Origin of the sequence: Nostoc sp. XA010, assembly GCF_020829625.1 — a bacterium.
Classification (GTDB): domain Bacteria; phylum Cyanobacteriota; class Cyanobacteriia; order Cyanobacteriales; family Nostocaceae; genus Nostoc.
In genome coordinates this window covers 1-57671 of the sequence record NZ_JAIVFX010000033.1, presented here as the reverse complement: position 1 = coordinate 57671, position 57671 = coordinate 1, and the positions used below count along the sequence as shown (strand labels likewise).

Annotated in this window: 48 protein-coding genes, 1 tRNA gene and 5 pseudogenes (1 of these 54 running past the window's edge); 21 read left to right on the top strand and 33 right to left on the bottom strand. The window is 43.5% G+C overall.

Translation table 11 applies throughout. The features are described 5' to 3' along the window. Positions 1–395: the 5' portion of a DnaJ domain-containing protein gene (locus tag LC608_RS29470; protein WP_229556962.1), read on the bottom strand. The gene continues 217 nt to the left of window position 1, outside the view; 395 of the gene's 612 nt are visible here — the first part of the coding sequence; the start codon lies at positions 393–395; its stop codon lies beyond the left edge, outside the window. A gap of 29 nt (positions 396–424) precedes the next feature. Between LC608_RS29470 and LC608_RS29465 the strand changes: the two genes are divergently transcribed. Then, a complete protein-coding gene (locus LC608_RS29465) occupies positions 425–1522 on the top strand; it encodes a tocopherol cyclase family protein (protein WP_229556961.1) in 1098 nt (365 codons plus the stop codon). A 33-nt stretch (positions 1523–1555) separates the two neighbouring features. Then, positions 1556–1629: transfer RNA gene (locus LC608_RS29460), tRNA-Arg, on the top strand. Between the two features lie 407 nt (positions 1630–2036). Here LC608_RS29460 and LC608_RS29455 read toward each other — a convergent pair. The 3 genes from LC608_RS29455 to LC608_RS29445 all read right to left on the bottom strand — a co-directional run bounded on the left by LC608_RS29455 (position 2037) and on the right by LC608_RS29445 (position 9491). Beyond that, a complete protein-coding gene (locus LC608_RS29455; RefSeq protein ID WP_229556960.1) occupies positions 2037–2660 on the bottom strand; it encodes a Uma2 family endonuclease in 624 nt (207 codons plus the stop codon). Between the two features lie 379 nt (positions 2661–3039). Then, complete coding sequence (locus LC608_RS29450) at positions 3040–8184, bottom strand: hypothetical protein (RefSeq protein ID WP_229556959.1); 5145 nt, start codon at positions 8182–8184, stop codon at positions 3040–3042. Then, positions 8154–9491: a P-loop NTPase fold protein gene (locus tag LC608_RS29445; RefSeq protein ID WP_229556958.1), complete on the bottom strand. Its 1338-nt coding sequence runs from the start codon at positions 9489–9491 to the stop codon at positions 8154–8156. Before LC608_RS29445 ends, LC608_RS29450 begins: the two co-directional genes overlap by 31 nt. 361 nt (positions 9492–9852) lie before the next feature. Here LC608_RS29445 and LC608_RS29440 point away from each other — a divergent pair, with 361 nt between their 5' ends. Beyond that, the gene (locus LC608_RS29440) at positions 9853–10098 is read left to right on the top strand and encodes a hypothetical protein (RefSeq protein ID WP_229556957.1); all 246 of its coding nucleotides are present in this window, start codon (positions 9853–9855) and stop codon (positions 10096–10098) included. Positions 10099–10113: 15 nt separating this feature from the next. Here the strand turns inward: LC608_RS29440 and LC608_RS29435 are convergent, their stop codons facing one another. From LC608_RS29435 to LC608_RS29425, 3 genes are read right to left on the bottom strand one after another with little or no spacing between them, the layout of a single operon-like run. Then, positions 10114–10971, bottom strand: coding sequence for an SDR family NAD(P)-dependent oxidoreductase (locus LC608_RS29435; RefSeq protein ID WP_229556956.1), 858 nt, complete (start codon positions 10969–10971; stop codon positions 10114–10116). A gap of 53 nt (positions 10972–11024) precedes the next feature. Next, the gene (locus tag LC608_RS29430; protein ID WP_229556955.1) at positions 11025–11255 is read right to left on the bottom strand and encodes a hypothetical protein; all 231 of its coding nucleotides are present in this window, start codon (positions 11253–11255) and stop codon (positions 11025–11027) included. Between the two features lie 29 nt (positions 11256–11284). Continuing rightward, entirely contained in the window at positions 11285–11422 is a 138-nt protein-coding gene (locus LC608_RS29425) for a hypothetical protein (protein ID WP_229556954.1), read from the bottom strand. Positions 11423–11564: 142 nt separating this feature from the next. On the opposite strand from LC608_RS29425, the gene tatC reads away from it, so the two are divergent. Beyond that, positions 11565–12359, top strand: a complete 795-nt coding sequence (tatC, locus tag LC608_RS29420; protein WP_229556953.1) for a twin-arginine translocase subunit TatC — start codon at positions 11565–11567, stop codon at positions 12357–12359. A 53-nt stretch (positions 12360–12412) separates the two neighbouring features. On the opposite strand, the pseudogene LC608_RS29415 reads toward tatC, so the two are convergent. Both LC608_RS29415 and LC608_RS29410 read right to left on the bottom strand, forming a co-directional pair. Further along, a pseudogene (locus LC608_RS29415) lies at positions 12413–13180 on the bottom strand (DUF4058 family protein). 81 nt (positions 13181–13261) lie between these two features. Next, positions 13262–13570, bottom strand: a complete 309-nt coding sequence (locus tag LC608_RS29410; protein ID WP_229556952.1) for a DUF3067 family protein — start codon at positions 13568–13570, stop codon at positions 13262–13264. Between the two features lie 228 nt (positions 13571–13798). Here LC608_RS29410 and petC point away from each other — a divergent pair, with 228 nt between their 5' ends. The 5 genes from petC (at position 13799) to LC608_RS29385 (ending at position 17890) form a co-directional block, all read left to right on the top strand. After that, on the top strand, positions 13799–14338 hold the full coding sequence (gene petC, locus LC608_RS29405) for a cytochrome b6-f complex iron-sulfur subunit (protein WP_118166992.1): 540 nt from the start codon (positions 13799–13801) through the stop codon (positions 14336–14338). Between the two features lie 323 nt (positions 14339–14661). Beyond that, positions 14662–15663, top strand: a complete 1002-nt coding sequence (gene petA / locus LC608_RS29400; RefSeq protein WP_229556951.1) for a cytochrome f — start codon at positions 14662–14664, stop codon at positions 15661–15663. 127 nt (positions 15664–15790) lie between these two features. Continuing rightward, on the top strand, positions 15791–16858 hold the full coding sequence (locus tag LC608_RS29395) for an SDR family oxidoreductase (RefSeq protein ID WP_229556950.1): 1068 nt from the start codon (positions 15791–15793) through the stop codon (positions 16856–16858). Between the two features lie 11 nt (positions 16859–16869). Further along, positions 16870–17166 (top strand): cupin domain-containing protein, encoded by a 297-nt coding sequence (locus tag LC608_RS29390; RefSeq protein ID WP_229556949.1) that lies wholly within the window; start codon positions 16870–16872, stop codon positions 17164–17166. A gap of 16 nt (positions 17167–17182) precedes the next feature. Continuing rightward, positions 17183–17890 carry a Uma2 family endonuclease gene (locus LC608_RS29385; RefSeq protein WP_229556948.1) on the top strand — a complete coding sequence of 236 codons (708 nt, stop codon included), beginning with the start codon at positions 17183–17185 and terminating at the stop codon, positions 17888–17890. Positions 17891–17973: 83 nt separating this feature from the next. Here LC608_RS29385 and LC608_RS29380 read toward each other — a convergent pair whose 3' ends face one another. From LC608_RS29380 to grpE, 10 genes and pseudogenes are all read right to left on the bottom strand, one after another. Beyond that, positions 17974–18171 carry a hypothetical protein gene (locus tag LC608_RS29380; protein WP_229556947.1) on the bottom strand — a complete coding sequence of 66 codons (198 nt, stop codon included), beginning with the start codon at positions 18169–18171 and terminating at the stop codon, positions 17974–17976. Then, a pseudogene (locus tag LC608_RS29375) lies at positions 18155–18328 on the bottom strand (hypothetical protein); the annotation flags it as partial. The pseudogene LC608_RS29375 and the gene LC608_RS29380, both read right to left, overlap by 17 nt. 87 nt (positions 18329–18415) lie before the next feature. After that, on the bottom strand, positions 18416–20005 hold the full coding sequence (locus LC608_RS29370) for a glycoside hydrolase family 57 protein (protein WP_229556946.1): 1590 nt from the start codon (positions 20003–20005) through the stop codon (positions 18416–18418). 232 nt (positions 20006–20237) lie between these two features. Further along, positions 20238–20948, bottom strand: a complete 711-nt coding sequence (locus LC608_RS29365) for a Uma2 family endonuclease (protein ID WP_229556945.1) — start codon at positions 20946–20948, stop codon at positions 20238–20240. Between the two features lie 266 nt (positions 20949–21214). Continuing rightward, positions 21215–21382 carry a hypothetical protein gene (locus LC608_RS29360; RefSeq protein ID WP_229556944.1) on the bottom strand — a complete coding sequence of 56 codons (168 nt, stop codon included), beginning with the start codon at positions 21380–21382 and terminating at the stop codon, positions 21215–21217. Between the two features lie 74 nt (positions 21383–21456). Continuing rightward, the gene (gene rsgA, locus LC608_RS29355) at positions 21457–22581 is read right to left on the bottom strand and encodes a small ribosomal subunit biogenesis GTPase RsgA (protein WP_229556943.1); all 1125 of its coding nucleotides are present in this window, start codon (positions 22579–22581) and stop codon (positions 21457–21459) included. Beyond that, positions 22578–22832: a sulfurtransferase TusA family protein gene (locus tag LC608_RS29350; protein ID WP_229556942.1), complete on the bottom strand. Its 255-nt coding sequence runs from the start codon at positions 22830–22832 to the stop codon at positions 22578–22580. Before LC608_RS29350 ends, rsgA begins: the two co-directional genes overlap by 4 nt. Then, positions 22832–23959 (bottom strand): molecular chaperone DnaJ, encoded by a 1128-nt coding sequence (dnaJ, locus tag LC608_RS29345; RefSeq protein ID WP_229556941.1) that lies wholly within the window; start codon positions 23957–23959, stop codon positions 22832–22834. Before dnaJ ends, LC608_RS29350 begins: the two co-directional genes overlap by 1 nt. Before the next feature lie 1111 nt (positions 23960–25070). Next, a complete protein-coding gene (dnaK, locus tag LC608_RS29340) occupies positions 25071–27029 on the bottom strand; it encodes a molecular chaperone DnaK (RefSeq protein ID WP_229556940.1) in 1959 nt (652 codons plus the stop codon). Between the two features lie 226 nt (positions 27030–27255). Further along, positions 27256–28005 carry a nucleotide exchange factor GrpE gene (grpE, locus tag LC608_RS29335; protein WP_229556939.1) on the bottom strand — a complete coding sequence of 250 codons (750 nt, stop codon included), beginning with the start codon at positions 28003–28005 and terminating at the stop codon, positions 27256–27258. A 366-nt stretch (positions 28006–28371) separates the two neighbouring features. Here grpE and LC608_RS29330 point away from each other — a divergent pair, with 366 nt between their 5' ends. The 4 genes from LC608_RS29330 to LC608_RS29315 all read left to right on the top strand — a co-directional run bounded on the left by LC608_RS29330 (position 28372) and on the right by LC608_RS29315 (position 33655). Beyond that, positions 28372–30375 carry a GspE/PulE family protein gene (locus LC608_RS29330; protein ID WP_229556938.1) on the top strand — a complete coding sequence of 668 codons (2004 nt, stop codon included), beginning with the start codon at positions 28372–28374 and terminating at the stop codon, positions 30373–30375. A 107-nt stretch (positions 30376–30482) separates the two neighbouring features. Then, entirely contained in the window at positions 30483–31610 is a 1128-nt protein-coding gene (locus LC608_RS29325; RefSeq protein WP_229556937.1) for a type IV pilus twitching motility protein PilT, read from the top strand. Between the two features lie 107 nt (positions 31611–31717). After that, the gene (locus tag LC608_RS29320; RefSeq protein WP_229556936.1) at positions 31718–32941 is read left to right on the top strand and encodes a type II secretion system F family protein; all 1224 of its coding nucleotides are present in this window, start codon (positions 31718–31720) and stop codon (positions 32939–32941) included. 153 nt (positions 32942–33094) lie between these two features. After that, on the top strand, positions 33095–33655 hold the full coding sequence (locus LC608_RS29315; RefSeq protein WP_229556935.1) for a hypothetical protein: 561 nt from the start codon (positions 33095–33097) through the stop codon (positions 33653–33655). 150 nt (positions 33656–33805) lie between these two features. Here the strand turns inward: LC608_RS29315 and LC608_RS29310 are convergent, their stop codons facing one another. Both LC608_RS29310 and LC608_RS37380 read right to left on the bottom strand, forming a co-directional pair. Then, a complete protein-coding gene (locus LC608_RS29310) occupies positions 33806–34828 on the bottom strand; it encodes a saccharopine dehydrogenase-like oxidoreductase (RefSeq protein WP_229556934.1) in 1023 nt (340 codons plus the stop codon). A 241-nt stretch (positions 34829–35069) separates the two neighbouring features. Then, the gene (locus tag LC608_RS37380; RefSeq protein ID WP_308189945.1) at positions 35070–35138 is read right to left on the bottom strand and encodes a hypothetical protein; all 69 of its coding nucleotides are present in this window, start codon (positions 35136–35138) and stop codon (positions 35070–35072) included. Positions 35139–35631: 493 nt separating this feature from the next. On the opposite strand from LC608_RS37380, the gene LC608_RS29305 reads away from it, so the two are divergent. The 4 genes from LC608_RS29305 (at position 35632) to LC608_RS29290 (ending at position 37389) form a co-directional block, all read left to right on the top strand. After that, entirely contained in the window at positions 35632–35802 is a 171-nt protein-coding gene (locus tag LC608_RS29305) for a hypothetical protein (RefSeq protein ID WP_229556933.1), read from the top strand. Positions 35803–36292: 490 nt separating this feature from the next. Next, positions 36293–36502 (top strand): DUF2997 domain-containing protein, encoded by a 210-nt coding sequence (locus tag LC608_RS29300; RefSeq protein WP_012406943.1) that lies wholly within the window; start codon positions 36293–36295, stop codon positions 36500–36502. A 39-nt stretch (positions 36503–36541) separates the two neighbouring features. Beyond that, entirely contained in the window at positions 36542–36928 is a 387-nt protein-coding gene (locus LC608_RS29295; protein WP_229472741.1) for a DUF1257 domain-containing protein, read from the top strand. After that, the gene (locus LC608_RS29290) at positions 36928–37389 is read left to right on the top strand and encodes a ferredoxin (protein ID WP_229556932.1); all 462 of its coding nucleotides are present in this window, start codon (positions 36928–36930) and stop codon (positions 37387–37389) included. Before LC608_RS29295 ends, LC608_RS29290 begins: the two co-directional genes overlap by 1 nt. Positions 37390–37565: 176 nt before the next feature. Here the strand turns inward: LC608_RS29290 and LC608_RS29285 are convergent, their stop codons facing one another. From LC608_RS29285 to LC608_RS29275, 3 genes are all read right to left on the bottom strand, one after another. Then, entirely contained in the window at positions 37566–37850 is a 285-nt protein-coding gene (locus LC608_RS29285) for a YiaA/YiaB family inner membrane protein (RefSeq protein WP_094328132.1), read from the bottom strand. Positions 37851–38750: 900 nt separating this feature from the next. Then, positions 38751–40382 (bottom strand): DUF4335 domain-containing protein, encoded by a 1632-nt coding sequence (locus LC608_RS29280; RefSeq protein WP_229556931.1) that lies wholly within the window; start codon positions 40380–40382, stop codon positions 38751–38753. Positions 40383–40621: 239 nt separating this feature from the next. Next, entirely contained in the window at positions 40622–41227 is a 606-nt protein-coding gene (locus LC608_RS29275) for a DUF3038 domain-containing protein (RefSeq protein ID WP_229556930.1), read from the bottom strand. A 773-nt stretch (positions 41228–42000) separates the two neighbouring features. Between LC608_RS29275 and LC608_RS29270 the strand changes: the two genes are divergently transcribed. Further along, on the top strand, positions 42001–42429 hold the full coding sequence (locus LC608_RS29270) for a substrate-binding domain-containing protein (protein ID WP_229556929.1): 429 nt from the start codon (positions 42001–42003) through the stop codon (positions 42427–42429). Here LC608_RS29270 and LC608_RS29265 read toward each other — a convergent pair. The 5 genes and pseudogenes from LC608_RS29265 to LC608_RS29245 form a co-directional block, all read right to left on the bottom strand. Next, on the bottom strand, positions 42343–42999 hold the full coding sequence (locus LC608_RS29265) for a Uma2 family endonuclease (RefSeq protein WP_229556928.1): 657 nt from the start codon (positions 42997–42999) through the stop codon (positions 42343–42345). The genes LC608_RS29270 and LC608_RS29265 overlap by 87 nt on opposite strands. Positions 43000–43013: 14 nt before the next feature. Further along, positions 43014–45439, bottom strand: a pseudogene (locus LC608_RS29260) (endonuclease MutS2). 193 nt (positions 45440–45632) lie between these two features. After that, positions 45633–45929 (bottom strand): DUF2288 domain-containing protein, encoded by a 297-nt coding sequence (locus LC608_RS29255; protein WP_229556974.1) that lies wholly within the window; start codon positions 45927–45929, stop codon positions 45633–45635. A 69-nt stretch (positions 45930–45998) separates the two neighbouring features. Then, the gene (locus LC608_RS29250; protein WP_229556927.1) at positions 45999–47036 is read right to left on the bottom strand and encodes an AI-2E family transporter; all 1038 of its coding nucleotides are present in this window, start codon (positions 47034–47036) and stop codon (positions 45999–46001) included. Between the two features lie 192 nt (positions 47037–47228). Then, positions 47229–47867 (bottom strand): 1-acyl-sn-glycerol-3-phosphate acyltransferase, encoded by a 639-nt coding sequence (locus LC608_RS29245; protein WP_229556926.1) that lies wholly within the window; start codon positions 47865–47867, stop codon positions 47229–47231. 133 nt (positions 47868–48000) lie between these two features. On the opposite strand from LC608_RS29245, the pseudogene LC608_RS29240 reads away from it, so the two are divergent. The 3 genes and pseudogenes from LC608_RS29240 to LC608_RS29230 form a co-directional block, all read left to right on the top strand. Next, positions 48001–48795 (top strand): annotated as a pseudogene (locus LC608_RS29240) (serine/threonine protein kinase); the annotation flags it as partial. 206 nt (positions 48796–49001) lie between these two features. After that, positions 49002–49931, top strand: a pseudogene (locus LC608_RS29235) (serine/threonine protein kinase); the annotation flags it as partial. A 56-nt stretch (positions 49932–49987) separates the two neighbouring features. Next, positions 49988–52273 (top strand): ATP-binding protein, encoded by a 2286-nt coding sequence (locus LC608_RS29230; protein WP_229556925.1) that lies wholly within the window; start codon positions 49988–49990, stop codon positions 52271–52273. A gap of 172 nt (positions 52274–52445) precedes the next feature. Here LC608_RS29230 and fabD read toward each other — a convergent pair whose 3' ends face one another. The 4 genes from fabD to LC608_RS29210 form a co-directional block, all read right to left on the bottom strand. After that, positions 52446–53333 carry an ACP S-malonyltransferase gene (gene fabD, locus LC608_RS29225; RefSeq protein ID WP_229556924.1) on the bottom strand — a complete coding sequence of 296 codons (888 nt, stop codon included), beginning with the start codon at positions 53331–53333 and terminating at the stop codon, positions 52446–52448. Between the two features lie 137 nt (positions 53334–53470). Continuing rightward, positions 53471–54463, bottom strand: a complete 993-nt coding sequence (locus tag LC608_RS29220; protein ID WP_229556923.1) for a beta-ketoacyl-ACP synthase 3 — start codon at positions 54461–54463, stop codon at positions 53471–53473. Between the two features lie 141 nt (positions 54464–54604). Next, complete coding sequence (plsX, locus tag LC608_RS29215) at positions 54605–55627, bottom strand: phosphate acyltransferase PlsX (protein ID WP_229556922.1); 1023 nt, start codon at positions 55625–55627, stop codon at positions 54605–54607. Positions 55628–55896: 269 nt separating this feature from the next. Further along, entirely contained in the window at positions 55897–57378 is a 1482-nt protein-coding gene (locus LC608_RS29210) for a leucyl aminopeptidase (protein WP_229556921.1), read from the bottom strand. Positions 57379–57671: the final 293 nt, after the last annotated feature.

Here is a 57671-nt window from a genome sequence, read left to right as displayed (position 1 = left end):
GCGTCAATATAGTGAGGATTGAGACGAATCGCGTGGGTAAAATCTGCGATCGCATCCTCATATCTTCCTTGTGTAGCATTTTCTACTCCTAAACCATAGAAAGTTTCAGCATCCCAACGATTGACAGATATTTTTGTGGGATTTTTAGGCGAAGATGGAGATGGATTTTCAGGAATAGGAGGCTCAGATGGACTTTCAGATTTGAGCTTGTTGTAAGCTGAGTTGATTGATTTGATTTTTTCCTCAGCTTCCTGTTTTTGCTTTTGCTCAAGAAAGCGATCGGGATGCCAAATTTTCACCAGTTGACGGTAAGCTCGCTTTACTTGTGCTTGTGATGCACCCGGTTCCAACCCAAGAATTTCATAAGCATGATTGATATCGAGGTCATCGCGCATACTGAAAAAATCGGCAACTATATAGATATATGTTAACTATTCCCCTAAATCTCCTCCAATCAACTCAAACGCCCCATTCTGGTTATCACTGGGATGGTAGTATTCGCCGCTTTTTTGAAGGCTGGTATTACCGGGTCACTTTACCGGAAATTGGGCAAACATTCGCCTTTATGTACTCCATTGAAGACCCCATCGGCGGTAAACCCCACAGTGGCGGTGCAGCTCAAATCCTCGGCCCGGATGATGAGTATTTATGGCGTACTTTTCCTGATGTGAATAAATTTTGGGGTAGTCGAGATGTCTTGGGTTTAGGTCATTGGGGTAAAACAGATTTGCAAATTTCTCCTCTATACCTTCTCCCAGCAGAGTTTGAGCATCATGTTGAGGAGGGATATCAAGCTACAGCCACCTTGAATCAGGGAATAATTCGCGATCGCGCCACCAATAATTATTGCCGTTGGGAGTATGAAATTCAACCAGTATACGGTTGGGGTAATCAAAATAGCATTCAGCAATCAACTGCTGGCTGGCTGTCATTCTTGCAGATTTTTGAACCTGGATGGCAAATTTTGATGGCTCACGGTTTAGCCAGTGGGAAGATTGACTGGAATGGCAAAATCTACGAATTCACAAACGCCCCAGCCTACGGCGAGAAAAATTGGGGTGGTGCTTTTCCCCAAAAATGGTTTTGGCTAAACTGTAATTTATTTGAGGGCGAACCCGACTTAGCATTAACTGCTGGCGGTGGACGGCGCGGTGTGCTGTGGTGGATGGAATCTGTAGCGATGATTGGGTTGCACTATCAAGGCAAGTTTTATGAATTTGTTCCCTGGAATTCACAAGTAGATTGGGAAATTCAGACTTGGGGTAGATGGCAAATGAAAGCTACCAACTCTAATTATGAAATTGAATTGACAGGAACCACGGATTTACCTGGTACACCTCTGCGTGCGCCCACAGAAGATGGTTTAAGATACTGTTGCCGAGACACCATGCAAGGAAAGTTAAATTTAGAGTTACGAGAAGTAAGTGGGAGAAAATCTAAAGTAATCTTGAAAGCAGAAAGTTCTCTTTGTGGTTTAGAAGTAGGCGGCGGCTCTTGGGATGATTGTTGGCAGTCTCGGTAAAAGTACTGCTATAATTATATATGCTTCATAGTTGGGGTTGTAGCTCAGTTGGATAGAGCGGACGCCTCCTAAGCGTCAGGTCGTGCGTTCGAGCCGCACCAGTCCCGTAAGCAAAGAAGTCCCTAAGACCTTGACTAATAACAGGTTATAGGGATTTTTTTTACATGATATCATCTACCAGCACTGTCCCTCCCTCACAAAAATCGATGCTGAGATGATAATCTTCCAGGAGTGCTGTGCTAATTAGGGGACGACAACCCATCGCTAAAACTGGGATCAAGCGTTCTGTACCTAGTTACGCACGGGTAATGGAAAACGAACCACAGAGGGCGCAGAGGTCACGGGGGAATGAGAGTTTTAGAGGGTTTTTGCGTAAGTCCTATTTAAAACATAGAGACTTTCTCATGCAAAAAGTCTATTGAGTTAACCCAGCGATCGCTTTGTTAATTCCAAGGGCGATCGCGCATCAAATTAGTGGCAAGAAGACGACTAGAAGAAATTTCTTCATTGCTAATCAGCGACTCATTGCAAAAATCTGTTCAGCCGTTAAGGGAATGTTCGGAAACAATCTAGAATCAATTCGATCCTGTCCTCGAAACACCTTTGGGGGTAAATACTCTCCATCTTCAAGTTGGTAGATTGTAATGGTTGGCTGCTTGGGAGAGCCAATGAACCGAATGCCACCAAAAGCAGCATAGTCTACAATGATGTACTCAAACACGCCCAAATCTTCATATTCAGCAAGTTTTGTCAGATAGTCGTCCTTCCAGTTGTTGCTAACGACCTCAATGACTCCGGGTGGTGGAATATATGCAGCAGCAGAACTAGAGCTAGTTTTCATCCTCTGCCATTCAACTCTTGCAAATATGACAATATCTGCTTTCCGGCTTTTTTCCTTTTCGCCTGGTGCTATTTTGAGTCGAACCTGCTTGGACTGGCGGGACACGTAAGGTAGGTCATTTTCTTGGCAGTGATTTTCTAAGTAGGTACACAGTCGCTCGATCAAATCCTCATGATTTGCATTTGGTTCTGATAATGGCACGGGAATTCCATCCGATAGCTCAAACTCTCTGCCTGAACCATCGTCCCAGGCAAGAAACTCTTCAAAAGTCAGTGGTTGTGTGACGGTTGCGTACATCGCCCTCGCTCCCTTGCTGACGGGTACTTCACTCAATGCTACCAAGATGTACAGCTTTGTCTATGAGTCCTGGCTGATTTTCCTGCCGTAGTTCTGAAGCAACAGCTTGAGGTTGAGTTGATGAACGAAACCCAACATTTCCGCGCTGAGGATATACAGGCTTTACCAGGTAATGCAGAAGGTGGTAATTTTAAGCAGAAGCAACAAGTATTGACATTGTCACTATAATTAGTGGTTGCTCAAGGAAGCCACTATAGTAAAATTACAGGCTTTTAACTCCAGCATCAAGACCTGCAAGTGTTTGCAGCACTTCTCCCTTACGGTTCCAAAGCTCGACGTTCATTTTAAATTAACGATCTCAATGGGAACAAAATCTCCATCACCTACTAGAACATAAGGCGCGATCGCCTTTCATTACCTTCTGATTAGTTTGCAAATAATCATGTAGCAAATTGCAACCCCGTGCCAACAATTTTTCCAGTTCGATATCTGCCAAATTCTGGAAAATCACTGTGCCATTACCACTACCCGCAGCCAGAGTCTTGCCGTCATTACTAAAACTGACGCTGGTTAACTCTTGCTTATCACCTTTCAAAGCAATCAGTAACGTCCCTTCTCGGTTCCAAATTCTCACTTTGTCATCACTGCTAGCTGCCACAGTTTTACCATCGGGGCTAAAACTCACACTGATAAAACTATCACCATCGCCTGTAAGATTATTTAGCAGATGACCGTCCCGGCTCCAAATCTTCACCGTGTTATCAATACTAGCTGAAGCGATCGCTTCTCCATCAGGCGACCAAGCAACCCCATTTACCCGGCGACTATGACCATTTAAGCTGTATAGCAATTTACCATCTAAATTCCAGATTTTCACGGTTTTGTCATCGCTGGCTGAAGCTAACAACTTACCATCTGGGCTAAAACTTACCCAATTTACCGCATCTTGATGTCCCTGTAAGGTGTTGAGCAGTTTACCGTCTCGACTCCAAAGCTTCACTGTTTTATCTTTACTAGCCGACGCAATTATTTGACCATTCGGCGACCAAGCAACACCCAAGACGGTATCATTATGACCCTGCAAGGTGTTGAGCAGTTTACCGTCACGACTCCAAAGCTTTACCGTTTTATCTTTACTAGCCGAAGCAATTACTTGACCATCGCGGCTGAAACTAACGCCCCAAACTTGACCTTCATGCGCCGTGAATGTACGGAGTAATTTACCGTCTCGACTGAAAAGTTTTATAGTTTTGTCTCGACTTGCTGCTGCTAAGGTGCGATCGTCTGGGCTAAAACTGATGCTAGTTACCCAGTCATTGTTATCGGCTTTGGGCTTTCGCTCTAACACATCGTCCAAATGCCAAAGTTTAATAGTTTTGTCACGGCTTGCAGAAGCCAAGGTGCGACCGTCTGGGCTGAAACTGACGCTATTCACCCAATTATTATGCCCCTTCAGGGTTGCCAGCAAGACACCCTCAGAACTCCAAAGTTTGATTGTCTCATCGGTACTTGCAGAAGCGTAGGGGTAGCCCGCCGTAGGCATGGCTTTCCCATCACGGCTAAAACTGACGCTGGTAACTCCAGCACTATGCCCCGATAAGGTTCGCAGTAGCTTACCCTCCAGATTCCACAGTTTGATTGTCTGGTCTAAACTAGCAGAAGCAATAGTTTTCCCATCGGGCGACCAAGCTACACTTAAGATTGCATCATCATGTAAAAGCAAGGTTTTAAGCAGCTTACCATCCCGATTCCACAATTTCACCGTCTTGTCAGCACTCCCGGAAGCAATGGTTTGTCCATCAGGTGACCAAGCGACGCTTAAAACTGCACCATTATGTCCCTCTAAGGTTTTGAGCAGTTTACCATCCCGACTCCACAGTTTCACCGTCTTGTCGCTACTCGCCGAAGCAATAATCTGACCATCTGGACTAAAACTGGCATTATTCACGACACCTTGATGCCCTAATAAAGTAGCAAGCAGTTGACCCTCTCGACTCCAAAGTTTTACCATCTTATCTTGACTGGCGGAAGCAACGATTTGGCTATCTGGGCTGAAACTGACGCTATTAACTACATCTTCATGTCCCGATAACGTTTTGACCAAGCTACCATCGGGATGCCAAAGTTTGATTGTAGTATCCGCACTGGCTGAGGCAATTAAAGAGCGATCGAGGCTAAATGTAACACTATTTACCCCAGATAGATGCCCGTCAAAACGGTTATATTCTCTTAACCCGGAAACTGCTTGATATAGTGCCGTCTGTACTTGCTCTCTGGTATTGGAATCTACCCAGACTGTTTGTTGTAATTTTCTCCCTGCTTTTAAACCTTCTTTTAAAGCATCAATACCTTTTTGCGATGCAAATAATGCTTCACTAGATGCACTGAGGGTTTTAATTTCGCTATCTACTGCTGTGACGATGGAAACACTTAATCCCAATATGGCGAGAACAGAAGCAGTAAGTGCAATTTTCAATGAACGATTTAATTGAGCTTCACTCAGCCTTTGCTTCTTTTGACTTTCTGCGAGTTTAGCTGTTAATTCTTTTTCTTTGAGTTCAGCTCGTAATTGCTCAATTTCCAACTGACTTAATTCTTCGCGCTTGTGTAACTCCCGCAATTCTGTTAATAAATTCAAACCCTGTTGGGGATGAGGATCTACTAATTGCGATCGCTGCTCATTTTGGCTAAGTTCGCTCTTAAGCCGCTCAATCTCACCTTGACTCTGTTCTACTTTGTAGCGCAGCTGGTTAAGTTGTACCTGTAAGCTCGATTCTTGTTGTTGCAAGTAGCGAATCAAGTCTACTAGATAATCGTGAATCAGTTGATAGCGTTCTGGTACATCAGGGAATAGTACCACTAAACCAGAGCTAACTAAAATTTCTAATACTAACTCTAATTTACTAACATCTTCTAATTCTGCTAGCTGCGCCGCTAACTCAGCACGAGTTTTAAAAGGTCGGTTGTTACTTTCATCTGTTAATAAGTATAAGACGAGTAACGCGGCTCGTTCATTTTCTGGGCCGCAGTCTTTAATCAGTTCCTTGAGATATCGCTCGATGAGTTTGTTGGGTCTATATGGCTGATATTCTTCTAGTGTAGTAATTCGCTCATCTTGAATTTGCGCTCCTACAACTTGCAATTCAATGGGGCGGACTTCTCCAAATCCTGTGGATAAATCTTCGATTAAGGCATCAATTAAAGCAGGCTCTAAATTAAACTGCGATCGCTCTGTCAATTTTCGGATAATTGCTTTAGCATATTCTGGCGAAAAATTATTTAACTGGTAGCGAATATGCTTGTCGAGAATATTATTATTAATCGCTTCTAGTGCAGAAACATGTTTAAAGTCTAATAAGCGGTGTAAATAATCTTCTCGTAAAGAAAGAATAACTTTAACAAAGGGTATATTCAGGCAGTCGCTAATAAATTTATCAAATTCTTGCTTTTGATTGCGATCGCTATAACCAAAGAAAAATTCTTCAAACTGGTCAAAAATTAAAACTGTTATCAGATGGTTATCAGCATTTTCTTTTAGTTGTTGTAAAATTTCAAAGATGGTGATGGGTGTGTCAGAGTAGGGGAAAGCTTCCGCTTCAATAGCTGCTTCTGGCATGATGTCAGCATAGATGGCAAGGGATGCGTCATTAGACATCGCCTCACTTAAAGATTTTCCTAATTCCCGTGCCCAATCTGTGTAAACTTGCAGCACCACAGGTACAGCTATTTGATCGCCAATAGCTCGATTTTGCAGTGCTGGAACTAACCCCGCAGTTACAATAGAACTCTTACCTACCCCTGATTGACCGTGAATCACCGTCAATTTTCGATCGGCGCGGCTAATTCTCCCAATTAAGTTATTAATATCACGCTCTCGGCCAGAAGCCGCAATTTCTAAAGCAACGCTGCTACTCCCAGAAGGTGACATCAATGCTGGGTTTGTCGCCTGTCTTTGCGGTTGCAAGCGTCCCGCACCGATGAAAGCCCGAAAACCATACTGCTGCTCAACAGAACGCCGTTTCTGCCGAATGTAATATGCTTCCAAATATCGCCCTTCTTCAAAGTAGAGCGATCGCAGTGTCCGCAAGAAGCGAATATAACGATGGGCATCGTATTGATGGGCACTGCTTTCTAAGGCTGCGGGTAGTTCTTTTGTCGCTTTGTCTAAGTATTCACGAGCTACTTCTAACTCACCTAAATTTCGCTGTGCTTTCGCTAAAACTAAATAGTAAATTTGCCCCAACAGTAACGGAAATAAGCAGTTATAAGGGTCATTGTGCTTTTGCGCCTCACCTAATTTCAGCAGTGATACATGTGCTAATATACTCGCCTGTACCCACCGCGACTGCTGCACAGCCACTTGCGCGAGAAAACCATAGTCACAAGCTAATTGGATTTGACTACCATAAGTTTGATGCAACTCTAGAGACTTTTGAGCAACCGTCTGCAATTCTTGCCACTCTTGCAGATATTGCAAAACTTCCGCGAGTTGACTAATAAATCCAGCAACTATGTCTGGACGACCAGCCACCTGTAAGATAGTCAAGCACTGCTGAAAATAAGATTTAGCTGTGTACCAATGACGGCGGTTTTCTGTTTGATTTTGCTCTGCTAAACGGCAATAAGACAGCCCAATATAAAACAACAAGATTCCCTGCCGCAAAAGTAGGGGAGATGGACGATTAGGAGGCGTAGGCGAAGAAAATGCCTCCCCTGCTCCTCCTGCTCCTTCATCCCCTTCCTTCGCCAACTGCTGCCAAACTTGCAAGCTTTGCTGAAAATGGTTTAAAGCTGGATTAATGCGATCGCTAATATAATCATCTAGACCAAAAACAAATTCTAAACTTGCGTGTAATTCTGGCTCTAAGGTAATACCACGATTGTACAACTCTCTAATGGCAAAGTGGAGTTCATAGCTATGTTCCCAGACTTGCTCCACAGTGAAAAAATTCTTGGCAACTTGAGGAGGTTGGTGTTGTGCAGAATCGCTTGGTAACACCGTCGCAAATAAAGAGTCAGTTTCTTGTTGCAAAAATTGCAGCAATGATTCAGTTGTCATCTCAAACCGAATCGGTGTCGCCGCCCAACTTGCAAAATCTGGTGCTAAACGCACAACCTTTTGCAACACTTCCTCATTCATCCACACAATTAGAGGAAATGGGTGGCGTTTGCGAAATTCATCCCGAATATGATTGATCGAGCTAAGTAAATCATCAAGTCCATCTACCGACTCTAAACCCAAAATCATCAACGCCGATGGCGGATTATCTTGGTTTAGCAGTTGTAAATGAATACTTGTGTAAAGACTTCTAGCATTATGCGACAGAACAACCTTTTGAATTCGGTGTACTCCTGAAGAGAGTTCTTCGAGTCGTTGCAGCATTCGCTCTTGCAAAACTCGATAATTACAGCACACCAAAACCAGGGAGAATTGACCGCTAGAAAGGGTAATTGCTCTCCCCAAACTTCGTAGAGCCAACTCGTTTGCTGCTCTTATATCTGCTTGTGGGTGTCCTTCAACCATGATTTAAATTTTTCCGTCTCTGCTAAAACTGGGTTGACGGCAAACCAAGCTCCCTGATGATCGCGGTATTCAAATACAAATAAACTTCGCAAGAGAGCGTGGTATTGTATATCACCTCTAACTCTCTGCTGTTGCACCACCTGAAAGATTAATTCCCACTCATGAGGATCGATAGCGTTGGCTCGGTAATCCCGTTGTCTTTGAATCACCAATTCGACACAATCCCGCTCAAAGGGTGGATCTTGTTCTCGCAGACAGTCAAACAGTAACCCTAGCAAGTCGCGTACATGACCACCACTAATCAGGCACAATCGATCTAAGGTTTCCCGACTATCAAACACCTCTGTAATTAAGCCTAACCGATCGCTAGGCAGAATGTCTGGAAAAGCTCTAGCTAGCACCATTTGCTGCATCATTGCTAGCCCTTGGGTGAAAATCTCCCCAGACCGCAAACGTACAGGTATCATCGGTAACATTTTTGGTGCGACTCCTCCCCCTAAACGATGCTGAAGTTCGGCGCTATCGTTGGAGAAAGTTAGGGCTAAGGGAATAGTGTAGACTACATGACAATTTAATTTGCGTAACTGTTCACCCCGCTCAATAAATAAGTATTCTGGTAGTGATCGCCCCGATGGTAAAGGTCGAATTGCGACTCTATCCAAGTTATCAACAATGACTACCAGTCCTTTTTTACCCCTGGTTTTCAGTTCTTTAGTGGCACGTTCTAGTAATTCTTGATTAATTGATTGTAAAATATTTGCTGTTCGCGGTTCTAGATAATCTCTTAACCGCCGCCGCAATTGGGGGCTTTCTTTCGTTTTAGCTGTAATTTTGGCAATTCCCACAGATAATTCTGCTTCTACCCCAAGGTCAATTGGCGTTTGCAAAAAATCCACAAGTTCACCAAACAACTTGGTAAAGTAGATTGGTTTGAGCCTAATTTTCATTGCTTCTAGGCTTTGACTCACCTGGCCTGCGATCGCTAACAAAATATCAGTCACATCCACATCTGCCATTTCTAAGACATGGGTAGATTCAAAGTAAACTACATGAAATTGCTCCACTTCCAACTCAGCTTTCAGCCGCAACAACTCTGTTGATTTTCCACAACCGAGATGTCCTGTAAATAGTTGACAGGTTGGAGCATCGGGCGATATTCTAGCGATCGTGCGCTGCAAAGCCTCGATAATTTTGCCACCCCGCACCGCAGCAAAATCGATATAGTATCTGCGATCGCTGGCATTTCCTATGATTAGAGGTCTGCTCGGATTGCAAGCCTGATAAAATCTTTCTAAATCTAGGAGCATAACTAATCGAGTTCACTCAGGGATAGGGATCACAAAATCTACTGACTAATATTGGTTTTAGGGAATTAAACCTTTAATTGTAAGTACAGTAAGTACATCTCACCTAAACTACTAACTAAACTAGCAGCATTCAGGATAATTGTTCATATATAAGTTATGTGTAGCACATCGCAATGCTGATATTTGATTTTAACTAAGCAGAAATACTAGTATAAGTACAAATAGCAAAAAATCCTTATCTTAAATAAGGTACTCTTATGAATATTAAAAATATCCAACACAAAAAAAGGTACTGTTAAGTACAATTTTCTAGTGTTTTTGAATATAGAGCTTTGTTACAGCAATTTTGAACTTAATCTCGTTGCTAAATCATGATTTTGTTAATGAAACAGATCCTTTTGTTAATGAAACAGATCCTTTTGTTAATGAAACAGATCCTTTTGTTAATGAAACAGATCCTTTTGTTAATGAAACAGATCCTTTTGTTAATGAAACAGATCCTTTTGTTGATGAAAACCATGATTTTGTTGATGAAAACCATGATTTTGCTGATGAAAATCATGATTTTAGCAACAACAGCTTTTGCATTCAGGGTAACGACCTCTGAAAAACGGGAAGTAATCTACAAACCCATTGAGTATAAAATAACGCGATCGTGCAGCTTGTCGGGCAAAATATGCTTCAGCACAGATCCAATTTTGGCATCTAGTCCAACAAGATAGCGTGTCTTGGGTTGCTTTGCAGTGAGCGCATGGACAACAGCCTGAGCCACAAGATCCGCAGAAATTCCCCTAGATGCGATAATCTGCATTTTCTCACGGACAATATTCATCGCCTGACCGTAGAGATTTTGTGCTGTTTGAGATAGATCGTGCTGTGCTATTTCAGATTGATTTAGGGACTTTTCCCAGATTGGGGTAGCGATGGAACCAGGTTCAATAATTGAAACCGAGATTCCCCAAGGGCGTAACTCCATCCGCATTACATCATTGAGTGCAACGAGCGCAAATTTGGAAGCATTGTAAGCACCCAGGAACGGCGCAGGGCTTCTACCAGAAATGGAACCCATATTGACAATTCGACCCCGATCTTGGCGTAATAGACCAAGAAATGCTTGTGTCACTGCTAATTGTCCGGTGACATTAACCTGCATTTGGTGTTGAAATTCTGCGATCGCTAATAATTCTAAGGGGCCAGGGACAGCAATTCCGGCATTATTCACTAAACCTAAAATTCCAGCCCCACCGACTGCATTTGTTACCTGATCAACAGCAGCTGCGATCGATTCAGCGTCAGTAACATCTAAAAAAATCGGAATAAGCCTTTGTGACCCTTTCTCTTTAAGTGTTTGAGCATCAATATCTTGACGCACACCAGCAAAAACAGAGAAGCCTAACTGGTCTAAAAGCAAAGCACACGCCTGACCAATTCCTGTTGATGCTCCTGTCACCACTACTGCGCGTTGATTTCCTGCAACCATTAACTCTCTCCGTATTATGATGAAATTACTGAAATTCTAAATTAGAATTAGTATCAATCTCTGCAAGTACCAGCGCGAAGACAATCTTCGGTTTGGTCATCTCTAGCCGATATTTGCCACGGAAGTTTATCGAACTGAGAATTTGTGCTGTAAACGACTAGAGCAGTTATTATGGGAAGCTGGTCTTCGACAATTGACACGTCAATATTATGAGTATTGCCTAATTGAGCATTGTATAAATAAAGAGGCAATGCCATCAGTCCAATGCAAATTGTCCGATTCATAAAACCTCAGCTAAAAATTTCCGATTACGCTATGTATAGATACCACCTTGATGAACCGGATTTCCAAACTGAGTATTGTTATGATGTTGTGTCAATTTACTCAGCGCTACTAGCCGCAGAGACGTAACTTCTAAATTAGCGGTTCCACCCTTTTTTAGGTTAGGCATTGCCTACAAGATGGCTTACTACTAATTTATGCAGACGCAACCCGAAAAAACAGGACAAAAAACCTACAGCACTGAAAAACATATCTTGCTAGCTCCATTCCCCAGATAAAATAGTTAACAAATGTTGCCTACTAGCTGACTCATGACGCCTTCACAAGACGTAGATACTGTAAACGTTGCCAACCTCGACCCCGAAGAATATGGCAACTCAGACACCGATCCTCTGGACGAGTTGCCAGGTGAAGTTGAAATGTCTCTTTTCGACCACCTAGAAGAGTTGCGGCAGCGCATTTTCTATTCTCTGATTGCCGTAGCGGTGGGTATTATTGGCTGTTTCTTTGCCGTTAAACCGATTGTCCAGCTACTTGAGGTTCCCGCACAAGGAGTAAAATTTCTCCAACTTGCACCCGGAGAGTATTTCTTTGTCTCCGTCAAAGTTGCAGCCTACACTGGTATCATACTTACTAGTCCTTTCATTCTTTACCAAATTATCCAATTTGTGCTTCCAGGACTGACTCGCCGTGAACGCCGGATAGTGGGGCCTGTGGTTTTGGGTTCAAGTGTGCTGTTTGGAGCGGGGTTAGTATTTGCCTATTTACTGCTGATTCCCGCAGCTTTGAATTTTTTCATCAGCTACGGAGCAGATGTAGTTGAACAAATTTGGTCAATTGATAAATATTTTGAATTTGTGCTGCTACTGTTATTCAGCACTGGTTTAGCATTTCAAATTCCGATTATCCAACTGTTGCTCGGTAATTTGAACATTGTCTCATCTCAACGAATGGTTTCTGGTTGGCGTTACGTGATTATGGGAGCAGTGGTTTTAGGAGCCGTGCTTACACCTTCTACTGACCCCTTAACTCAAAGTCTTTTAGCGGGAGCAGTTTTAGGGCTTTATTTTGGTGGTGTTGGACTGGTGAAGCTCACAGGTAAATAACATAGGGAATAGGTGACAGGTGACAGGGAATAGGTAAAATTATTAACTAATTACTAATTATTCCTTAACCCTTGTTCGCGTAAGAGGGTATCAGACCATAAAGCATCTTCTGGTTTTAGGGGTGGTACTGGTTCTTTATTATAATCAATTGCTAAGTAATATCTGGCACGATTGTATATACCATGCAATAAAGATTGCAAATTTACAATCGCTTCTGTATCTTCTGACTGTAACGGTAATGGAAATACGGGAATCGTTTATCTGACACTAAATCCGTATAATTTAGCTTGAGGACGTGTTTCACTTCTGCTAACAATAATTTGATAATCTGTTACAGGCACTTCCCCTAAAATTGACATGGCTTTTCCACTTCTGAGTAAATCAATTTCGACTAAGTGAGAAAGACTAGCTAAAACTTGTTTGCGTTTCAGTTCATAGGCTTTTCTCCCTTCGCCTGGGCGTTTATTTTTAGGAGATAAAACTTCGATAGATGTCACCACAAAACCTGTAGAAACTTCTCGAATTTCTAAGTAATTCTCCGTAATATGTTCAGGTAACGGTATCATCACCGTAATGCCTTCTGACGTTTCTTTTTGGGTACTAGTTGATGAGTATTGCTGCGGTGATTTGTGTTGAGAAAAAATAGAAACATCAGGTATACCAACTAATACAGAATCTGAGTCATCACTTAAATAAGTACGTTGTTCAATTGCAACTCGATACTGTGGGGGAATATTTTCTTCAATAGTATCTGCTATAGCTGTAATGAATCGATGATGTAATTCTGACCAAAACACAGGATTTTCTAAATAAGGATTCATTCCGGGAAATGGAGAATTCATAGTTTTACTATCCTGAAATGACGGATTAAAATAATTCTAAATTAAGGAAGAAAAACTTGGTCATAATATCCATTCCGAAGAACGTTCACCCAAATCTAGAGGGATGCTAACAGCCTTGCCGAGCCGGGGGCGATCGCGTGTTTGGGTAATAAATGTTTGTACTTGTGTTGACCCACCCAAGGCATGAAGATAATTAGCAATAGTGTCAAGATGCTCTTGGTACTCCGTCTCGCTCAAGGGAAAAGAAGCTTGCTCCAAGTATTTCCACATGACTTGCAAAAATATCTTTCCCTGCGCCCGTCGAAACTGGACATCATAAGAATATCCCCACTTATCAAGCAATATCTGACGTAATTCCTGTCCTGTCATAGCTTTTCTCAATCAGATTTTACATTTAGTTATGATGTTAAGTTCCGTGACTCCAGTATGATAAGGATATAAAGAAATGTAATGCTAACAGAAAAGATGCTTTTTATATCTTGGAACAAAGAAGTATGGCATCGTTGTGAGCGCTAGCATTTCGACTTAGACAAAAGTTCCTCAAGTACAGTACTTTTGTCAAAATGCTTAACAAAATACACAAAGAGCGCGGAGATTATGGCTCAATTTTCTGAATCAGCAGACGTGCCCGATATGGGGCGTCGTCAGTTCATGAATCTGCTCACTTTTGGGACTGTCACTGGAGTGGCTCTGGGTGCATTGTATCCCGTTGTCAACTACTTTATTCCACCCGCAACAGGTGGTGCTGGTGGCGGTGTAACGGCAAAAGACGAGCTAGGTAACGATGTTAGCGTCGCTAAATTTCTAGAAAACCGGAATGCAGGCGATCGCAACCTAGTCCAAGGGCTAAAGGGAGATCCTACCTATATTGTGGTAGACAGCAAAGAAGCGATCAAAGATTATGGCATTAACGCCATCTGCACCCACTTAGGTTGTGTAGTCCCCTGGAACATTGCAGAGAACAAGTTTAAGTGTCCTTGTCATGGTTCCCAGTATGACGAAACTGGTAAGGTTGTTCGCGGCCCAGCGCCCCTGTCTTTACCTTTGGCTCATACCAATGTAAAAGACGACAAAATCGTTTTGACCCCTTGGACTGAAACCGACTTCCGCACCGGCGATGCAGCTTGGTGGGCTTAATAATTTTGTCCTTAGTCCTTAGTCATTCGTCCTCTCTTACAAAGTTCTGTTCGCCGGAAGCCGGCGCACCCTGCGGGAAGCCCTTCGGGTGACGCTCCTAACGTCGCTAACGCTGCGCTAACAGCAGTCGCTCATGGGGGAAACCCCCAGACGCTCGCGGACTCGCTAACGCTGCGCTATCGCCTTTGGCGTCTCCCTTTGGGAGAAGACCGCGCTGCTTCACCGCAGAAGCGTCTACAGACTTTGCGCTTTGTTCAGGGCTTAATGACTAATGACTAATGACCAATGACTAATGACTAATTCAATCGTTGCCCTTATTAGAGATGAGAAATGTTTTCTTAAGAGCGAGGTTAACTCGCAGCGCTAGAGCGATCGTCAAAACATTGCTCATAGCGATCGCTACTGTGACATTTTACTTCACCAGCGATCTAGCCCTTCCCCAATCAGCTGCCGCCTATCCCTTTTGGGCACAGCAAACCTATCCCGAAACCCCCCGCGAACCAACAGGACGGATTGTTTGTGCCAACTGTCACCTAGCAGCCAAGCCGACAGAAGTGGAAGTTCCCCAATCGGTGCTACCTGACACTGTATTCAAAGCTGTGGTGAAAATTCCCTACGATCTTAGCGCCCAGCAAGTTGGTGCCGATGGTTCTAAGGTTGGCTTGAATGTCGGTGCTGTACTGATGCTACCTGAAGGCTTTAAGATTGCTCCCGAAGATCGTCTTTCTGAAGAACTTAAAGAAGAAGTTGGCGACACTCCCTTCCAACCCTACAGCGAAGACAAAGAAAACGTCGTCATCGTCGGCCCCTTACCAGGTGAACAGTATCAGGAAATCGTCTTCCCTGTTCTTTCTCCCAACCCCGCAACCGACAAAAACATCCACTTCGGTAAATATTCAGTTCACCTGGGTGCTAACCGGGGACGCGGACAAGTTTATCCCACTGGCGAAAAGAGCAACAACACTGTTTACAACGCTTCCGCTACTGGCACAATTACCAAAATTGCCAAAGAGGAAGATGGAGACGGTAATGTTAAATATCTAGTCAACATCCAACCTGAATCTGGTGATGTTGTCGTTGATACGATTCCTTTAGGCCCAGAACTGGTTGTTTCCGAAGGGCAAGCAGTTAAGACTGGTGAAGCTTTGACCAGCAACCCCAATGTCGGTGGATTCGGTCAAGCAGATGGAGAAATCGTACTTCAAGATGCCTCTAGAGTTAAATGGATGATTGCGTTCATCGCTCTTGTAATGTTAGCTCAAGTTATGCTTGTGCTGAAGAAGAAGCAGGTTGAGAAAGTTCAAGCTGCTGAGATGAATTTCTAAATTATTTGCGAAATCATTACTTCTAGGACAGGCAAGATGCCTGTCTTTTTTATATGTTAGTTACACGAAGCCTGGAAATTTGGGGCTTAGGATTGTTATAGAAAATTTCCTTACTGGTAGACAGGATATGGATGGGACAGCCTTAGTTGTGGGCGCGAGCGGCATCATCGGCAGCAATCTTGCGAAAGAACTGATCGCGAATGGATGGACGACCTATGGGTTGGCCCGAAATCTTAAAAAAGGGGTGGAAGGGTTACGCCCTGTTGCTGCCGATCTGCTCGATCTAGGCAGCCTGAAAACTGCGCTGTCAGACATCGCCCCGACGCACATCTTCATCACGACGTGGATGCGTAATGCGACCGAGGCTGAGAATGTCAGAGTCAACGGCACGATGGTTCGCAATCTACTGGATGTTCTGTCACCGAAGGACTCAGTGCAGCACGTCGCCCTCGTCACCGGCCTCAAGCACTATCTCGGGCCATTCGATGCATACGCCAGAGGCGGATCGCTGCCAGAAACTCCATTGCGCGAGGAGCAGCCCCGGCTCGACGTCGAAAATTTCTATTATGCTCAGGAAGATGAGGTCTATGCCGCCGCAGCCCGTGACGGTTTCACCTGGACCATTCATCGCCCTCACACTGTCATTGGAAAGGCGGTCGGCAATTTGATGAACCTCGGCACGACGCTGGCCGTGTATGCCGCGATCTGCAAGGAAACTGGGCGCCCGTTTCGCTGGCCAGGTTCTGAAGCGCAGTGGAAGGGCATCTCCGACATGACCGACGCGCGGGTGCTGGCGAAGCACCTAGTCTGGGCGGCGAAGACCGAAGCGGCCCACAACGAGGCGTTTAACGTCGTCAATGGCGACATCTTCCGCTGGATATGGTTGTGGGGGCGGGTGGCTGACTGGTTCGGCATCGATCCCATCGGCTTCGACGGCACAACCCACCCGCTCGAAGCCGAAATGGCGAATGAAGGTGCTGTCTGGCGCGAGATCGCAAAGCAGCATGACCTCGCCGAGCCGGATCTGAGCCGTCTGTCGTCTGCATGGCACACCGATCTCGATCTTGGGCGTCCGATTGAGGTTATGACCGACATGTCGAAGAGCCGCAAACTCGGCTTCTCCATATACCAGAAAACGGACGAGTCGTTTTTTGACCTGTTCGAGCAACTACGCGCAGATCGGTTGATTCCGTAGAACCTCGGTGGATGGCACTGGTAGCGTTTTATGGGTGCCGAACGACAGGAACTCGGACTAAGCAGCGATGTCTACGACGGGCTACGCCTACACACCAATTTTTCTTTATCTTATCTGGAAAGGCAACCTTAGAAATCGATGGTTCCCGCCAAATGCTTTCTCAACACGAAGGTGTGGAAGTTCCGCCTAATGTTCCTCATCAGATGCTCAATCAAAGCAATTGCAATCTGGAATTCCTGGTGATTTCTCAGCCTCCCAGTCATGGCGACAGGTTTTTGAGCGATATTATTGAATCTAGCCCTAGTTGAGTTGAGGTATCCGACCATGACAGCCTCAGTAGAGTATATCCCCGTTACCCCAATTGAGTACCCAGATGAGGATGGTAAGCCGATGGCCGAAGGTGATTTACAGCGCAAGTGTCTCGTATACGCTACCACTGTACTAGAAATTTATTTTCAAAATCACCCAGATGTATACGTTGCTGGTAATCTATTTATTTACTACGAAAAAGGTTATCCAGAATCGGTTGTCGCACCAGATGTATTTGTGGTGTTTGGAGTCGAAAACCGTGACAGACGCTCTTACAAAACCTGGGAAGAAAATAATCAAATCCCAGATTTTGTTCTAGAGATTACCTCAAAAAGCACCCGCAGCAAAGACCAAGGTGCAAAGAAAGGAATTTACGCCTTTCTGGGAGTGCATGAATATTTCCAATATGACCCCACAGGCGATTATCTCAATCCCCAACTCCAGGGTTTACACTTGGTCGATGGGAATTATTTTCCAGTAGCAGCCAATACCCTGCCAAATGGTACAGTGTCCCTATCCAGTGAAGTTTTGGGGCTAGAGTTACGCATGGAGGCGGGAAAACTACGTTTTTACAATCCAGCTACGGGTCAAACATTGCTAACTCATGAAGAGGAAGCAGCAGCACGACAAGCCGCAGAAGAGGCTCGACAGCAAACAGAGCAAAAAGCGCAAAGATTAGCTGCTAAACTCCGAGAATTAAATATTGATCCAGATAACCTTTAGCTAAGTCCGGCAATATTAATAAAATAATCGGGTGAGTATGATTTACCCCCCTTAATTATGCTTACTGAAATTAGACAATAATCTCAAAGTTCTCCATTAATCTTGCGCCTGATGATTTCGATCTGGGCTTGCATATCAGCTTCTGTCACAGGCATAGGATAGCCTTTAGAATTAGGGTCACGTTTGCTCATTAAAAAACGTAGAGCCTCAATGTCTTCGCGGTTTTCCACGACGTAAGCTCTCAACTCTGTAAAACTCATTTGCTCATAATTCTGGTTCATTGACAAAATCCCAGATTCCATTACTTAGTACAATGACTTGGAGTTCATCTCCAGCTAGGATGTAAACTTGCCCTGTTTTGTCGTCAAATCGAAATAAGCGGATGTCTTTGTAAAGATTTGACAGCATTTGACAAACCCTTACACACGCTAAGGCTTGCTCTGTTGTTGGTAAAAGAAACCCTCCTCACTACTAATATAGGGTGAGCAATGCCCACCCTACTGCTGTTGATTATTTTTTGTGAGACTATAGCGGACGGTAGACGCGATAGTTGATTTCGGGGAAGATATTATCCATTAACTCGACTTTTTCCAACCAACCACTGTCAACTTTGCCGACTTTAACATCTTCGTAGAGCTTATTGAACCGCATTAAGTGCGATCGCGTCCGTCTAACTGCATAGGGTACCATTGTTCCCGTCCGCATAATAAATGCCCAGTCGGAAGATTGTGCTAATAACAGTTCCCGCGCCGCTTGGTTGAGCGCTTTCCACTGCAATTCATCCTCTGGTTCCAAATGCGAGATTTCAATCATCCGTTCAGCAGCTTTGTGCAAATGCGGATAAACCCACGCATTCGTTTCGTTCAACCAATACTCGTGGAAACCCTTGAAACCCCAACTCGACTGCGAAGGACGACAAACTTGCTGATTCGGCTGATCTCGCAAATAGTCTGCTAAATGGGTCATTTGATATGTTTTTTGGTCATACCATGACTTGCGGAATAGGTAATCTATGAACCAAGGGCCTTCATACCACCAATGTCCAAATAACTCTGCGTCATAAGGTGAAACGATAATTGGCGGGCGCTGCATTATACCATAGAGATGCTCAGATTGCCGCTCTCGGTTATACATAAAGTTATCAGCGTGTTCTGCTGCCTTTTCCTTAGCCCAATACGGATCGTAGAGTGCCTTATCTGAAAGTCCTAAGCCACGCCCCGTAATTTTGTGATACTTAATACCCGTATTTTTCCGCTGACCATTGGGCATAATGTACGGCTTGATGTACTCATATTCTGCTTCCCAGCCCAAATCTTTGTAAAATTCCCGATATTCCGCCGCCCCAGGATAGCCCACCTCAGAAGACCATACCTGTTGGGAAGATTCATGATCTCTTCCAAAGACCGCAACACCAGTTTCTGTATAAATTGGGGCATAAGTGCCAAAGCGCGGACGGGGACGGGCGTAAAGGATGCCATGCCCATCAGTGAGGAAGTAGCGTAAGCCAGCATCCGCTAGCATCCGGTCTAGACCTTCATAGTAGGCGCATTCAGGCAACCAAATGCCTCTGGGTGCTTGTCCAAAGGTTTGCTCGTAATGTTCGCAAGCTACCTGAATTTGCGCCCACACCGCTTCTGGATACATTTTCATCAACGGCAAATAGCCGTGAGTAGCGCCGCAAGTGATGATTTCCAGGTTGTTACTGTCTTGGAACTGCTTAAAAGCTGTCACCAAGTCACCTTGATTGCGTTCCCATAGCTGACGCGCTTCTTTAAACTCAGTAATGTAATGTTCGGCTAAATAACGAAGATGTCCGTTATTGACATTATGTTCTGCTTCTAGTTGTATAAGTTCTTCTAGTTGAGTCAAGTGTGCGTCATAGCGTTCTTGCAACAGAGGGTCACGAAGCATGGACACTAGAGGTGGTGTCATACTCATCGTGATTTTAAAGTCGATACCGTCTCGCTTTAAGCCTTCAAATACTTTCAATAAGGGGATGTAGGTTTCTGTGATGGCTTCATAAAGCCATTCTTCCTCCAGCACGTAGTCACTTTCCGGGTGACGAACGAAGGGCAGATGTGCGTGGAGTACAAGCGCGACGTAGCCGATAGCCATAGTGATTTTGGGGTGATACTTGTAAGTTGAAGGTCGAGAGGTTGGGCTGAAATTAACAATATTTTAAGACTTTATGGGGATCGTAAGAATAGTTTTCAATTGAGTTAAATACAGTGCTTGTAGGGGTACAACATTGTTGTGCCCCCACCGCGTCTTGTTGTTAACTAGTTGTGAATCTCTGTAAAACCTTTCTGTATTATTTATTTATTGTATAATCCTGTACTTAAAATATTTACTCAGGTTCAATGCCTGCGGCTCGTAAGCGTTCTGCCAATTTTTCAGCCCGTTGGCGTTCCTGTGCTAATTGTTGGTTCACTTGCTGCAATTGTTGGTTTGCTTCTTCTTCTGGCAACATCACTCGATGCCCATCTGGGGTAAAAAAGCGTAATTTACCCTCCTCAACTCCCAAATACAGCCTTAACTGCTGACTCCACAACCAACCTGACTCAGTGGGTGCAATGTCTTGATATTGACCATCAACTAAGTGAAATCCCTGGAATTCTAAGTTATTTGGGTCAAACCAAAAGTAATCAAGGGTGCGAAATGTATTCTGGTAAATTTGCTTTTTCAAACCTTTATCAACCGAGGCAGTAGAATCAGATAACATCTCAATAATCACATTGGGATATTTGCCGTCTTCTTGCCATACAACCCAGCTTTTGCGGTCTTTTTTTTCTGTATCTAAAACCACAAAGAAATCAGGGCCTCGAAATTCTTCTGATTTTTTCTGGTTAGGACTGAAATAAATAGTCAAGTTGGCGGTAGCATAAAAATCCTGACGATCGCGCCACCACCATTTAATCAGGCGGATAAGTAAATCAATTTGTTCGCGGTGTAAATCAGATTCCAATGGGGGTTCGTCACTATAGATGTCACCTGGTGGGAAAATTATACTTTCATTGACATCTTTTACACTAGTGGTGGTAGCCAGGGGCTGAGACATACAAGATAGTTTTTCTATTTGTATCCATGCTATCGTGACCAACCTTTACATAGAAGTTCGATCACACTCCTTATCAAAACAGAATTCAGGAGTCAGAATTCAGAATGAATTATGTACGACTGGCGGATGAATAAACAGCGTTTTGCACTCGCACTAAAATATTTAGATTTAGTGGTCTTTACTACGTGACATTGAGGAGAAGGGATAAATAAATTCCTTCTGTCCTCTGCCTTTTTTGATAATATTGGACATCCATTAAGGCAGGCTTATTGTTTGTACTGCTGTTGTATTTCCTTATCTTTTTGCAGTACGCCTTCCAATTGCCTTGCTGCATCATCTGCTGGCTGTCGCTTTATGTACTCGCATCCTACAAAGATCAATACTAGAGCGATCGCTCCTACTAGCAAGACCAGTTGATTTTTATCAATTTTCAAGGATGACACCTTTTGCTAATTAATTATAGTATTCCCAGGCATGAGCGATCACCTCTCCAATTTCCTCAGCTTGTTCATTCCTCATCCCGGTATAACTCCTGCAAGTCCTGTAACTGAGTTTTGCGGGAAATTCGGCGATATTTTTTACTTTCTAACTTGGGTTCGTATTGACTCTGCCCTTTGCCTTTGCTTTTGCTTTTTAACTTCATCGTAGATTCAGGATCAGCTTGTTGGTGCAGCTGAGTTTGACGAGCGATCGCATCGGACAAAAATTCTAAATAATGTTCATATCGTTCCCAGTCTCCCCGCACCGCACATTCCGGCTCGTCTCGATGCAGACAATCGCTAAAGCGACAGCTAGCAACTGCTAACCGCTTTCTTGCTTCTGGGAAATAATGGATTAATTCTTCTGGTATACAATCCATGTCCGGCTGATTAAAACCGGGGGTGTCTGCAAGCATTCCACCATTAGGTAACTCAAATAATTCTATATGGCGAGTGGTATGACGACCACGAGCTAGTTTGCCAGAAACTTCCCCTACTCGCAGTTTGGCAGATTCAATCAGCGTATTAATCAGGCTGGATTTGCCAACGCCGGAAGGCCCAGCGATTACGGTAATTTTATTACTCAAATATCTAGCTGCTTGGTCGGTATTTATACCATCTTTGACGCTGATAAATATTGGTTCATAGCCCCAACCCAGTAGGCGATCGCTAACTTGCTGCTGTTCCTGTTGTGAAATTAAATCACTTTTATTCAAACATAAAAGCACATCCAAGCCAGTGGACTCAGCCTTAATCAGGAACCGACTGAGTTGATAAGGTTCCAAAGGCGGATCAGCAACGGCAAATACCAATAGGATTTGGTTGACATTGGCGATCGCTGGACGATCTAATTCGCTTTGGCGGGGTAAGACATCAGCGATCGCACCCCGTCCCCCAGCCCAATCTGGCTCTTCTACTACAACGCGATCGCCTACCATCACCTGTTGCCCGATTTTTTTCAATCGTGTTCGGCGAGTACATAGCAGGAGGAGGGAATGAGGGGGATGGGGAAGAGGAGGATCATGCTCCCTCATCTCCCTCATCTCCCTCATCTCCCCATCCTCTTCATCCAGCTGTACTCGGTAAAAATTAGCCTGTACAGCCACCACCGTACCCAATAACTGCCTAGTTGCGGCAAAATTTTCCCCTGTCATTGGCTAGCAACTGGACGGCGTACTAACAGAGAAAAATAACTAGTGCAATTTGTAATTTGTTCCACATGATAACCTGCCATTGTCAGACTATCGGGAACCTGCTCAATTGGCTCACCTGGGTCTAGCCAGACTTCTAGTAAACCTCCCAATGGCATTTTCTCCAGACGTAATTTTGTCCGCACAAAATTAATTGGGCAAGGAGTGCCGCGTAAATCAAGTTGAGCATCAGGAGTTAAAAGAGAGGGCTTCATTACTTAAATAAATTTCCCAAGAATCCTTCTAGACCGCCTTTACCAGTGCGATCTCCCTTAATTTTAGCCAGCTTCTCCAACAATTCCCTCTCATCAGGGGTAACCTTGGTGGGAATATCAATTAATACTGTCAGCATGTGATCCCCTCGACTAACGGGATTACCCAAACGGGGTACGCCGCGATTTTCCAACTTCATCACCGTATTGGGCTGGGTTCCAGCCGGAATGATCAGTTCCACAGGCCCATCTACCGTATCTACCTCTAACCGACAACCTAAAATCGCTTGCAGGTAGCTAAGTTTGATTTCCGAGAGAATATTAATGCCATCCCGTTGGAATTCCTCGTCCTCATTTACGAACAAGTAAACGTACAAATCGCCAGGAGGCCCACTGCGTTGGCCAGCATCTCCTTCACTAGAAATCCGCAAGCGTGTGCCATTATCCACACCAGCCGGAATGGTAATTTTGAGTTTCTTTGTAACTTGATTTGCGCCTTTACCATCACAGGCATCACACTTATCTTCAATTACCATCCCTGTCCCATTACAGGTGGGACAAGTCGAAACTTGGGTAAAACTGCCAAAAGGTGTTCTGGTAACACGGCGGACTTGACCCGATCCGGTACAAGTAGAACAAGTCCGAGGGCGGGTTCCAGGTTTAGCACCAGAACCACTACAGACTTCACAATTTTCTAGATGGGAAATGCGAATTTCTTTTTCCCCGCCAAATACCGCTTCCCGAAAATCTAACTTCAGGTCTAGCCGCAGGTCATCACCCCTAGCAGGCCCACTGCGCCGTCTTTGTTGCGTGGGATTACCCATACCGCCAGCAAAGCCACTAAAAATGCTTTCAAAGATATCGGCAAAACCACCCATATCGCCAACATCTTGGAAACCTGAGCCTGCACCGGAGACACCCTCTGGGCCAAAGCGATCATAACGAGCGCGGGTTTCTGGCTCTGAGAGTACCTCATAAGCGCGGTTAATTTCTTTAAAGCGATCCTCCGCCCCCGGTTCTTTGTTCACATCTGGGTGATACTTCCGGGCTAAACGGCGATAGGCTTGTTTGATTTCTTCTTTGTCGGTGTCACGAGAGACACCCAGGATTTCATAATAGTCGCGGGCCATATAGCAAAGGTAAAAGTTAGAAGGAAGAAAGCAGAAGGTGAACCTGCGCGGTCTTGGGGGTTTCCCCCATCAGCGACTGGTGTTAGCGGAGCGTTAGCGACCTTAGGAGCGTCACCCGTTCGCGTAGCGTCTCCGTCAGGAGAAGGGCAGTAGAACGTCACCGTCACTTGCTACCCTACCGAAAAGTGTTTTGCCTATAGATGAAGCAACACAGTATCTTTTAAAGAGCAGCTTGCCGGAGGTTAGGCAGAAGATAAAATTAATTTATGTTAATAACTGATTTTACCCTTTACCTTTTACAAAAATCACCGACAAATCTTGAGCAACAGGTGCTTTCCTCGTAGGAGACGACAAAAGCGATAGAAGTTAGCAGCAGGGGAAGCTTATGCTCAGACTTCTCACTGCCGAGTCGGCTGTCTCTTTTACAATTGTGCTACGTAGGAGAGGAAAACCCCGCCCATCAACCAGAGGGGCTAGCCGCACTATTAGGTGTGGAAAACCACCCATATGCTTTAAATCGCATCTGAACTGGCACACTGCCTAGCCACAGTAATTTGCTTCTACAATCTAACAAACTGCTGGGGTCTTGTGAAACTTCGCTAAATTTATAATCTAAATATATAGATATATTAAAGTGCCTTAATAAAAATCTGCAACTTAGGGGTGGGGAAGAGGCAGGGGAGCAGGGGGCAGGGGGCAAGGGAGAGAACAAATAATTACCTTTTTATTGATCGAGCGTAAAACCCCATCCCTTGATGGGTGGGGATGTAAGCGAACCAGGCACTATGGTAAAATACGAATACCTATCTCAGACATGACATTTCTTGACTGCAACTCGGTATGCTGGAGAACAGGAAAAAGCGGTTTGTCCGTGACGATAGAAGTGGTCAAAGACCATCCCCGCAGAGTTCGGGATGCCCCATTCGTGGGACGAGCAGAAACTTGTTCTCTCTACTGCTAGTCAGACGGAAAGACAGGGTGCGGTCAATAACCCGTATGCGACAGATCCTAGTGGTCTAGTTGCAAGCCACATCCCAAGAGTGAGTGTGGCAGTTGACTTACTCTTTCCCCTCTGCTCCCTGCCCCCTGCCCCTCTGCCTCTTGCCAATGCCTAATCTATAGCTTCATAATCAACTTGGGCTGTACTTTCTTCGTCAAAATCAAAGTTGAATTGTGGTATTAGTGTGCCATTCATTGGTGAGTCTACTTCTGGGGTAGAGAGATTAGCTGAAGCCTCCTCAATTTCATCACTTTGGCTGTTAGCTCGATTGTAAACATCAGCACCAATTGCAAACAAGGTTTGTTGGAAGTCGTCTAAGCGCTGCTTAAATTCCACTGTGGAAATACTAGAGTCAATCATTGCAGCTTGGAGTTGTGAAACTTTTTCACTGGCCAAGGTTTTCATCTGGTCGCCGATAAAGCTGCTATTGTCCTTGATGGTGGATTCGTAACTGAACAACAGATTATCTGCTTGATTTTTGAGTTCAACCAATTCTTTACGTCTTCCATCTTCGTCGGAAAACAGTTCGGCCTCTTGGCGCATCCGTTCGACTTCGTTGGTACTTAAACCACCTGTATTGGTAATCCTGACACTTTGTTCTCTACCTGTACCTTTGTCTTGGGCAGAAACCTTCAAGATGCCATTGACATCGATTTCAAAGGATACTTCAATTTGCGGCACACCACGAGGCGATGGGGGAATTCCTGTTAGTAGAAACTTGCCGAGACTCTTGTTGTCTCGTGACATTGCCCGTTCACCTTGGAGGATGTGAATTTCTACCGAGGTTTGCCCATCAACTGCTGTGGAAAAAATTTGTGACTTACTGGTGGGAATTGTGGTGTTGCGTTCAATAATTTTGGTGAACACTTCACCCAAGGTTTCAATTCCCAACGACAGAGGAGTGACATCCAACAGTAAAAGATTATCTACTTCGCCACCCAACACCCCTGCTTGGATAGCCGCTCCCAATGCTACGGCTTCGTCAGGGTTGATGGAGCGATCGGGAGCTTTGCCATTGAAAAACTTAATTAGCGCGTTTTGGACTGCGGGAATACGGGTAGAACCACCTACCAAAATAATCCGATCTATATTTTGTGGTTTGAGATCCGCATCTTTGAGCGCTTGGATCATTGGTTCGATGGTGGCTTCAATTAAATTAAGTGCCAGTTCTTCAAATTTAGAGCGGCTGAGTTCCATCTCCAGATGCTTTGGCCCGGTGTCATCAGCCGTGATAAACGGTAAGTTGACGGAGGTATTCACGATGCTGGAGAGTTCAATTTTTGCTTTTTCTGCTGCTTCCCGCAGGCGTTGCAGTGCCATTTTATCTTGGGAGAGGTCGATTTTCTCTTGTTGCTGGAAGCGTTCCATCATCCAAAGCACGATCGCATTATCAAAGTCGTCTCCACCCAAGTGGTTGTTACCACAAGTCGCTTTAACTTCAAAAACGCCATCTCCAAGTTGCAGGATTGATACGTCGAAGGTTCCGCCTCCTAAGTCAAATATTAAAATTAGCTGCTCTTGGTCTTGCTTGTCCAATCCGAAAGCTAAAGCCGCAGCTGTTGGTTCATTGATGATTCGCAAGACTTCTAATCCTGCAATGGTGCCAGCATCTTTAGTTGCTTGTCTTTGGGCATCTGTGAAATATGCTGGTACGGTAATCACTGCCTGAGTAACTTCCTCACCCAAGAAGCTTTCTGCATCCTGCTTAAGCTTTTGCAGGATCATGGCAGACAGTTCTTGTGGCGTATAGTTTTTTGAGCGAATTTGGACATCAACGGTATCATCTCGACCTTTGACACAGTTGTAAGGGACGCGATCGCGTTCTGTTTCAGTGTCTTCCCAACGCCGCCCGATAAATCGTTTAATACTGTAAATTGTGTTTTCGGCATTGGTTACGGCTTGGCGCTTTGCCAATTGACCGACCAAGCGATCGCCACTCTTGCCAAATCCCAGAATACTTGGAGTAGTTCGTCCACCTTCAGAACTGGAGATCACCTGTGGTTGACCGCCCTCCAAAACTGCGACGCAACTGTTAGTAGTGCCTAAGTCGATCCCAATAACTTTTCCCATATTTATCAGTATTTTTACCGAGTTTTCTGCTGTAATCTGTCGCGGACTAAACTTTTTTGTCCGAATCAAGGCTAGCGGATAACGTCTGTGGAATCCCTATTACTGGTAGCAAGAGAGAAATTGAAACACAGAGAGTTATCCAAAGCCTTGTTCAAGTTTTAGGTACACGATGCTCGTCCTTGCTAGAACCCAGGCACTTTAGGTCAGCGAGGCAAGCGACTACAGCTTAACTGTTGGCTGAACTCGACTGATCTTCTGGTGCGGAAGGTGTATCTTCCTTGGGAGCAGCTACTTTGACCATTGCATGGCGTAGGACGCGATCGCCTAAGAAGTATCCGCGCACTAACTCTTCTAACACTGTTCCTTCAGGATGTTCATCCGTAGGTTCGCGCATTACTGCTTCGTGTAGGTTAGGATCAAATTCTTGACCTTCAGGACGCATTGGTGATACACCCAAGCGCTTCAGGCTATCTACCAATTGTTTGTAAACGCCTTGGTAACTTTTGTGCATGGTCATTTCGCCTTCAGATTGCGGTTTGAGGTGCGATCGCGCCCGCTCAAAATTATCGACCACTGGCAGCAATTCTAGAATGGTGTTCCGCTTGATCTGTGTCTCTAACTCTTCTTTTTCTTTGCTAGTACGTTTCCGGTAATTCTCAAAATCGGCGGCAATCCGCATATATTGAGTACTACGCTCTTCTAGCTGCGTTTTCAGAGAGTCGTTTTGTTGAGTCAGTTCTGCCAAAGCTGCTGTTTCCACTCCAGTTTTCTCACTTGCAGCGACGCTATTTTCTGGATTGAGATTAGCCGTATCCCCCGATACATTAGTTTGGGCTGTCACTTGCTCTGTCACCTCGCTACCAGATTCATTGAAATTAATTTGGGCTGGGGAGTCACTCTTCATTGCTTGCTTTACCTCTGTTGGTTCACCCAATTGCTGGCTTGTATTGTTTATCTGTTTATTTTCATCCATCATTGTCTACTCATTCCAGATGCTTATGGCAGTGTATCTCCACAGCTTGCAACTGTCGTCATCCACGACTTGCTACTGAGGCTGATTTTATTGCCGACAAGTTTCTGAAAATGATGTAACCGTCCTCTTATTGTGACAAATGGTGAACACGTTGGCCCAGACGCCACTAAGGCGGGAACCCGAACGAGTAATTTCCAAGAGTAGCGCTGGATGTAACTCGCCCCTCATCTTATTTGAAAATATCTTTAATTTTAAATTTTTAATTCGGAGCAAAGCGAGGTGACTCAGGACTTTTTTTAGAAATGAGAATTCTGTCTCACAGCCTGGGAATACTTTAAGCAGAGGTTTCCCCAAATCAATTGCTCATTTATGAACTCGTCACCACAACGGCGCAGTACCGCTCTAACTACCAGAACAGAGTTTTCACCCTTCGGGAACAAGCTAGTGCAATCTGGCTATGTCAATACCGAACAGATGAGACAGGCACTAATTGAAAGCCGCAAATCTGGCAGACCCTTAACGGAAGTACTAGAGTCAATCACTGAGCAACAACTAACACCTGAGTTGCTCAGGCAATACAAAAAACAGCAGCTATTTGAACTAAAAATACTATACGGTGTTGAATTCCTTGATCCGGAAGTCAATTCCTTTGGCAACACGGAGATGGCGAACCTGATCGAAACCCTCATCCCAGTGGATATTTGCCGTCGCCACCGTTTAGTACCACTATCGAAACACAAAGACCAAACCCCGCCCTCAGTTTTAGTGGCGATGGTCGCTCCAGATAATCTAGAGGCTTCTGATGACTTAAATCGCATCTTGCGCCCCCAAGGCCTGGCGTTGCAGCGCATGGTGATTACACAGGAAGACTACCAACAGCTAATCAACCAATATTTGGATGAAATGGCTGTTAAGCAAAAGCACCTGGAACAAGCAAAGTTTACAGATATTAATCAGGATTTAGAAAACCTCGGAAATCTCGATCTTTCGGATGCTCCTGAAGAAATGGAGGCTGATCTAGGGGCAGCAATGAAGGGTGCAGAGGATGCCCCAGTCATTAACCTAGTCAACAGAATCCTGGCTAAAGCCTTGCATGAAGGCGTTTCTGACATTCATATCGAACCGCAAGAAGAAAACTTACGGATTCGCTTTCGGAAGGATGGCATACTGATCGAAGCTTTCCCTCCCCTACCGAAAAAAATTATCCCGGCGGTGACAGCCCGATTTAAAATCATCTCCAATCTAGACATTGCTGAACGGCGTATACCCCAAGATGGACGTATCCGACGGATATTTGAGGGACGTAAAGTAGACTTCCGCGTCAGCACCTTACCCAGTCGTTACGGGGAAAAGGTGGTGCTACGGATTTTGGATAACTCCTCCACCCAGTTGGGATTGAATAAGTTAATTACCGATCCGGAGACCTTGCATATTGTCCAGGAGATGGTTAGCCGCCCCTTTGGTCTGATTTTGGTGACTGGGCCAACTGGTTCTGGGAAAACAACTTCGCTGTATTCTGCATTATCAGAAAAGAATGATCCCGGTATTAATATCAGTACTGTGGAAGACCCAATTGAGTACAGCCTTCCAGGGATTACTCAAGTACAGGTGATTCGGGAAAAAGGACTGGATTTTGCTACCGCTCTGCGGGCTTTCTTGCGGCAAGATCCAGATGTGCTGCTAGTGGGTGAGACGCGGGATAAGGAAACGGCAAAGACAGCAATTGAGGCTGCCTTGACGGGTCACTTGGTATTAACTACCTTACATACCAATGATGCTCCAGGTGCGATCGCTCGTTTGGGAGAAATGGGGATTGAGCCTTTCATGATTTCTAGTTCCCTAATTGGCGTTTTAGCTCAACGTTTGGTGCGGCGTGTATGTTCTGAATGTCGTATTTCCTACACTCCTACCGTCCAGGAATTGGCTCGCTATGGTATATCAGCTTCCTCAGATATCGAAGTCACCTTCTATAAGGCTAACACCTTGACATTAGATGCGATCGCAGAAGCTAAAGGCAAAAATCAGCTTTGCTCAAAATGTAATGGAGTAGGCTACAAAGGGCGTTGTGGTGTTTATGAAGTTATGCGAGTCACCGAAAACCTGCAAACCCTGATCAACGAAGATGCACCTACAGAACGTATCAAGGAAGTGGCAATAGAAGAGGGCATGAAAACCTTGCTGTCTTACAGTTTGGACTTAGTGCGCGAAGGTTCCACCACTCTAGAAGAAGTAGAACGAGTGACGTTTACTGATACTGGTTTGGAAGCCGAGTTAAAAGCCAAACGCAAGACTGGTCTTACCTGCCAGAATTGCAAGGCCACATTGAAACAAGAATGGCTCGATTGTCCCTACTGTATGACATCTCGGTTTTAAGACTAGGCATTAGTTATTGGTCATTGGTAGATGCTTAGTAATTAGTAACTTTAAACAAATGACAACTGACAAATAACAAATAACAAATATTAAAAGGAAACAGAACTATGGAAATGATGATTGAAGACCTGATGGAGCAGTTGATTGAAATGGGTGGCTCGGATTTGCATTTATCCGCAGGTTTACCTCCCTACTTTCGTATCAGTGGCAAACTCACCCCCATAGGTGAGCATGTATTAACAGCCGATCAATGTCAAAGGCTGATTTTTAGTATGCTCAACAACACTCAGCGTAAAACCTTAGAGCAGACCTGGGAATTGGATTGTTCTTATGGTGTTAAGGGTTTGGCTCGCTTTCGGGTGAATGTTTATAAAGAACGTGGTGCTTATGCTGCTTGCTTACGGGCATTAAGTTCTAAAATTCCTAACTTTGAAAAATTAGGTCTGCCAGATATAGTGCGGGAAATGTGCGATAAGCCCAGAGGACTTATTCTAGTGACAGGCCCTACAGGTTCCGGCAAGACAACTACCCTAGCGGCAATGATTGACTTGATTAACCGCACCAAGGCAGAGCATATTTTAACGGTGGAAGATCCAATTGAATTTGTCTATGAACCAATTAAAAGCTTGGTTCACCAACGGCAACTAGGAGAAGATACTAAGAGCTTTGCTAATGCTTTGAAAGCAGCCCTACGGGAAGACCCAGATATTATTCTGGTGGGGGAAATGCGGGATTTGGAAACGATTTCTTTGGCGATTTCCGCAGCAGAAACAGGACACTTAGTATTTGGTACGCTACACACCAGTTCCGCCGCCCAAACTGTTGACCGGATTATCGACGTTTTCCCCCATGAAAGACAAACCCAAGTGCGGGTGCAATTGTCTAACTCATTGGTCGGGGTATTTAGCCAAACCTTGGTATCCAAGAAAAACCCTAAACCCGGTGAATATGGTCGGGTTATGGCTCAAGAAATTCTGATTGTTACTCCTGCTATTTCCAACTTAATTCGAGAAGGCAAAACATCTCAAATTTACTCGGCTATTCAAACTGGCGGCAAATTGGGAATGCAAACTCTGGAGAAGGTTTTAGCCGATTTTTACAAAGCAGGAACCATTTCCTTTGAAGCGGCAATGTCTAAAACTTCTAAGGCAGATGAAATCCAACGTCTCATCGGTACTTCTGTACCACCGCAGGCAGCAGGTGGGAAACCCGGTGTGGCTGCCAAAGCACATTAAAAAAACTGAGGAGATGAGGAAGTTGCAGGGTAAGTCTTTCCCTTGTGTCCATTGCATTATACCCCATGCCCAATCCCCAATAAATAACCACTATTTTGAATTGATTTATGCCAACCTACGTTGCTCGTGTTCGGGATTCTCAAGGACAATCCCGAACAGAAAAAATTACTGCCGAATCCTTGGTGCAAGCTCGTACTAATCTTAGAGATCAAGGTTTTGTAGTCCAAGAACTCAAACAATTTCAAGGATTTCAGCCAGAGGTTGCCTTCAAAAAATTCCAGAATTCCTTAGTTAAGGTTTCTGTGAAAGACAAAGCTGTTTTTTCGCGTCAATTTGCCGTTTTGATGAATGCGGGAGTTGCGATCGTTAGAAGCCTGGGCGTACTTTCTGAACAGTGTAGTAATACTAAACTGAAACAAGCCCTTGTGGAAATTAGTACCGATGTTCAAAGCGGAATGAATCTTTCAGAGGCAATGCGTAAGCATCCTGACTGTTTTGATGGACTATACGTGAGTATGATTCAAGCTGGCGAAGTTGGTGGTGTTTTAGACGAAGTATTAAATCGTTTAGCTAAGTTGTTAGAAGATGTTGCCCGGTTACAAAACCAAATTAAATCAGCAATGTCTTATCCAACTGTTGTGGGTTTTATCGCAGTTGTTATCTTTCTCGGTATGACTATTTTTCTAATTCCGATTTTTGCCAAGATTTTTGAAGAAATTGGAATCACATTACCACCTTTAACGCAATTCTTGATGGATACTAGTAAATTTTTGAGAAGTCCGGGCGCTTTCGGACTTCTCGCTGGTCTTATCGGACTTAAATTTGCTTTTACAGCATACGGTAAAACTCCTGTTGGCCGCATCACAATTGATCGCCTTTCTCTCAAGTTGCCATTGTTTGGTGACTTAATTCAAAAATCTTCGGTTGCCCGCTTTAGCCGGACTTTTGGTTCTTTGACTCGTTCAGGTGTACCAATTTTAACTTGTTTGGAAATTGTCCGAGATACATCAGGTAACAAAGTGATTGCCAATGCCATAGATGCAGCCCGTATAGAGATTCAACAAGGAGGGATGATTAGCATTGCTTTACAAAAAGATAGCGTTTTTCCGCCTATGGCAATTCAGATGATGAGTATTGGAGAAGAAACTGGAGAATTAGATACAATGTTGATGAAAGTTGCGGATTTCTATGAAGATGAAGTCGAGCAGGCAGTAAAATCAATGACCAGTATTTTGGAACCAGTTATGATTGTATTTGTAGGGGGGATGGTTGGAACCATTTTGCTGGCAATGTATTTACCGATGTTTAAAGTATTTGAAAAGATGGGATAGAGGATTTAAAGTTAAAAGTTATAAGTTAGGAGTTAGGAGTTAGGAATTAAAACTTTTAATTTCTAACTTTTAATTCCTAACTGATTAATTTAATTCTTAATTCATGTACAGACGCGATTAATCGCGTCTGTACTCCTAACTATTTAATAAACTATGACTGTGCAAAAATCTTACTACGAAGCGAGTTTGGCAGAGTACAGCAATCATCTAGCTGCGATCGCCTTACTAAAACAATATCGGCCATACTTGGAGATGATTCCCAGTCTGCGCCGTCCAGATGAAAGTGTCATCACTATCCCGTTGCCAATTGTCCGTCTTCGCAATACTACGACAAGAGCCTCACAAACGATTTGCTTACCTTGTGATGTGGCAATTTTAATGTGCGATCCAGAGTGGAAAATCAAAACTGGAGCAGAAATCCTAGTCTTTATTCATCGTGCTGATGAAGACTTTTCTGATTTGTTAGGACGCTGGCGACAAACTCAAGTTTGGCTAGACAATGATTATGAGTGGTTAATGCCTCTCCGTCACAGTCATATTTTGAGTGAAGGAGCTAATACTATATATCCTCTGTTTGTCGTTTTTAGTGAGACTTTAGAACGCATCCAACGAGGACTTATAGGAGCGGAACTTCCATTTATTATACAAGCTTCAGATTCACTGCTTGAAGAGAATTCCACAGATATTTTCTCTCCAGAAGTTCCACTAACTTAGAAAAGTTAGGAAGTAATAGTGAGGAGTTTTGAGTTTAAAATCGCAAGTTCGGAGGCTCTAAATATGCTCCAAATTTGCGATTTTATATTTTTAAATCCTAATTCCTGTAGAGACGCGATTAATCGCATCTCTACTCCTAACTTTTAATTATTACCTAACAAACTGCGGCATAATTTCGGCAGCAGTAAATATTCCATAGATGCCGCGTTGGTGCAATTGTCTACCAGCTTTGAGATAGCCAAATGCAGGGCCGCAGACATTGGCTGCCATGCTGGTTTCATCTCCTAGAGTAAAGGTATGGGTGGAAATTTTCCCTTCAAAGGTGCGCCCTGTTACCTTAACGTTGGTGCTGAGAGGCTTTTTAGGATTGCGAGTATCGACTACACCACCAACAGTAACGCGATCGCGCCCCACTATTCCCGCTACCTCTAGCATCACATCATCAGCGTGTTCCATATTCGTCAAGGTAAGCACACCATTAGTTTTATCTAGTAGTGCTTCTACCTCGGCATCAGTCATCGCCCTGGCGGTTTCCACTGTGTAACCAGGCATGTGGCCAATGTCTTCCCGAACGGTGGCACGGTAAGCTTCCCAGTTAGCAATTCCCACCCCGAAGGTAATTTCGACTTGATGAATTTCCGCGTAGCTTTGGGCGGCTAAAGCTGCTGCGGCTGTTAACAATCCGGGTGTTGCACCACAGCCTGTCATGTAGGTAATCCCGGCTGCTTGCAGTTCTTCTTTCATCCCTAGCAGTTGTTCTACAGCAGTGGTGCGCTTAATCGCATCCACTAGCACCCCACGCCAACCAGATTTGATAAACTCTTTGGCTACAGAGGGGATAAAATCATTTGGCAAGTTGGGTAAAGCCAGAAAATACCCATCCACAGGTTGAGCTATTTCAATTACATCCTGAATACTTTGATTTGTTAACGTACCAACTGGCTCTAAATGACCTACGGAACCTTGCGACTGGTAGGTTGCAATGCATTGTTGAGTATTTAAACCTTCAGCAGCGTAAGCGTAACCTTTTTGATCTGCTGCGGCGACTAAAATCATTTCCTGTTTAGCAGCAAGTACCTTGGCGGCGGCTTGTCCGAGTCCGCCGAAACCTAGTACTCCTATGCGTATCGCTGGCGAAATATTTAGAGAATTTTTGACTTTTTCGGAATTCATAGTCAATTGGTTAAGTTGAATCAAAAGCCTTTAGCATTCGCCATCTCAGCTTCCGGCTTGTAACTGGCGGCTGATGGCTGATAGCTCAAAGCTATAAAGGTTAATTATGATTCATTATCCTGGGTTCTTTGGCTGACTGATGTTTTTTTTATGTAAGCTACTTGTACAGTATCAAAAATTAATTTTCATCAACAAGCTGCAAAACCTTCTTGTATAAAGGTTCAGCCACCCAAAATTCTGCTTAATTAATTAGAGCGTCTAACAGAGGTTTCACGGCAGAAATTAGCCTTTGACTTTTACCTTCAATCAAGATGCCCTAAAATTCCTGTGTAACTAACTAAGATTTATGATAAGCCGCAACCATGCGATCGCGACGTTCATCAATCAAAACTTGATCTGCTTTCATTTCCAGCACTAGAGCGTAGACATGGAGTGGCTTGTCGTCACACATCGCTTTAGCTTCGCCAATATCCAGTTAATTGCTGAGTGCTTCAATCAGTATACGATCTTGAACTGGACGAGTTTGAATCTAGATAAAACTTTCTACTTAAGTTGCACCTGCAACTAGGAAGTTGGGATCAGTCAGTTCTCGGTACACAGCTTCAGGAATTAGGACTGTCCAGTAAAGCTGTTGTAGTGAATGAAGATGGTTAGCGGTGAGGTTGTTGATGGGCGTTTATTTGGAACATAATTTTACGAAATTTTCTTCCTTGCTTAAAGTAAAAGTAAACAGCTAAAGTGTTTAAATAATGTTATTAGCTTGCAACTTTCACTTAATTAATAAGCATTATGTTACTAGAGAAATGGCATATTTAGCAAAAGAATATCACAGTAAAGAAGGCGAGTTTAAACGTCGCCGAGATGCCGCAAAGATTGCTGTTAAAACAGCTAGAATATTTATTTCTGCTCAGGCTCGGCAAGTAATTAGAGAGTATTCGAGGGTTTGGCAACTGGCTCCTTCTATAAGTTCATAAATCAAAAGGAGTATTTTTACCTAATGATTAGTTGTCACCAGAGCTTACTTGCCACCACGTACTCAAGGGGTATAGGGCGGCTACTACTCTTGCAGCATACGCTACGCTACATCCAACATACCTGGAAAACCTTAAGAGAATAAGGTTTATCTAATGATAAAGTTTTTCACTAAATTTTATATTTTTGTGAATTGCCTTGCTGGCTATATCACCTCTAATGCTTATATTTAGGACTTTTGGCGTTTACTTGGTAAGCTCAGTAGTTACCTTGACTAATTGATGAGGTTGAGAGAGACTAACTAAATAGTAATGTAACTGCTTACAAAATTAATAATTTTTGTAAAGATTCTGAGATATATATATTGAGAGATGGAACATTATTTAACAAATGGTAAGTTTGTATCTAAGTAAAAATGTTCCTACGGCTATATTTGTAGCCTTCTGCTAAGGCAGTAGAATTTAAGCGTACTTATCCTGGTTGGCCAAGAGCATGGAGACATTAGAGTTCATAATCTATCCAGACGGTCGGGTACAAGAAAAAGTCACTGGCATTGTGGGGGCTTCTTGCGCTGAGGTTACAGCAGCAATAGAGGCACAGCTGGGGCAAGTACTTAATCATGAGCCAACCTCAGAATATTTCGCCGCCAAGGTGCAGCAATCTAATGTGGCGAATACACACACCACTTACAGCGATTGGTAAGTTTTCACAGTAGTTTAGTGTAATTAATTCACAACCACCATGTCACACTTTAGCCAAATTAAGACTCAAATCCGTAACCTTGATTCTTTGAAAGATGCTTTGACTGAATTGGGCGTAGACTGGAAACCCGGGCCACGCGAAGTCCGTGGCTATCGCGGTCAAACCCATCCTGCGGAAGTTAGTATTGAGCAGGAAAATGGCTATGACATCGGCTTTAAATGGAATGGTAAGGAATATGAACTGGTAGCTGACTTGCAATATTGGCAGCAAAACCTGTCTGTGGACGGATTTTTACGCCAGGTAACACAGCGCTATGCTTATCAAACAGTTGTCAAAGAAACCGCTCGTGTTGGTTTTCAAGTCTCTGAACAACAAAAAAATGAAGATGGTTCAATTCGCCTGGTAGTACAGCGCTGGAGTGCGTAATGGCTGATTTTCTGCCGTCGCTTGAAGAACAAGAAGAAAATCGTTCCGGTTTGGAACCAGAATTAGGGGGTTTTTTACGGGATGCCCCAGAACGTTCTGGTTTAGAACCGGAATTGGGCGGTTTTCTGCGCCAAAATGGTGTTTATGTTGACGAAATCACTTGTATTGGTTGCAAGCATTGCGCTCATGTTGCACGTAATACCTTTTACATTGAACCAGATTACGGGCGATCGCGCGTGGTTCGGCAAGATGGGGACGCTGAAGAAATTATCCAAGAAGCAATTGACACTTGTCCAGTTGATTGCATTCATTGGGTTGATTACACTGAACTGAAAAAATTAGAACAAGAACGGCAATATCAGGTAATTCCTGTAGTCGGTTATCCGGTGGAATATGCAGTTCCTGCTAGCGAACGTCGGCGTAAAAAGCAAAAGTTAAAAACTAAAAAATCCCGTTATTAAGATAAAAACCTTAAATCAAAATAAAAAAGGACTGGTATCCAGTCCTTTTACTTTTCGTCATACTAGTTAATTTTTGATGTGTAAATCACATCAAATGCTAAAAGTTAGTATTATTTGATATTGCTGAAAGGGATTTCTATTTAGATCCCATTAATCCCAAATTGTTATCGCTGCCTTTATTTAAAATTTAGAGGATCGTGTTGTGAAAGCAATTTTTCTACTTTTGCCTCGTCTAACCTAGCGGTCAATCTTCTATTTTCATGCAAGTCTCTAGTAGTTTTCGCCAAAGTAAAAGTTGAGCCAACAGAGAAAGCCATACCCATACCCATAAAGCCTTTCACCCAGCCATTTACAGGTAAGTTTACAATGCCGAAGGTGGTCATAGAAATAGAAATTACAAAAGCTGCCCAAGTTTGAATAACCCAAGCTGGACTGTCTTTCTGAGTACCAATTGTTTGCATATTTCCTACTATTTGATATGAGTGATTTATACCAATTCGTAATACTCGCCTCCAGAGAGAAGCAAGCTACGTAATTAAGAAAAATCAGATTTAATCTGGGTTCCCAAACTTGTATCTATAATTTCATTTTGGAGAATTGGTGTTAACAGTAATTGTATTGAGTGGTAAGTTTACTGGTATCAATAGTAAGACCAGTTTGGTAACTGGACTCCAAAAAGCAAGCTCAAAAGCAACTGAAGTAAGTAGAAAATAGCACAAGGGTATGTACCAGTTTTATAAGTGGCATTAAACTGAAATCTTACAGCATTCTGGATAAACCAACTGGTACAGGGGGCGCGAAAATAAAGATACCATTTTAAATGGCACAAGAGCTTGGAATAAGTAGCTGGACAAAATATTTATAGTCATTGGGAACGGAGCATTTCGTATAGAAGCAATCCCAACTGCAAGCGAATTGCTACCCTGCGGGAACGCTAAGAGCGAACATTACGCAACTCTTAGAGACGCTACCGCAAACGCTACATTCGCAATGACGTTGTGTAATTAATTCTGTATAACTTTAGAATTTTTTTGACTTTTGATAAATGACTTTTGACTTCCGTCTTGCGGTACTAGCCCGCCTCAGACTGAAGTCTGAGGCTAATAGCCAAAGTCCACTCAAGTGGACTGAAACCGTTTACTAGTAGTCTTTAGACGACTTTAGCTATAAGCAAGAGTAATTTATTATTAGGCGGTTGTTGTGACTAGTGGAAGCCGTTGCTAAATCGAGGTATGAACTTGGATGTAGAGACGTAGAATTCTACGTCTCTACAAGGATTTTCACCACAACGCACAATTGTTTTCATACCCCAATCAGCAACGCCTAGTGGAATATCTCAGGTTAAACTGATTAATTTACTTTTATTCATCTGGAAAAGTCTGTACCTTGCCATCAGGAGTGAGAACAACTCGAATTTTGACATTTTGTCCGCGTTTGTTGGCGGAAACAAAAGGTTTCCCAACTTCAGGCATCCCAGCGTTATCAATAAAGTCTCTTGCTGACTTATTGAGAGGAATAATTCGTTCAATTGTGCCGTCAACACTGACTATTAAACTGTACTCTAATGTTTGTCCTAATCCAGTGGGTGGTTGCCAACGTTTTTTTAAGTATTCTCTAGCTTCTGCTACTTGAGGTGTATCAAATAATGTGCCAGTAGCCACTTCTGTGGATGTGGGGCTTTGGCGTTCGTTCCCTAATTGATCGATAAAAGGATTATTGGCAGTTCTAGAGGAGGAAAGTTGTGAAGCAGGTTTCTCTCCAGGAGAAGGTTGCTGTAGGGAATTAATTCTTTCCTCTAGCTGTTGTGAGGTTAGTGGGGAGGGTTGGGTTGGAGTATTGCCACTATTAGGTATGGTGTCAAGAGATGGGGGGACAACTGGTGAGATATTAGTTGGTAAGCTGCTTGTGTTAGAAGATAGCCTGGGTGGCAAATCTCGCAGCTTAGGGAGAGTACCAGGTTGGGTACTTGACCCTGGAGGATTCTGTGCAAGATTTGGTAATATAGCGATTTCCTGGCCTGGGATTTTGCTAGATGGTGCGTTAGCGTTTGCGGAGCGTCCCGTAGAGAAGCTCGCCGGAGGCATCGCCGGATTAGTCGAAAGGGTTGAAGTCTTCCCTTGAGGTATTGTCAGTGCATTTAGAGGTGGCGCTGTAGAGAAACTAGAACTAGGGGCTGTTAGAGGTGCTTGGGGTAAAGTGGATGTGGAAAGTGGAGGAGTGGAACCTAGCAAATTCTCTGATGGAGTGGTGAGTCCAGGTTGAGGCGTGGGAAAGTTTAGTGAGGGTGAAGTTTCTAAAGCAGCCTTTACCGCTTCTGGATCTGCTGTTTTAGCTGTCTGCTGTTGGTTTTGTCTAACGTTGTTAGCATATTGCCAAGTAAGTGGTAATAAACCTACACCTAATACTAATACTGCGGCAACAGGTGCCCAAGCAGGGAATCTCAGAGTCGAAGTGCTGTTGAGAGTTGGGAGTGCCATGACATCAGTTGAGTACTCATCTAAAGCACTGGCCAAATCGAATAGTTGCAGCAGACTGAGTTGAATTACGGGGCCAGATGATTGGTTGGCAAGAGAATCGAGAAATAAGTTGTGAGTTAAATGGTTGCTTGGTTCTAAGCGGATATTTGCCCCAGGAATCTGGGTACTAAAGGAATTTAATGTTTTTGTAGAGGACTTTAATTCCGGCTCACCTAATGCTGTGCTTGACTCCTGGGTATCGGAGAAACTGACGCAAAAGCTTTCTGGAGACTGTTGGAGGAATTGCTGTACATAGCTTGTGACTGCATCACATAAAGCTTCGAGTTGATCGCGATCGCCCCGAATTGGAACTCTGTGTTCTTCTGGTAGTCGGGGATCATCAAAACGAAGCTCAAAGCTCAGGTGCTTGAGGACAGTTTTCCCCATCCAACGCGACAGAGGAGAGCTTTGCGCGAATACTTCTAGCGTGCAAGTAGGGGGTGTGTAGCAACGAATGACAGAATTTGATAGAGGCATGGCAGGAACTGCGAAGAAGACTATTTAAGATTTTGCAAAAAATTGAGCCAGTTGCTTGCAAAGAAAAGTTGAAAAGGCGGATTCCTCCACTCAGAACTTTGTCAGGTTCCTTCTGTGATGTGCAAAGAGGCAGCAGTGGTGATAGTACATTGCCCAAGAACTAACGATCATCAAAAGAGAATCCTTATCTAGCAAACTTTCATGAGCAAATTTTGGTTGAGGAATTTCAAATCTAAAATTTAAAATTTTGTTGAACGGTCTATAAGTGCTAGCCAGAGACGGCGATGCCCACCAGGAGCACTGTAAAAAAGTAAATCTACAAGCAGTTTTAGGGCCAGGTTAGTTAGTAAATCCGTTGAGATTTTCTCGTCCTCTTCCATCCGCTCTTGGTAAGTGTTGCAAAAAGCATCAATATAATCTCCAAGTAAAGCAGCCTGGTGAGGTTCCCGGTTATTTTCTGCCATTTGTTCCAACAGTCCGACAGCGCGGCGAATCAATTCCTGGTGCTGTTTGGCTAGGTAGCAGATGATCAGAACAAGCGATCGCGCTTCTTCGACATCTAGCTTTTTTCGCCCTCCTTGACCTTTGCGTAGGGGATTTGATTGGCGCAGTCGCCATAAAGCTACGCGGTCTGGCACTCTTGACTCTAAATTCAGATCAGTTGCCGCCGAAAGCATAGCCTCTGAACCAATCCCAGTTAAGGTTTCTAGCGCCAACAGCACCAAGTCTAATTGGGTTTTGATATTGTCCCATTGAACTGTGTTTGGGGCTGGAAGCTTGATTAAATCCTCCCACTGGGAATTTGGAGTGGCTGAGTTGGTGGCCGAGTGCATAACTTTTAGCATAGGTGATCAAGCTGATAGAGGATGTTGCTGTTACCCATTTTGAAACCAGACTCTTAAGAATCAAGCTTGGTTTCCCATAGCTCTAAGCCAGAGACTTCATCTAGCTTTTTTATGTGTTAAACAGCAGGTATCTTTGTCCTACTCTAGATGAAAATTTATTTTCGACAAAGTAGAAAAGTATCAATTCTAGTTAAGGTTTACCCGACTTTTGCTGCTAATTCCGTACAAGAGTATAAATAAACTATTGTTTTGAATGCTAACCGCTAATTATCGCTGAATAATTGTGTAGAATACCTCCTAACTTATTTGTGGCTTTAAATTTTGAAATTTATTGATGTTTATTACTTGGTCTTCATGTATACATAATTACTATACAAATTTTTTGCTTCTTAAGAAAAGAATTACTGAACAATAACCCTCTTTCCTCAAAAGCTTCCCGTGCCTCTTCTGCTTACCCGAACCCCACCCCAGTTTCGCTTGTGTGTAGCCTGTTATTTCAGGACAGGTTAGGCAACATCAGGACGATTGATGCCTCTATGCAACTGATGACAAACTTAAAAATTTAATAAAGTCAACGTTTGAAGATGTTGGGCGATTGATTTATTCCAACTTAGTTGGTACTATAGCTCTAACCGCGAACTACGCACATATCAAAACTCATTTGTAAACTTAATGGGCAGAGGTAATAGTTTAGACATTTACCAAAACCCATTATTCAGTATAGGTTACAGATAATTCACTGAGAAGAATAGCAACGCAATAATATAACAACGATGAAAAAGCATTTTTTTGCCTTTTCACTCATAGCTTGTGCTGTCGGTGTCACTCTGCCAACTCAGGCATTGGCGGTTAAGCTATACGGTGCTGGTAGTTTGCGTGATAGCCTCACAGAAGTAGCTGAATCTTTTAATGATAAATATGGAATTCTAGTAGAAACGCGATTTGGCCCGTCTGGCTTAACACGAGAATTTATAGAACAAAAATTCTCCGAAACCGGAAAATCCGCAGATATTTTTGCTAGTGCAGATATTGAGAACCCTCAAACATTGTTTGAAGAAGGTTTAAGTGAACCTGTAGTGAATTTCACTAGCAACCGCATGACTGCTGTTGTGAGATCAGGACTTAATATCACTACTAATTTTCTGCCTTATCCACGCACGAAATCCTTTCATTGTCGTATTTCTACCATTGTTTTTACTTAGCATCAAATATTCGGGAATTACTTGCTGAATTGGTAAATTGGGGAAAATAGAACTGGTATTTGATTCTAGATATTTACCATTGAACAGCAAGTTTATTTCCAGTTTTCTTCCATTCCATCGCCAGAGTTCCGGTACTCTCAAATCTTGATAATTATTGAAACGAGTGCGGCAGGTAATATCAATTTCAATAGCCAAATCTGGAGGCGGGTCGGTTTCTAAATTTATTCTATCTTTGCCCCTAACTCTAGCTTCATTTTGGATATAGAAACAATCATCGGGTTCTACCCCAGCATTCATACATTCCTTCTCAAAAGTTGTAGAACCTAAACTCCAAAATTCCAGATCGAGTTCTTCTAATAAAACTTTTACCAAATCCCCAATAATAACTTTAGCTACTTCATGTTCTGGCAATGGAGCCATTATTTCCAGCATCCCTTGACTGTAAGCTATGCGCGAACTGCGATTGTCTCCTAATTCTGCTAAAATTCGTTTGTATGCCGACCAGGAGACATCTTTAATCAACAACTGATGACCGGCTTTTACAATTAGTTGATTGAGTTCAAGTAACATAGCATTCCTGCTCTTTATTTGATGTGAGCAACGGTAACACCGGTGCCGCCATCTGCTTGTTCTGCTGGTTCGTAGTTGTTAACTCTGGGATGTTGTTGCAAAAATGTGTGAACTCCTTGTCGCAGTTTACCAGTACCATACCCGTGAATAATCCAGACTGGGCCTGTAGCTTCCGAGATGGCTTTATCTAAAATGTATTCGGCATCAGCTACCCGTTTACCACGCAAATCGATGGTATTTTGGGAAGTCCGAATTTCTGGGACATTTTGCGGTGGGGGGGTTACTGCTGCTGGGGCTGGCTTGGGTTTGACGACTGGTTCGGCTTTTTGACCATCTAGAGATTCTACATCTTGCAACTTCACGTTCATCTTCATTAGCCCAAACCGAACGCTTAACTCCCCATCTTCATCGGGGGCAGTGATCACATCTGCTATCTGTCCTAATTTTGGAATACGGACGCGATCGCCTACTTTGGGCATAAATCCAGCTTTTGGTTTTGCTGGCGTTGCTGGCTGATATTGTTGGCTAATTTGATTCAAAGCATTGGTTGCTTGCTGCGCCTCTTGGGCTGTGGGCGTACCTTTTTGCAAACGGCGGATCACTTGGGCAATTTCACCTTTTGCTTGAGCGATCGCTTGTTGGACTGCTATTTCCTGTGAAGCCCGCAAACTGCTTTCCCTCTCTTCCAAACTTGCGGCTTTTGCGGATACTTGTTTGTATAAACGTTCCGCTTGCTGCAACAAACTTTGGGCTTCGGCAGCTTTGGTTTCTTGACGGCGGCGTTGTGCTTCTAAGCCAGCAATTACTTGGTTAACTTCATCTGTGGCTTCTCCCACCTGGGTTTTCGCCTGTTGTACCACTTCTGGGTTCAATCCTAAGCGGAGGGCAATAGTTAAGGCGTTAGAACGTCCAGGTATGCCCCACAACAAACGGTAAGTGGGTGAGAGAGTACTTTCGTCAAATTCTACAGAGGCATTTTCAAAGCGATCGTCTTCGTATTTCAGGGCTTTTAATTCCCCAAAGTGAGTAGTGGCGATCGTTAGCTGGGAATGGTTAGCTAGATATTGCAACAAGGCGATCGCTAAGGCGCTACCTTCAACTGGATCAGTTCCTGCACCGACTTCATCGAGTAAAACGAGTGATTTGGGAGTAGCGATTTCTAAATTTTTTTCTTCCCCATTCCCGATTCCCAATTCCCCATTCCCTAATGCTTCTAAAATCCGGCTAATTCGGCGGATGTGCCCAGAGAATGTGGATAAACTTTGCTGTAAAGATTGTTCATCGCCAATATCTGCCAACACTTTATCAAACCAAGGTATTTCTACTGGTTCGCGGGCGGGGACAAATAAACCCACTTTGGCCATCAGTGCTGCTAACCCCAAGGTTTTTAAGGTTACAGTTTTACCGCCAGTATTTGCCCGGTAATTGTCACTACCCGAATTTGCGGACTAATGAGTAAATCTACAGGAACTACTGGTTGTGCTTGTTCGTGCTGCTGCTGCCACACTAACAATGGATGTCGCAAATTCCGCAAGGTTATGATTTCCCTGTCTTCACGCTGGATAAATCGTGGGGGATTCGCTCCTAGCCAGTAGCTATACCGCGATCTAGCTGTTGCCAGATCCAAAGTGGTAGCGATCGCTAATAATCTTTCTAAATCTGGTTTGACTGCGGCTACAAGTTCAGTCAAAGCACGGCGAACCGCTTCTTCTTCTGCTTGCTCTCTTCTAATTATCTGCCGCAGTTGGTTGCCCAAAGGCACTACTGAATGCGGTTCCACGTAAAGGGTGGCACCGCTAGTAGAGGTATCGTGGACAATACCGGGGATGGCATCTTTTTGGGGTGCTTTTACAGGGATGACGAAGCGATCGCCCCGTTGCGTAATTAGCTGTTCTTGAACTGCGCCAGATTTTGCCTGTAAGATATTTTGCAGCTTTTGAGTAATCTGAGTGCGTAATCTCCGCAAATCTGTGCGAATTTCTCCCAGTTTTTGACTCGCGCGGTCAGTTACCTGGGCCCGTTCATCAATACATCGGTGAATTTCCTGTTCTAGTTCTGGATAAGTCCGCAAATCGGCAACCAAATCAGTCAATATCGGCAAATCTTCCTGATTGTCGATGACACGGCGCAAATTTCTAGCACCAGCGAGGGTGGTAGCGATCGCTAACAGTTCATCCCCTGCCAAAACTCCACTGCGTTCTGCCCGTTCTAAGGAATCGCCAATATCTTGAATTCCCTCAAATGATAGTCCCGTAGTCTGGCGAGTTTCCAGCTGATAGACTTCTTTGGTTTGCTCTAACAACTGTTCGCTTTGGATCTGAGAATCGGGTATTTTCAGATGACGTGCGGCTGTCGCCCCCAGCTTGGTTGCCGCAAAGGTGGCAAGGTGCTGGCAGAGGCGATGCCATTCTAATAATTTTAAGGTTTCAGATTGGATCAAGGTTTCAACATCTAATCTGAAATTATCGTAACAATTCTAGCCCCTAGATGGCTAAATCTTAAAGTAGAAAATTTTCCTTTAGTCAATAGTCGAGAGGTATATTCGTCCTCTACTTCTTATACATTGATGTACTTTATACTACATCAATATTTTTGTTGACTCTGACTCTGAGCGAAAACGCCACAAAAACTGATTACGCAGCAACTATTTCTTGCGCCAGAACGTAAGGCTGAACAATAAGAGTATTAAATCGTTTAGTGCGATCGCCGTTCCATTCTCCTACCTGTACTATCGTAGGTTTGGCAATCAATTGTTGATCAATCCACTGTTCCACTGATGGGATGTTATCACTGGCGATCGCTACTCCAACATCCACTAAGTTTAGCTCAAGTGCTACCAAAATTACTGCATCTCGTTGTACATGAGGAATTAGCCACTCCCACTCTGCCTCATCCAAAATTTCTGTTAATTCCGCTCTTAAATCCGACATCATTCCTCAATTTTTATTGGCTAAGAAACTATTTTACATTAATTACTACTTCTAACTCCTAACTCCTAACTAAACTTCTGATTTCATTTCATCAATTTCAAATAAAGATACGATGACTCCAGCAATGGGAATAGATATAAAAACTCCTAGTAAGCCTGCTACTTTAGCGCCTACTAGTAAAGCAAAAAATACTACTACAGGATTAAGATTCAGCGCATCTTGCATAATTCGAGGCGCAATCAAATTGTCTTGTATCTGTTGGAGGACAATACAAGCTATTAAGACTTTCAATGCTAACCAAACACCTTGAGACAACACAAATAGAGTCACTGTGCTTACTCCTAATGTCGCTCCTATGCCAGGAATGATATCAAGAATTCCGACTATCACTGACAATATCAAAGCAAAAGGTACTTTTAATATTACAAAAACCAAAAAAGTTGTACTTGTGAGAAAGGCGCTTAATAATAACTGACCTCTAAAAAATCCTAAAAAAGAACGTCTGATTATATTTGTAAATCTATTGCGGCGCTGTTTTGGTACTATTTTTATGGTAAAATTCCACAGTTTGTCCCCATCCAGTAACATAAAAAAAGCCACAACCGCAATTAATATAAATGTCAGAAAATTCGTCATGAATCCTTGTAAAACAGCCAAGCTAGTAACAAGACTAGATACAGCTTGGTTTCGCAATTGTTCTTGAATAAAACTTAAATTTATCTGCAAGTTACGGCTTCGCAAAAGCCCTTCTAGCTGCTCTAATAGAGGTATTAAAGAATTTACAAAGCCAGTTATACTGTCAATTAATTGTTGTCCTTGAGATAAAACCGTTAAGCCGACGGTAATTATCAGACTGCCAATAATCACAATGCTGAACAAGAAAACGACACCAACAGCTACGCCGTGGGGCAAAAAATGTCGCAGCCATTGTACAGGATAGCTGAGTAAAAAAGCCAAAATTGCAGCAAATGTAAAAATAACAATGACTGCTTCAAAGTAAGCTAAAAGTTGTACAATTGCCCAGCCAGAAGCAACTAAAAGTAAAAAGCGGACTAACGCCAGATTATTTAATCGATCCCAAAAATTCTTGGCTTCAAAGCCGCTCATAATAATTCGTAATTTGTAATTAAGACGGAAAAAAACTAGTTGTGTAGCGTGGGGAATTTGCCCACTCTGTGAGATGGATGATGTATTTGTTGGAAGTTCCTTAGATGATTGCTAGAGTGAATTGATTTTAAGATTAGAGGAACCTAATAGCGATCGCTACCTCCCTAAAGCATATATCTAAACTTGTCTAGCTTATCGTCCTAAATCATGCATCTCGTTTATTACTTTGGTACACTTTTGTGTTAAAGCTTCTAATTCTTCTTTATTAGTGGAACTAGGAGCATCAATCAAGTTACCAATTCTCACAGTTATGGGAACTGCGCGAGGTAGGGACGATCCTTTTTGTAAAATCTCCTCAGTACCCCAGAGACTCACGGGTAATATTGGGGCTTTTGCTTTCGCCGCTAGCAGCAGTGCGCCTCTCTTGGGGTCTGTAATTCGACCATCTGGGGTGCGAGTCCCTTGCAAGAAAACACCGACAGCCCAACCGTTATTAAGATATTCTAGGGCGGAACGGATGGCATTGCGATCGGCATTTCCCCGACTCACCGGGTAACCACCGTACAATTTAATCGCTTGCGCCAGAACTGGGATTTTAAATAACTCTTCCTTAGCCATGTACGCCACTGGACGACGTACACAGTTGGAGACAATTGGCGGGTCAAAATAACTAGCGTGATTACTCACTATCAATAACGGCCCTGATTGGGGGACATTCTCCGTACCATAAATCTGGCCCCGAAAGTAAGTGTGAAGCATGGGGCTGACGACCGACCATTTAAAGGCGTGGTAAAGAGCCAGACTGATAAACGGTTCGCGGTTTCTGTCCACAGAAGATAATTCAAATCAGACTGAATTTAGCATACGCGATCGCAAGGCCCAGAGCAAATGCAAAAAGCGTTGCAGATGAATTGCTTCACCCATCTGGGAATACTAAGTCCATAAAATATTAGGATTTAGCAGTATGAATACCACTACAGTCAGTAGTATTCCCGGATATCGCATCAGTGAAGAACTTTACAATGGTTCCAGAACGCTGGTTTATCGAGGGTATCGAGAGAGTGACTCATTAAGAGTAGTGATTAAACTGCTTAAAAATCCTTATCCAAGTTTCTCTGAACTCTTGTCGTTTCGCAATCAGTACACCATAGCTAAAAATCTCAATTCCCCTCTAATCATCCAAACATATAGCCTAGAACCTTACCAGAGTGGCTATGTGTTGGTGATGGAAGATTTTGGAGGGATTTCTCTTAAAGATTATTTCACCTCTATAGATACGCGATATGTTGCCTTTCTACAAGAGTTTTTACAAATTGCGATCGCACTATGCAATACCTTAGATATACTCTACCACTCGCGCATCATTCATAAAGATATTAAACCCGCCAATATTTTAATTAATCCAGAAACTAAACAAGTTAAATTAATTGACTTTAGTATTGCATCTTTACTGCCACGAGAAACTCAAAGCTTAATTAGCCCCAATGTGTTAGAAGGAACTCTCGCTTATATTTCTCCAGAACAAACTGGACGAATGAATCGAGGGATTGACTACCGCACAGATTTTTATTCTTTGGGTATAACTTTTTATGAATTACTGACTGGCAAATTACCATTTCAGTCAGAGGATGCGATGGAGTTGATACATTGTCATATTGCAAGAACAGCGCCTTTAATACATGAAATTAATTCCGAAATTCCATCTGTATTCTCAGAAATTGTTAGCAAACTGATGGCGAAAAATCCTGAAGACCGCTATCCGTTAATTCTCTTTCACAATGGCTTATGGGAAGTGCGAGCGATCGCCACTCTAGAAGGTACTATGTTGCAAAGAGCACCTTTAGATAATCATCCTGGTATTCCAATTTTATTATTGAAATTCTGGTCTAAAATTTTCCTCTTGTTTATAAACAATTTCATAGATTCGGGGAACACTAAATCTATAAGTATTAAAGATTTAGCAGTATGGATAGCGCTCTGATCAAGATTCCTGGATATCGCATCAGTGAAGAACTCTACAATGGTTCCAGAACCATAGTTTATCGCGGTTATCGAAATGACTCTTTACCAGTAGTGATTAAACTGCTCAAAAATCCTTATCCCAGTTTTAGCGAACTGGTACAGTTTCGCAATCAGTACACCATTGCCAAAAATCTTAACTCACCTCTAATCATCCAAACTTATAGCCTGGAACCTTATCAAAATGGCTATGCGTTGGTAATGGAAGACTTTGGGGGGATTTCTCTGAAAGAATGGGGAACAGGGGAAAACCGACGAAATATTACGGAGTTTTTACAGATAGCGATCGCACTTTGCAAGGCCTTAGATATACTATACCGCTCGCGCATTATTCATAAAGATATTAAACCTGCCAATATTCTAATTAATCCCGAAACCAAACAAGTTAAATTAATTGACTTTAGTATTGCATCCTTACTACCACGGGAAACTCAAACACTAATGAATCTCAATGTGTTGGAAGGGACACTTAGTTATATTTCTCCTGAACAAACAGGAAGAATGAATCGAGGAATTGACTACCGGACTGACTTCTACTCATTAGGTGTGACTTTTTACGAATTATTCACGGGAGAATTACCGTTTCAATCAAACGATCCGATGGAGTTGGTACATTGTCATTTAGCAAAACTTCCACCATCCCTTCGGGAAGTCAAAAATCAAAAGTTCACACTGAGCGGAGTCGAAGTGTCAAAAGTCAAAAGTGAAGAGATTCCGCAAGTCTTGTCAGATATCCTAATGAAATTGATGGCGAAAAATGCTGAAGACCGCTATCAGAGTACATTGGGACTGAAATTTGATTTAGAAAAATGTTTATCTCAACTCCAAGAAACTGGTGAAATTAAAAGTTTCCCAATTGCCCAACGAGATGTGTGCGTAGGCGTAGTCTGCATCTCGACATGAATTTCAGCCTAAATACTTATCTCTGCTCTATGCTTACTCAATTTAGACAAATCTTTAACAAAAAGTGGTCTTTGAAGTCTGTCCATGTCGTTAAGAATCGTCCCACCTCATTGACCCACAAAACATTAATTAATATGGCACTGCGAGTAATGGCGGTGGTACTCGTGTCTGCTGGGGTGAGCTATATCCATGTCATGTCTCGTTTGGAAACCCAGACCCAAACGCAGCTAGAAAAGTACATCAGCGCACGGGGAGAGCAAGAAAGCAGCATCTTTCAACTTGCACAGGACAACCTCGCTTTGCTGCGCGATCGGCTTTTACTGGAATTCAAACAACCCACTAATATAGATTTCCAGGCTGAATTTGAGCGGCAGTATTTTTCCTGGAACGATGGTACCCGACGCAATTTTCCTCAAAATAGACCGAGCAAAGACTTTGATTCAACTCGATATGCCGGATTATTCATTGGTCGAAATGTGCAAATTACTGAAGAACTACAGCAACGCCTGTTCACGGCTAACACACTAATTAGTGCCTATGGGGCTGCTTGGTCTAATCGGTTTGTCGATACCTATTTTATTACACCAGAAAATGCATCAGTTTGCTACTGGAAAGGGGCGCCGTTCGCGTTGGAAACACCGCCCGATCTCTATCATCCAAAAGAGGAATATTTCTATATTGCCGATCCTCAACATAACCCGTCTCGAACGCCGAAATGGACAGGTGTTTATCTTGATCCAAGTGTTAAGGTCTGGATGGTTTCGGTAATTCTACCTGTTTATGAGGGCGATCGCTTTCTGGGCATTGTGGGCCATGATGTGGCCTTAACCCGACTGATGGAGCATACGATCCAGGATCAATTACCAGGCACCTACAATCTGATTTTTCGCTCAGACGGTCGTTTAATTGTCCATCCCCACCGCACTGCGGAAATTCAGCAAGCTCAAGGTGAACTCAAAATCGATGCAATCAACGATCCCCATCTCAACCGCATTTTTCAGCTAGTCACAAAGGCTCAACCGAAAACCCATGTCCTCGAAAATAGCCAAGACCGTGAATACTTAGCAGTGACTCGCTTACAAGGTCCAGGCTGGTATTTTGTCACAGTCTATCCGAAATCACTGCTATCAGGGGAAGCATGGGATACGGCTCAATTTATCTTAATATCCGGTGCAGTGGCGCTGCTGGTTGAAGTGTTGTTACTCTTGTCGGTGTTGCAGCAACAAATCGCTAAACCCCTCCAGCAATTAACCGCCGCTAGTAACCAACTTGCCGAAGGTGACTTTGCGATCGATCTCGATACCACGCGACAGGATGAACTGGGAGGACTTGCTAGTTCTTTCAACAGTATGGCAAGCCAGTTAAAGACTTCTTTCATCGAACTAGAACAGGTAAACAATGCGTTAGAGCTAAGGGTTGAGGAGCGGACAACAACATTACAAAAGACACTTGAAGAACTACGTCTTACCCAAGCCCAGATGATCCAGAGTGAAAAAATGTCAGCTCTAGGGCAATTGGTGGCAGGTGTGGCACATGAGATTAATAATCCTGTCAGCTTCATTCACGGCAACCTCACCTATGTACAAAATTATGCTCAAGATTTATTAGAATTTATTCAGCTTTATCAGTATCACTATCCCAATCCAGTTGCTGAAATTCAAGCTGAGGCTAAAGAATTGGATCTGGAATTTATTCGAGATGATCTGCCCAAAATGCTGTCTTCGATGGAAATTGGCACCAATCGCATTCGTGAAATTGTGTTATCACTTCGCAATTTCTCCCGTTTAGATGAAGCTGAATTTAAGGCGGTTGATATTCATCAGGGCATTGATAGTGCGTTATTAATTTTGCAACATCGTCTGAAAGATGAAACGCAGCGTCCAGCAATAGAAGTAATAAAAAACTATGGTAACTTGCCTTTGGTTATCTGCTACCCCGGACAACTCAATCAGGTATTTATGAATATTTTGTCTAATGCGATTGATGCGTTAGAAGATGCAAATCAGCAGCGCACGCCTACAGAAATTGCTTCACATCCTAACAAAATTTGGATTCATACTCGCTTGTTATCTGAAAAACAAATCATGATTTCCATCGCAGATAACGGTCTTGGAGTTCCAGACACAACTCTAACAAGATTATTTGACCCCTTTTTCACGACTAAAGATGTAGGTAAAGGATCTGGATTGGGTTTATCTGTCAGCTATCAAATTGTGACTGAACTGCATCAAGGTAAACTTGATTGTAATTCCACGCTAGGAAAGGGCGCAGAATTTGTCATAACCTTACCGATAGAAGCTAACTTCATAGCTTGATGAGAATTTACGAATTTACAATTACAACATCAATCGGAGATATGGCAGTTTGCAATTGCCTTGAGTACAGCCAATTTGTAGTGGCGCACAGATGTGGACCACTACGTACCCTGCGGAACGCTTACGCGTAAGCGTCCCGCAGGGATGGAATGTTTTTTTAACTGGAAGTCTTTTATTTTGAAGTGCCTAAATCAGCAGCACTCTGGATATTTTTTAATATTAAGTCAGGGCTACTACGTTTAATCAATCCAGTTAGCACTTTACCAGGGCCAATTTCCATTACTCCCTCAATCCCGTTGGCTGGTAATTGCAGACAAATTTCTCGCCATCTTACAGAACCAGTCATTTGTTTATTTAGGCGCTGCTTTAAAATCTTGGCATCAATAGACGCAATTGGTTCTACATTAGACAACACTGGCACAGTAGCTGGCTGAAATTCTACAGATTCTAGAATATCTTGAAATTTCGCAGCTGCTGGTGCTATTAAATGTGAATGAAATGCTCCAGAAACTTTTAAGGGAATAGCACGCTTTGCTTTAACTTGAGTCATTACCGCTTGTACAGCCTCAGTCGTGCCTGAAATTACTACCTGAGCCGAACTATTATCATTTGCTATTACCACATCAGGCGTTTGGGCAATGACTGTTTCCAACTGTTCGCGGTCAAAGTTCATCAAAGCCGCCATCATCCCACCGACGGCATTATCCATGAGTTCTGCACGGCGCTTTACTAAATATAAACCAGCCGCCCACTCAAAGACACCCGCTACATACAGGGCAGAATATTCTCCCAAACTGTGGCCAGCAACTAAATCTGGCTGTTGTCCTCGTTCTCGGAGAAGATCAGCAAGAATGCTTTCTACCACATACAGAATTGGCTGAGTGTATAGCGTCTGTGATAACTTTTCTTCTTGGTTTTGACAGATTTCGGTTACAGACCAGCCCAAAATTTCGTCAGCTTGGGCAAATTTGTTTTTAGCCAATGGTATATCTAATAAATCCATTCCCATTCCCAGCGCTTGGGAACCTTGTCCGGGAAACACCCATGCAGTTTTAGTCATTAGTGATTAGTCATTAGTCATTAGTCATTGGTCATTGGTCATTGGTCATTGGTCATTGGTCATTGGTCATTGGTCATTGGTCATTGGTCATTGGTCATTAACAAAGGACAAATGACTAATGACAAAAGACAAAATATTCACCTTCCCCATTGAAAAATTGCCGCACCCCAGGTAAGACCGGCACCAAAGCCGGATGCAGCAACGATGTCATTGGGTTTAATTTTACCTTCCCGCACTGCTTCATCTAAAGCTAAGGGAATGGAAGCAGCAGAGGTATTGCCGTACTTAGCGAGATTACTTATAACTTTATGTTCCGGGACATTCAGGCGTTGAGCAACAGCATCAATAATTCGCTGATTGGCTTGATGCAATAACAGCCAATCTATTTGATCAACGTTGAGGTTGGCTTGAAACAAGGCTTTATCAATAATTTCGGGCACTTTTTGCACAGCAAAGCGGTAGACTTCTTTGCCGTTCATAGTAATCGGTTGGTAACCGCCTTTAGTGATATTTACATTTGGGAGGAGTTCTTGGGAAGCGCCTGCATAAGCAAGGTTGAGGTGATGGTTTTGAGTGCCATCACTTTTAAGGGCAAATCCCAATAAGCGATCGCTTTTATCAGCTTGTAATACTACTGCCCCTGCACCATCACCAAACAATACACAAGTGCGCCGATCTTCCCAATCTACCCAGCGAGAAAGGATATCTGCCCCAATCAACAGTACGTTTTTATAAACACCTGTTCTAATGTATTGGGCTGCTGTAACTAGACCAAACACAAAGCCAGAGCAGGCTGCTGTCAAGTCAAAAGCTACTGCGTTGGTGGCTCCCAATTGTGCCTGTACTTGACAAGCACTACCAAACAAATCATCAGGGGTGGAAGTCGCTAGCAGAATCAGGTCTAGGTCTTCTGGTTTAATTCCCGAAGCTGCGATCGCCTGACTGCTGGCGGCAGTAGCTAGTACGCTCAAGGACTCAGATGGCAGGGCTAATCGCCGTTGACGAATTCCAGTTCTTGTAGTTATCCACTCATCTGATGTTTCAACTACTTCACTCAATGTCTGGTTGTGTAGGGAAGTTGCTGGCACTGCCGAGCCACTTCCAGTAATTGCTACGCCTAAGTTTTGCACTCCTAATCTCCCAAGCTATCAGCTTTTTGTCTCTTGTCTCTTGTCCTTTGTCTCTTGTCCTTTGTCTCTTGTCTTTTGTCAGTTGTCCTTTACAAATGACCAATGACTAATGACCAATGACTAACGATCAATGACTAATGACTAACCGCTTTCGCGCTCTAGGATATATTGGGACTGAATGCGTTGTAGCACCTGGTTGTCAACAGCTTCTTTTGCCATGCGAATTGCATTAAAAATTGAAGGAGCTTGTGAGCTACCGTGACCGATAAAACAGACTCCCGCCACGCCTAGCAGCAAAGCACCGCCGTGTTCTGCGTGATCCATGCGCTGCTTAACCCGCTTCAGGTTTGGTTTTAAGAGTGCTGAACCGATTTGACCGTGTAATCCTTGAGGTAATTCTTCCCGCAGAATTTGCAGAATGACTTCTCCAACGGCTTCGGCAAACTTTAATAATACATTGCCTACAAAGCCATCGCAGACAATCACATCAAAGCGACCGGAAAGCACATCACGCCCTTCGGCATTGCCAATAAAATTTATTTGAGAATTTTCGCGGAGCATTTGGTGAGCGCGGACGGCTGCATCATTGCCTTTAGAGTTTTCTTCACCAATATTCAGCAAACCCACCTTCGGTTCAGTTGTACCTAAAACATATTGACTGTAAGCCGATCCCATGACGGCAAACTGCTCTAAAAACTTCGGACGGCAATCTACATTCGCGCCGACATCAAGTACCAACACTGGCTTACCAGCAATAATAGTGGGGAAAACTGTCCCTATGGCTGGGCGGTCAATTCCCGGCAATCGTCCTAAGCGGAGCAAAGCTGATGCCATCGCTGCCCCAGAGTGACCGGCAGAAAACACGGCATCTGCTTTTTGCTGCTTGACTAAATCCATCGCCACATTGATAGAAGCCTTGCGTTTGCGTCTAACTGCATTTAAAGGCTCCTCATCCATAGCGATCGCTTCCTCAGCAGGAACGATCTCCACCTGCCCTAAATTCGTTTTTGGCGGCAAGGCAGCTTCTATTTGTTGAGGATCACCAACCAGTAATACATCTACACCCAATTCTTCCCTTGCTCGCAATGCGCCAGCAACGATTTCACCGGGTGCGTGATCCCCCCCCATTGCGTCAATTGCGATCCTTACGCGAGTCGATCCCATTGCTCACAGTTTCTAGAAACCTTACAAATTTTACCAGATGGCTTTGCCGAAAAAGCTTAACTTTCTGACCGCCAAATTATTTCTGTTACTATTGCAACAATTTTTGCTGGCAAGCTCAAGATAGCACGAATTGTTTGGGAGTAGGGAGTGGGTATTGAGCATTGGAAAGAGGCAGAGGGGCTCTTCGCTGGGAGCAGAGGAGAAAGAAAGAGGTAATTTTTTATTCTCCGTCTTGCCCCCTGCCCCCTGCTCCCCCTACTGCCTACTCTCTACTCCCCACTCCCTTCTACCCAATTAACTAGCGTCCGAACGCCGTAGCCGGTTGCCCCTGCACTGTCGTAGCCATTTTCTTTATCTGTCCACACTGGGCCAGCAATATCTAAGTGCGCCCAAGGTGTATCTTTGACGAATTGCTTAAGGAAAAGGGCGGCGGTAATAGAACCACCTGGACGCGGGCCAGTATTTTTCATGTCCGCAATGCCAGACTTTAGCCCTTCAAAATATTTTTCTTCCATTGGCATCCGCCAAATCTTTTCTCCTGAAGTTTGGGCAGCTTTCTCTAACTGGGAAGCTACAGCATCATCAGGAGTGTACAAACCAGCAATATCGTCACCCAAGGCTATAACGTTAGCGCCGGTTAGGGTGGCTAAATCCACGATCGCATCTAATCCCAATTTGTCGGCATACACCAAGGCATCTGCTAGGGTCAAACGTCCTTCAGCATCGGTGTTGTTAACTTCGATTGTTTTGCCGTTTGATGCTGTAAGAATGTCTCCAGGGTGCATGGCGCGACCGCTAATCATGTTTTCAGCCACTGCCGAGATGAAGTGAACCTCAACATCTGGCTTAATTTGAGCAATTGCTTTTGCCGCGCCCAAGACAGCAGCTGCACCCCCCATATCCATTTTCATGGTTTCGATGCCGCTACCAGCACCTTTAATGTTGAGTCCACCTGAATCGAAGGTTACACCTTTGCCAATAATTGCTAGTTTCCTTTTGGGTGTACCTTCTGGCTTGTAAGTCAGGTGAATGAATTTAGGTGGCAACTCGGAACCTTGCGCTACTCCCAAAAAAGCACCCATACCCAACTTTTCACAGTCTTCTTTTTCTAGAATTTCTACTTGTAAACCGTGATCCTTTGCGATCGCTTGAGCAGTTTCCGCTAAAGTAATTGGTGTTACTGCATTAGCTGGTGCTGCTACTAACTCTCGGGCCAAGTTTACGCCTGACACAATTTGATTGGCGCGGGTGATGGCTGCTTCTTGTCCACTGAATCCTAATAAATCTACGGTTTCTATTTGAGAACCTTTATCTTCTGGTTCTGATTTAAAGCGAATATCTTGGTAAAGCGCCAATTCTATACCTTCTGCGATCGCTTGGGCGCTTGCGGCTGGATCGTTATTCCACAATGGGAAATTAAATCCCAAAATTTTGCTTTTTTGCTTTTTTGCCACTCTGGCTACAGCAGCAGCAGCGCGTCGCAAAGTGTCAAGTTTTAGTGCATCTGGTTTACCTAAGCCTACCAAAATCAATTTCCGCACTGGGCTACCAGGATTCACACGAGTGAAGATAGTACTATTGGCTTTACCTTTAAATTCTTCTTCAGCAATTAGTTCTTTTAATACCCCGGAAAACTTTTGATCTAAAGTTGCCAATTCTCCAGTTAACTCTACTGCATCTTCAAATAATCCAATTGCCAAACTATCGCCTGCCCACTCTAGCAAAGGCTTATCACTAAGTTGAATTGTCATGTTGGGATTTTGTGTAAATATTCCTTCTTGTACCAGTATTGCTCAAAATTATTGTTTAATGGTGAGGGGAGTGGGGAATGGGGGAGATGAGGGAGATAAGGGAGATGGGGCCAGTAGCTATAATGTTAGCGCTGAGAGTGTCAATCGATAATACGCTTGAAAATGTATAGAACTCTTGCATAAATATTTTGTGGTATAATCAAGGGTTGCTTTTCCCTATATTTGAGGTGGTGAAAATATCATTAGCATACCAAGCTTTTTGATTGAGTATGAGCCAGCGATCGCTAGCTAAA

Bases quoted from the DNA above. Each gene is read 5' to 3' on its own strand.
- LC608_RS29465 (WP_229556961.1), top strand. From the start codon at position 425: ATGTTAACTATTCCCCTAAATCTCCTCCAATCAACTCAAACGCCCCAT.
- LC608_RS29455 (WP_229556960.1), bottom strand. From the start codon at position 2,660: ATGTACGCAACCGTCACACAACCACTGACTTTTGAAGAGTTTCTTGCC.
- LC608_RS29450 (WP_229556959.1), bottom strand. From the start codon at position 8,184: ATGGTTGAAGGACACCCACAAGCAGATATAAGAGCAGCAAACGAGTTG.
- LC608_RS29445 (WP_229556958.1), bottom strand. From the start codon at position 9,491: ATGCTCCTAGATTTAGAAAGATTTTATCAGGCTTGCAATCCGAGCAGA.
- LC608_RS29435 (WP_229556956.1), bottom strand. From the start codon at position 10,971: ATGGTTGCAGGAAATCAACGCGCAGTAGTGGTGACAGGAGCATCAACA.
- LC608_RS29430 (WP_229556955.1), bottom strand. From the start codon at position 11,255: ATGAATCGGACAATTTGCATTGGACTGATGGCATTGCCTCTTTATTTA.
- LC608_RS29425 (WP_229556954.1), bottom strand. From the start codon at position 11,422: ATGCCTAACCTAAAAAAGGGTGGAACCGCTAATTTAGAAGTTACGTCT.
- tatC (WP_229556953.1), top strand. From the start codon at position 11,565: ATGACGCCTTCACAAGACGTAGATACTGTAAACGTTGCCAACCTCGAC.
- LC608_RS29410 (WP_229556952.1), bottom strand. From the start codon at position 13,570: ATGACAGGACAGGAATTACGTCAGATATTGCTTGATAAGTGGGGATAT.
- petC (WP_118166992.1), top strand. From the start codon at position 13,799: ATGGCTCAATTTTCTGAATCAGCAGACGTGCCCGATATGGGGCGTCGT.
- petA (WP_229556951.1), top strand. From the start codon at position 14,662: ATGAGAAATGTTTTCTTAAGAGCGAGGTTAACTCGCAGCGCTAGAGCG.
- LC608_RS29395 (WP_229556950.1), top strand. From the start codon at position 15,791: ATGGATGGGACAGCCTTAGTTGTGGGCGCGAGCGGCATCATCGGCAGC.
- LC608_RS29390 (WP_229556949.1), top strand. From the start codon at position 16,870: ATGGCACTGGTAGCGTTTTATGGGTGCCGAACGACAGGAACTCGGACT.
- LC608_RS29385 (WP_229556948.1), top strand. From the start codon at position 17,183: ATGACAGCCTCAGTAGAGTATATCCCCGTTACCCCAATTGAGTACCCA.
- LC608_RS29380 (WP_229556947.1), bottom strand. From the start codon at position 18,171: ATGAACCAGAATTATGAGCAAATGAGTTTTACAGAGTTGAGAGCTTAC.
- LC608_RS29370 (WP_229556946.1), bottom strand. From the start codon at position 20,005: ATGGCTATCGGCTACGTCGCGCTTGTACTCCACGCACATCTGCCCTTC.
- LC608_RS29365 (WP_229556945.1), bottom strand. From the start codon at position 20,948: ATGTCTCAGCCCCTGGCTACCACCACTAGTGTAAAAGATGTCAATGAA.
- rsgA (WP_229556943.1), bottom strand. From the start codon at position 22,581: ATGACAGGGGAAAATTTTGCCGCAACTAGGCAGTTATTGGGTACGGTG.
- LC608_RS29350 (WP_229556942.1), bottom strand. From the start codon at position 22,832: ATGAAGCCCTCTCTTTTAACTCCTGATGCTCAACTTGATTTACGCGGC.
- dnaJ (WP_229556941.1), bottom strand. From the start codon at position 23,959: ATGGCCCGCGACTATTATGAAATCCTGGGTGTCTCTCGTGACACCGAC.
- dnaK (WP_229556940.1), bottom strand. From the start codon at position 27,029: ATGGGAAAAGTTATTGGGATCGACTTAGGCACTACTAACAGTTGCGTC.
- grpE (WP_229556939.1), bottom strand. From the start codon at position 28,005: ATGATGGATGAAAATAAACAGATAAACAATACAAGCCAGCAATTGGGT.
- LC608_RS29330 (WP_229556938.1), top strand. From the start codon at position 28,372: ATGAACTCGTCACCACAACGGCGCAGTACCGCTCTAACTACCAGAACA.
- LC608_RS29325 (WP_229556937.1), top strand. From the start codon at position 30,483: ATGGAAATGATGATTGAAGACCTGATGGAGCAGTTGATTGAAATGGGT.
- LC608_RS29320 (WP_229556936.1), top strand. From the start codon at position 31,718: ATGCCAACCTACGTTGCTCGTGTTCGGGATTCTCAAGGACAATCCCGA.
- LC608_RS29315 (WP_229556935.1), top strand. From the start codon at position 33,095: ATGACTGTGCAAAAATCTTACTACGAAGCGAGTTTGGCAGAGTACAGC.
- LC608_RS29310 (WP_229556934.1), bottom strand. From the start codon at position 34,828: ATGAATTCCGAAAAAGTCAAAAATTCTCTAAATATTTCGCCAGCGATA.
- LC608_RS29305 (WP_229556933.1), top strand. From the start codon at position 35,632: ATGGCATATTTAGCAAAAGAATATCACAGTAAAGAAGGCGAGTTTAAA.
- LC608_RS29300 (WP_012406943.1), top strand. From the start codon at position 36,293: ATGGAGACATTAGAGTTCATAATCTATCCAGACGGTCGGGTACAAGAA.
- LC608_RS29295 (WP_229472741.1), top strand. From the start codon at position 36,542: ATGTCACACTTTAGCCAAATTAAGACTCAAATCCGTAACCTTGATTCT.
- LC608_RS29290 (WP_229556932.1), top strand. From the start codon at position 36,928: ATGGCTGATTTTCTGCCGTCGCTTGAAGAACAAGAAGAAAATCGTTCC.
- LC608_RS29285 (WP_094328132.1), bottom strand. From the start codon at position 37,850: ATGCAAACAATTGGTACTCAGAAAGACAGTCCAGCTTGGGTTATTCAA.
- LC608_RS29280 (WP_229556931.1), bottom strand. From the start codon at position 40,382: ATGCCTCTATCAAATTCTGTCATTCGTTGCTACACACCCCCTACTTGC.
- LC608_RS29275 (WP_229556930.1), bottom strand. From the start codon at position 41,227: ATGCTAAAAGTTATGCACTCGGCCACCAACTCAGCCACTCCAAATTCC.
- LC608_RS29270 (WP_229556929.1), top strand. From the start codon at position 42,001: ATGAAAAAGCATTTTTTTGCCTTTTCACTCATAGCTTGTGCTGTCGGT.
- LC608_RS29265 (WP_229556928.1), bottom strand. From the start codon at position 42,999: ATGTTACTTGAACTCAATCAACTAATTGTAAAAGCCGGTCATCAGTTG.
- LC608_RS29255 (WP_229556974.1), bottom strand. From the start codon at position 45,929: ATGTCGGATTTAAGAGCGGAATTAACAGAAATTTTGGATGAGGCAGAG.
- LC608_RS29250 (WP_229556927.1), bottom strand. From the start codon at position 47,036: ATGAGCGGCTTTGAAGCCAAGAATTTTTGGGATCGATTAAATAATCTG.
- LC608_RS29230 (WP_229556925.1), top strand. From the start codon at position 49,988: ATGCTTACTCAATTTAGACAAATCTTTAACAAAAAGTGGTCTTTGAAG.
- fabD (WP_229556924.1), bottom strand. From the start codon at position 53,333: ATGACTAAAACTGCATGGGTGTTTCCCGGACAAGGTTCCCAAGCGCTG.
- plsX (WP_229556922.1), bottom strand. From the start codon at position 55,627: ATGGGATCGACTCGCGTAAGGATCGCAATTGACGCAATGGGGGGGGAT.
- LC608_RS29210 (WP_229556921.1), bottom strand. From the start codon at position 57,378: ATGACAATTCAACTTAGTGATAAGCCTTTGCTAGAGTGGGCAGGCGAT.